General features: G+C 64.8%; 55 protein-coding genes (2 of these 55 running past the window's edge). 29 read left to right on the top strand and 26 right to left on the bottom strand.

What is annotated here, in order from left to right:
- Window positions 1-202, bottom strand: partial view of a hypothetical protein gene (locus JQ586_RS07320; RefSeq protein ID WP_212393831.1) — the 5' portion only. 11 nt of this gene lie to the left of the window's left edge; 202 of the gene's 213 nt are visible here — the first part of the coding sequence; its start codon is at window positions 200-202; its stop codon lies beyond the left edge, outside the window.
- Window positions 195-383: a hypothetical protein gene (locus JQ586_RS07315; protein ID WP_212393830.1), complete on the bottom strand. Its 189-nt coding sequence runs from the start codon at window positions 381-383 to the stop codon at window positions 195-197. The genes JQ586_RS07320 and JQ586_RS07315 overlap by 8 nt, the downstream gene beginning before the upstream one ends.
- An 85-nt stretch (window positions 384-468) precedes the next feature.
- Between JQ586_RS07315 and JQ586_RS07310 the strand changes: the two genes are divergently transcribed.
- A complete protein-coding gene (locus JQ586_RS07310; protein WP_312016942.1) occupies window positions 469-1,047 on the top strand; it encodes a GNAT family N-acetyltransferase in 579 nt (192 codons plus the stop codon).
- Between the two features lie 80 nt (window positions 1,048-1,127).
- Here JQ586_RS07310 and JQ586_RS07305 read toward each other — a convergent pair whose 3' ends face one another.
- Window positions 1,128-1,553 (bottom strand): GFA family protein, encoded by a 426-nt coding sequence (locus JQ586_RS07305; protein ID WP_212393829.1) that lies wholly within the window; start codon window positions 1,551-1,553, stop codon window positions 1,128-1,130.
- Window positions 1,554-1,839: 286 nt separating this feature from the next.
- Between JQ586_RS07305 and JQ586_RS07300 the strand changes: the two genes are divergently transcribed.
- Window positions 1,840-2,988: an ABC transporter substrate-binding protein gene (locus JQ586_RS07300; protein WP_212393828.1), complete on the top strand. Its 1,149-nt coding sequence runs from the start codon at window positions 1,840-1,842 to the stop codon at window positions 2,986-2,988.
- Window positions 2,989-3,003: 15 nt separating this feature from the next.
- Here the strand turns inward: JQ586_RS07300 and JQ586_RS07295 are convergent, their stop codons facing one another.
- From JQ586_RS07295 to JQ586_RS07285, 3 genes are read right to left on the bottom strand one after another with little or no spacing between them, the layout of a single operon-like run.
- Entirely contained in the window at window positions 3,004-3,249 is a 246-nt protein-coding gene (locus JQ586_RS07295; RefSeq protein WP_212393827.1) for a hypothetical protein, read from the bottom strand.
- Window positions 3,250-3,286: 37 nt separating this feature from the next.
- Window positions 3,287-4,402, bottom strand: a complete 1,116-nt coding sequence (locus JQ586_RS07290; protein ID WP_249147378.1) for a M48 family metallopeptidase — start codon at window positions 4,400-4,402, stop codon at window positions 3,287-3,289.
- 3 nt (window positions 4,403-4,405) lie between these two features.
- On the bottom strand, window positions 4,406-5,560 hold the full coding sequence (locus JQ586_RS07285) for a DUF898 family protein (RefSeq protein ID WP_212393860.1): 1,155 nt from the start codon (window positions 5,558-5,560) through the stop codon (window positions 4,406-4,408).
- A gap of 453 nt (window positions 5,561-6,013) precedes the next feature.
- On the opposite strand from JQ586_RS07285, the gene JQ586_RS07280 reads away from it, so the two are divergent.
- Both JQ586_RS07280 and JQ586_RS07275 read left to right on the top strand, forming a co-directional pair.
- Window positions 6,014-7,285 (top strand): cytochrome P450, encoded by a 1,272-nt coding sequence (locus JQ586_RS07280; protein WP_212393826.1) that lies wholly within the window; start codon window positions 6,014-6,016, stop codon window positions 7,283-7,285.
- Between the two features lie 30 nt (window positions 7,286-7,315).
- On the top strand, window positions 7,316-8,590 hold the full coding sequence (locus JQ586_RS07275; RefSeq protein ID WP_212393825.1) for a cytochrome P450: 1,275 nt from the start codon (window positions 7,316-7,318) through the stop codon (window positions 8,588-8,590).
- A gap of 68 nt (window positions 8,591-8,658) precedes the next feature.
- Here JQ586_RS07275 and JQ586_RS07270 read toward each other — a convergent pair whose 3' ends face one another.
- Complete coding sequence (locus JQ586_RS07270; protein ID WP_212393824.1) at window positions 8,659-9,678, bottom strand: AraC family transcriptional regulator; 1,020 nt, start codon at window positions 9,676-9,678, stop codon at window positions 8,659-8,661.
- 292 nt (window positions 9,679-9,970) lie between these two features.
- Here JQ586_RS07270 and JQ586_RS07265 point away from each other — a divergent pair, with 292 nt between their 5' ends.
- Genes JQ586_RS07265 through JQ586_RS07255 form a run of 3 tightly spaced genes read left to right on the top strand, consistent with a single transcriptional unit; the run spans window position 9,971 to window position 12,997 of the window.
- A complete protein-coding gene (locus JQ586_RS07265; RefSeq protein ID WP_212393823.1) occupies window positions 9,971-10,837 on the top strand; it encodes a TauD/TfdA family dioxygenase in 867 nt (288 codons plus the stop codon).
- A gap of 47 nt (window positions 10,838-10,884) precedes the next feature.
- Window positions 10,885-11,679: an SDR family NAD(P)-dependent oxidoreductase gene (locus JQ586_RS07260; protein ID WP_212393822.1), complete on the top strand. Its 795-nt coding sequence runs from the start codon at window positions 10,885-10,887 to the stop codon at window positions 11,677-11,679.
- Window positions 11,680-11,725: 46 nt separating this feature from the next.
- Entirely contained in the window at window positions 11,726-12,997 is a 1,272-nt protein-coding gene (locus tag JQ586_RS07255) for an MFS transporter (protein ID WP_212393821.1), read from the top strand.
- A 120-nt stretch (window positions 12,998-13,117) separates the two neighbouring features.
- Here the strand turns inward: JQ586_RS07255 and JQ586_RS07250 are convergent, their stop codons facing one another.
- Entirely contained in the window at window positions 13,118-13,696 is a 579-nt protein-coding gene (locus tag JQ586_RS07250; RefSeq protein ID WP_212393820.1) for a TetR/AcrR family transcriptional regulator, read from the bottom strand.
- A 202-nt stretch (window positions 13,697-13,898) separates the two neighbouring features.
- Between JQ586_RS07250 and JQ586_RS07245 the strand changes: the two genes are divergently transcribed.
- Window positions 13,899-15,101 (top strand): alpha/beta fold hydrolase, encoded by a 1,203-nt coding sequence (locus JQ586_RS07245; protein ID WP_249147376.1) that lies wholly within the window; start codon window positions 13,899-13,901, stop codon window positions 15,099-15,101.
- A 218-nt stretch (window positions 15,102-15,319) separates the two neighbouring features.
- On the opposite strand, the gene JQ586_RS07240 is transcribed toward JQ586_RS07245, so the two are convergent.
- Entirely contained in the window at window positions 15,320-16,156 is an 837-nt protein-coding gene (locus JQ586_RS07240) for a lytic transglycosylase domain-containing protein (protein ID WP_409410966.1), read from the bottom strand.
- A 319-nt stretch (window positions 16,157-16,475) separates the two neighbouring features.
- On the opposite strand from JQ586_RS07240, the gene JQ586_RS07235 reads away from it, so the two are divergent.
- Window positions 16,476-17,465, top strand: coding sequence for a L,D-transpeptidase (locus tag JQ586_RS07235; protein WP_212393817.1), 990 nt, complete (start codon window positions 16,476-16,478; stop codon window positions 17,463-17,465).
- A 210-nt stretch (window positions 17,466-17,675) separates the two neighbouring features.
- Complete coding sequence (locus tag JQ586_RS07230) at window positions 17,676-18,437, top strand: carbonic anhydrase (protein WP_212393816.1); 762 nt, start codon at window positions 17,676-17,678, stop codon at window positions 18,435-18,437.
- A gap of 211 nt (window positions 18,438-18,648) precedes the next feature.
- On the opposite strand, the gene cax is transcribed toward JQ586_RS07230, so the two are convergent.
- Window positions 18,649-19,752, bottom strand: coding sequence for a calcium/proton exchanger (cax, locus tag JQ586_RS07225; RefSeq protein ID WP_212393859.1), 1,104 nt, complete (start codon window positions 19,750-19,752; stop codon window positions 18,649-18,651).
- Window positions 19,753-19,979: 227 nt separating this feature from the next.
- On the opposite strand from cax, the gene JQ586_RS07220 reads away from it, so the two are divergent.
- Window positions 19,980-20,471 carry a hypothetical protein gene (locus JQ586_RS07220; protein WP_212393815.1) on the top strand — a complete coding sequence of 164 codons (492 nt, stop codon included), beginning with the start codon at window positions 19,980-19,982 and terminating at the stop codon, window positions 20,469-20,471.
- A gap of 83 nt (window positions 20,472-20,554) precedes the next feature.
- Here the strand turns inward: JQ586_RS07220 and thrS are convergent, their stop codons facing one another.
- Together thrS and JQ586_RS07210 are read right to left on the bottom strand one after the other, a co-directional pair.
- Window positions 20,555-21,760: a threonine--tRNA ligase gene (thrS, locus tag JQ586_RS07215; protein ID WP_212393814.1), complete on the bottom strand. Its 1,206-nt coding sequence runs from the start codon at window positions 21,758-21,760 to the stop codon at window positions 20,555-20,557.
- A gap of 240 nt (window positions 21,761-22,000) precedes the next feature.
- Window positions 22,001-22,384 carry a hypothetical protein gene (locus JQ586_RS07210; RefSeq protein ID WP_212393813.1) on the bottom strand — a complete coding sequence of 128 codons (384 nt, stop codon included), beginning with the start codon at window positions 22,382-22,384 and terminating at the stop codon, window positions 22,001-22,003.
- A 192-nt stretch (window positions 22,385-22,576) separates the two neighbouring features.
- Between JQ586_RS07210 and JQ586_RS07205 the strand changes: the two genes are divergently transcribed.
- Both JQ586_RS07205 and JQ586_RS07200 read left to right on the top strand, forming a co-directional pair.
- A complete protein-coding gene (locus JQ586_RS07205) occupies window positions 22,577-23,134 on the top strand; it encodes a thiamine pyrophosphate-binding protein (protein ID WP_212393812.1) in 558 nt (185 codons plus the stop codon).
- The gene (locus JQ586_RS07200; RefSeq protein WP_212393811.1) at window positions 23,134-23,727 is read left to right on the top strand and encodes a thiamine pyrophosphate-dependent enzyme; all 594 of its coding nucleotides are present in this window, start codon (window positions 23,134-23,136) and stop codon (window positions 23,725-23,727) included. The genes JQ586_RS07205 and JQ586_RS07200 overlap by 1 nt, the downstream gene beginning before the upstream one ends.
- A gap of 14 nt (window positions 23,728-23,741) precedes the next feature.
- On the opposite strand, the gene JQ586_RS07195 is transcribed toward JQ586_RS07200, so the two are convergent.
- Entirely contained in the window at window positions 23,742-24,665 is a 924-nt protein-coding gene (locus tag JQ586_RS07195; protein WP_212393810.1) for a LysR substrate-binding domain-containing protein, read from the bottom strand.
- A gap of 119 nt (window positions 24,666-24,784) precedes the next feature.
- Between JQ586_RS07195 and JQ586_RS07190 the strand changes: the two genes are divergently transcribed.
- Genes JQ586_RS07190 through JQ586_RS07180 form a run of 3 tightly spaced genes read left to right on the top strand, consistent with a single transcriptional unit; the run spans window position 24,785 to window position 27,943 of the window.
- Window positions 24,785-25,954: an acyl-CoA dehydrogenase family protein gene (locus JQ586_RS07190; protein WP_212393809.1), complete on the top strand. Its 1,170-nt coding sequence runs from the start codon at window positions 24,785-24,787 to the stop codon at window positions 25,952-25,954.
- A gap of 9 nt (window positions 25,955-25,963) precedes the next feature.
- Window positions 25,964-27,064 carry a CaiB/BaiF CoA-transferase family protein gene (locus tag JQ586_RS07185; protein ID WP_212393808.1) on the top strand — a complete coding sequence of 367 codons (1,101 nt, stop codon included), beginning with the start codon at window positions 25,964-25,966 and terminating at the stop codon, window positions 27,062-27,064.
- A gap of 27 nt (window positions 27,065-27,091) precedes the next feature.
- Window positions 27,092-27,943: a MaoC family dehydratase N-terminal domain-containing protein gene (locus JQ586_RS07180; RefSeq protein ID WP_212393807.1), complete on the top strand. Its 852-nt coding sequence runs from the start codon at window positions 27,092-27,094 to the stop codon at window positions 27,941-27,943.
- 45 nt (window positions 27,944-27,988) lie between these two features.
- On the opposite strand, the gene JQ586_RS40390 is transcribed toward JQ586_RS07180, so the two are convergent.
- The 4 genes from JQ586_RS40390 to JQ586_RS07160 all read right to left on the bottom strand — a co-directional run bounded on the left by JQ586_RS40390 (window position 27,989) and on the right by JQ586_RS07160 (window position 31,003).
- Complete coding sequence (locus JQ586_RS40390) at window positions 27,989-28,225, bottom strand: antibiotic biosynthesis monooxygenase family protein (protein ID WP_409410969.1); 237 nt, start codon at window positions 28,223-28,225, stop codon at window positions 27,989-27,991.
- Between the two features lie 95 nt (window positions 28,226-28,320).
- Complete coding sequence (locus JQ586_RS07170; protein WP_212393806.1) at window positions 28,321-29,691, bottom strand: epoxide hydrolase family protein; 1,371 nt, start codon at window positions 29,689-29,691, stop codon at window positions 28,321-28,323.
- Window positions 29,688-30,338 carry an isochorismatase family cysteine hydrolase gene (locus JQ586_RS07165; protein ID WP_212393805.1) on the bottom strand — a complete coding sequence of 217 codons (651 nt, stop codon included), beginning with the start codon at window positions 30,336-30,338 and terminating at the stop codon, window positions 29,688-29,690. Before JQ586_RS07165 ends, JQ586_RS07170 begins: the two co-directional genes overlap by 4 nt.
- 56 nt (window positions 30,339-30,394) lie before the next feature.
- On the bottom strand, window positions 30,395-31,003 hold the full coding sequence (locus JQ586_RS07160) for a VOC family protein (protein ID WP_212393804.1): 609 nt from the start codon (window positions 31,001-31,003) through the stop codon (window positions 30,395-30,397).
- A 113-nt stretch (window positions 31,004-31,116) separates the two neighbouring features.
- Between JQ586_RS07160 and JQ586_RS07155 the strand changes: the two genes are divergently transcribed.
- The 3 genes from JQ586_RS07155 to mdlC all read left to right on the top strand — a co-directional run bounded on the left by JQ586_RS07155 (window position 31,117) and on the right by mdlC (window position 33,890).
- Window positions 31,117-31,623: a helix-turn-helix domain-containing protein gene (locus JQ586_RS07155; protein WP_249147374.1), complete on the top strand. Its 507-nt coding sequence runs from the start codon at window positions 31,117-31,119 to the stop codon at window positions 31,621-31,623.
- Window positions 31,624-31,730: 107 nt separating this feature from the next.
- Entirely contained in the window at window positions 31,731-32,114 is a 384-nt protein-coding gene (locus JQ586_RS07150) for a tautomerase family protein (RefSeq protein ID WP_212393803.1), read from the top strand.
- A 147-nt stretch (window positions 32,115-32,261) separates the two neighbouring features.
- On the top strand, window positions 32,262-33,890 hold the full coding sequence (gene mdlC, locus JQ586_RS07145) for a benzoylformate decarboxylase (protein ID WP_212393802.1): 1,629 nt from the start codon (window positions 32,262-32,264) through the stop codon (window positions 33,888-33,890).
- A gap of 52 nt (window positions 33,891-33,942) precedes the next feature.
- Here mdlC and JQ586_RS07140 read toward each other — a convergent pair whose 3' ends face one another.
- Entirely contained in the window at window positions 33,943-34,737 is a 795-nt protein-coding gene (locus JQ586_RS07140) for an SDR family oxidoreductase (protein WP_212393801.1), read from the bottom strand.
- A 65-nt stretch (window positions 34,738-34,802) separates the two neighbouring features.
- Entirely contained in the window at window positions 34,803-35,498 is a 696-nt protein-coding gene (gene trhA / locus JQ586_RS07135; protein ID WP_212393800.1) for a PAQR family membrane homeostasis protein TrhA, read from the bottom strand.
- 180 nt (window positions 35,499-35,678) lie between these two features.
- Between trhA and JQ586_RS07130 the strand changes: the two genes are divergently transcribed.
- Together JQ586_RS07130 and JQ586_RS07125 are read left to right on the top strand one after the other, a co-directional pair.
- Window positions 35,679-37,142 (top strand): YcjX family protein, encoded by a 1,464-nt coding sequence (locus JQ586_RS07130; protein ID WP_212393857.1) that lies wholly within the window; start codon window positions 35,679-35,681, stop codon window positions 37,140-37,142.
- Window positions 37,139-38,170 carry a YcjF family protein gene (locus JQ586_RS07125; RefSeq protein ID WP_212393799.1) on the top strand — a complete coding sequence of 344 codons (1,032 nt, stop codon included), beginning with the start codon at window positions 37,139-37,141 and terminating at the stop codon, window positions 38,168-38,170. Before JQ586_RS07130 ends, JQ586_RS07125 begins: the two co-directional genes overlap by 4 nt.
- Window positions 38,171-38,175: 5 nt before the next feature.
- Here the strand turns inward: JQ586_RS07125 and JQ586_RS07120 are convergent, their stop codons facing one another.
- Window positions 38,176-39,687, bottom strand: coding sequence for a glycosyltransferase family 39 protein (locus JQ586_RS07120; protein ID WP_212393856.1), 1,512 nt, complete (start codon window positions 39,685-39,687; stop codon window positions 38,176-38,178).
- A 205-nt stretch (window positions 39,688-39,892) separates the two neighbouring features.
- On the opposite strand from JQ586_RS07120, the gene JQ586_RS07115 reads away from it, so the two are divergent.
- The 5 genes from JQ586_RS07115 (at window position 39,893) to JQ586_RS07095 (ending at window position 44,289) form a co-directional block, all read left to right on the top strand.
- A complete protein-coding gene (locus JQ586_RS07115; RefSeq protein ID WP_249147373.1) occupies window positions 39,893-41,650 on the top strand; it encodes an adenylate/guanylate cyclase domain-containing protein in 1,758 nt (585 codons plus the stop codon).
- A 183-nt stretch (window positions 41,651-41,833) separates the two neighbouring features.
- Window positions 41,834-42,076 (top strand): hypothetical protein, encoded by a 243-nt coding sequence (locus JQ586_RS07110; RefSeq protein WP_212393798.1) that lies wholly within the window; start codon window positions 41,834-41,836, stop codon window positions 42,074-42,076.
- Window positions 42,077-42,287: 211 nt separating this feature from the next.
- Window positions 42,288-43,502: a molybdopterin-dependent oxidoreductase gene (locus tag JQ586_RS07105; protein ID WP_212393797.1), complete on the top strand. Its 1,215-nt coding sequence runs from the start codon at window positions 42,288-42,290 to the stop codon at window positions 43,500-43,502.
- A gap of 11 nt (window positions 43,503-43,513) precedes the next feature.
- Window positions 43,514-43,825, top strand: a complete 312-nt coding sequence (locus tag JQ586_RS07100; protein ID WP_212393796.1) for a cytochrome c — start codon at window positions 43,514-43,516, stop codon at window positions 43,823-43,825.
- A gap of 263 nt (window positions 43,826-44,088) precedes the next feature.
- Window positions 44,089-44,289, top strand: a complete 201-nt coding sequence (locus tag JQ586_RS07095; RefSeq protein ID WP_016842427.1) for a cold-shock protein — start codon at window positions 44,089-44,091, stop codon at window positions 44,287-44,289.
- 158 nt (window positions 44,290-44,447) lie between these two features.
- Here JQ586_RS07095 and JQ586_RS07090 read toward each other — a convergent pair whose 3' ends face one another.
- The 3 genes from JQ586_RS07090 to JQ586_RS07080 all read right to left on the bottom strand — a co-directional run bounded on the left by JQ586_RS07090 (window position 44,448) and on the right by JQ586_RS07080 (window position 47,824).
- Entirely contained in the window at window positions 44,448-46,541 is a 2,094-nt protein-coding gene (locus tag JQ586_RS07090) for a tetratricopeptide repeat protein (RefSeq protein ID WP_249147371.1), read from the bottom strand.
- A gap of 82 nt (window positions 46,542-46,623) precedes the next feature.
- Complete coding sequence (locus JQ586_RS07085) at window positions 46,624-47,268, bottom strand: hypothetical protein (protein WP_212393795.1); 645 nt, start codon at window positions 47,266-47,268, stop codon at window positions 46,624-46,626.
- Window positions 47,269-47,359: 91 nt separating this feature from the next.
- The gene (locus JQ586_RS07080; protein WP_212393794.1) at window positions 47,360-47,824 is read right to left on the bottom strand and encodes an Lrp/AsnC ligand binding domain-containing protein; all 465 of its coding nucleotides are present in this window, start codon (window positions 47,822-47,824) and stop codon (window positions 47,360-47,362) included.
- 116 nt (window positions 47,825-47,940) lie between these two features.
- On the opposite strand from JQ586_RS07080, the gene putA reads away from it, so the two are divergent.
- Together putA and JQ586_RS07070 are read left to right on the top strand one after the other, a co-directional pair.
- On the top strand, window positions 47,941-50,946 hold the full coding sequence (gene putA / locus JQ586_RS07075; protein WP_212393793.1) for a bifunctional proline dehydrogenase/L-glutamate gamma-semialdehyde dehydrogenase PutA: 3,006 nt from the start codon (window positions 47,941-47,943) through the stop codon (window positions 50,944-50,946).
- Window positions 50,947-51,160: 214 nt separating this feature from the next.
- On the top strand, window positions 51,161-52,366 hold the full coding sequence (locus tag JQ586_RS07070; protein WP_212393792.1) for a CaiB/BaiF CoA-transferase family protein: 1,206 nt from the start codon (window positions 51,161-51,163) through the stop codon (window positions 52,364-52,366).
- A 52-nt stretch (window positions 52,367-52,418) separates the two neighbouring features.
- On the opposite strand, the gene JQ586_RS07065 is transcribed toward JQ586_RS07070, so the two are convergent.
- The 3 genes from JQ586_RS07065 to JQ586_RS07055 form a co-directional block, all read right to left on the bottom strand.
- Window positions 52,419-52,583: a hypothetical protein gene (locus tag JQ586_RS07065; RefSeq protein WP_212393791.1), complete on the bottom strand. Its 165-nt coding sequence runs from the start codon at window positions 52,581-52,583 to the stop codon at window positions 52,419-52,421.
- A 121-nt stretch (window positions 52,584-52,704) separates the two neighbouring features.
- Window positions 52,705-54,252 (bottom strand): hypothetical protein, encoded by a 1,548-nt coding sequence (locus JQ586_RS07060; protein WP_212393790.1) that lies wholly within the window; start codon window positions 54,250-54,252, stop codon window positions 52,705-52,707.
- Window positions 54,253-54,343: 91 nt separating this feature from the next.
- Entirely contained in the window at window positions 54,344-55,339 is a 996-nt protein-coding gene (locus JQ586_RS07055; protein WP_212393789.1) for a hypothetical protein, read from the bottom strand.
- Between the two features lie 219 nt (window positions 55,340-55,558).
- Between JQ586_RS07055 and JQ586_RS07050 the strand changes: the two genes are divergently transcribed.
- Window positions 55,559-55,731, top strand: partial view of a Crp/Fnr family transcriptional regulator gene (locus tag JQ586_RS07050; protein WP_212393788.1) — the 5' portion only. 202 nt of this gene lie beyond the right edge of the window; only the first 173 of its 375 coding nucleotides appear in the window; its start codon is at window positions 55,559-55,561; the stop codon falls past the right edge of the window.

Raw genomic sequence — 55,731 nt, 5'->3', positions numbered from 1 at the left:
CTACCAGCGGCCTCGTCATGTCCTCCATCTCGGGCACCAGCGATGGACCATCACGATCCAGCTGAGCGAGTTGGTCCATGAGTTGTCGCAGCCTTGGCGGCAGATCGTCGTACTCGCCCCGCAGTACATAGCGCAGCCTCTCGCCAATCTCCTCGCAGATGGCTCGCGCGTGCTCGGGTGCGATCGGATGATGCTCAGTCATGGGCGTACAGGACTTGGGCGGCAAACAGGACTTGGGCGAACAGGACTTGGGCGAACAGGACTTGGGCGAACAGGACTCGGGCGTGGACGATTTGTGACGACCGGGAGCCGTGCATTTCCGCAACGGCAGATCCTGCATACGCACAGGCGATCAAGGCCGGAATCCGAACGGTCTTGAACACGGCCGGTCTCCCTCTTCTTGTCCTTCAATAGCAGGAGGTCATTGCCGGGCGATTAGGAAAACTGGTTCTCACGGCCTTTAGAGGAATGGTAAACATCGGGTTCAGAGCACAAGGCGGCTTTGCCGGACGCCTGTTGCGTCGGGCGTTGCTGCAGTGCCAAAGTTGCCGAATGCAAATACGAGATGCCCTGCCGGAGGACGCCCCCGCTGCCTGCATCGTTTTGAAGCGGTCGATAGCGGAGCTTTGCGAAGCCGACCATCGAAACGACCCTTCCATCCTGGCACGATGGTTGGGCAACAAGACCCACGCAAATTTCCGCGCCTGGATCGAGCAACCTGACAATTCGGTGCTCGTGGCTGTCGAGAATCACGACATCCTGGCGGTCGGATCAGTGACCGACGCGGGGACGATCGGCCTCAACTACGTATCGCCCGATGCACGGTTTCGAGGGATCAGCCGCGCCCTGCTGCGGGCGCTGGAACTGCGAGCCGCCGAACGAGGCAATCACCGGTGCAACCTGACCAGCACCGAGACCGCTCGCCGGTTCTACCTGTCCAACGGCTACACTGAAACCGGCGCGCCGGCAGGCGGGTTCGGAACGAGTTCGGGTTATCCGATGACAAGAGCTCTGTCCGGGCGTTCGTCGGCCGACAGCGATGGCTGAAACGCTTCGAGCGAAGTGGACACCGGTTGGCGTGGAAGAAAGCGCGTCAGAACGAGAATCCTGAGCTTCGGAAAAATGCTCTAGTCGGCCGGGATGAAGCGCAGCGTGCCTGCTCGACGCGTCGGCCTGCCGGTGTCGTTGGTGTGATTGACACCATCCATCACAGGCACCTCGGGGAAATCGAACGGGCTTGCCCCGTCGAGGCAAGCAACGTTCACGGCATACAGAGTCTGGTCGGATCGCCGTTGGTGATGTGTGTATATGCCGCAGCGAGAGCAGAAGAAGTGCTGCGCTGATCCGGTATGAAAGCGGTAGCTTGTCAACGCATCTTCGCCCTGCAGGACCTTGATCCCGCCCATTTCCGCCATGACCACGACGGCGCCCCGCATTCGGCAGTAGGAGCACGTGCAGCGGCGGATCGAATTGAAGCCGTCGCTGAGCGTCACCTCGAAGCGCACCGTGCCGCAATGGCACTGGCCGGTCCGAACGTTCATGTCATCCACCATGTTGCCGGTATCTCCCGTTCAGCTCACTTCGACGCAGAGAGATGCCGTCAACATGTGTCGTAGCCTCGGTGGCTGGAGCGCAATCACGGCAGTCTATCACAAGACCGGACGCCGCAATCGGTATGGCCCGGGTTGCCCCGGGCCGGGCTGCACGAGCCGCTGTGCTGCGGCCACACACTGTCCCCAATCAGGGGGACAGACGCGCGCCTCGAAATCGATTATGCGAAGGGGGCCATACCGGCTATTTTCGGCTGCACAAGAAGATCAATTCGGGGGAGGATTTGCGATGAAGCTGGCGTTGGCCGGACTTTGGATCGTTGCGGGCGTGCTGCTGGTGGCTTCGCCTGCGGCGGCCGACATCAAGGTCGGGATCGTGGTATCGGCGTCCGGACCGGGCTCGGCGCTGGGGCAGCCCCAGATGCGGACGATCGCGGCGCTGCCGAAGGAAATCGCCGGCGAGAAGATCGTCTATATCCCGCTCGACGACGAGTCGGATCCGACCAAGGGGACGCAGAATGCCCGGCGCCTCGTGATCCAGGACGGCGTCGACATCCTGATCGGTTCCTCGCTGACGCCGGTGACCATGCCGATGCTCGACGTCGCCTTCGAATCGAAGACGCCGATCATCTCGCTCGCGGCGGCGACCGCGATCGTGCGGCCGATCGACGAGCGCCGCCGCTGGGCGTTCAAGGTGGTGCCCAACGACGATCTGATGGCGGCGGCGATCCTGAAGTACATCGCCAAATCCGGCGTCAAGACGCTCGGCTATATCGGGGTGTCGGACGGCTACGGCGAGGGCTACTACAAGGAGGTCTCGCGGCTGGCACCGACCCTGGGCCTGACGGTGACGACGCACGAGGTCTATGCGCGCGCCGACACCAGCGCCACCGGCCAGGCGCTCAAGGTGCTTGGCACCAACCCGGACGCGGTGTTCATCGCCTCCGCCGGCACGCCGGCCGTGCTGCCGCAGGAGGCGCTGCGCGAACGCGGCTATGCCGGCAAGATCTTCCAGACCCACGGTGTCGCGTCCGAGGAATTCATCAAGCTCGGCGGCGCCAACGTCGAGGGCGCCATTTTCACCGGCGAGGCCTTCACCATCGCCGATGACCTGCCGGCGAACGATCCGTTCCGGCAGGCGCGCGACGAGTTCGTCGCGGCCTATGAGAAGGTCAACGGCTCGAGGCCGAACATCTTCGGCGCGCATCTCTGGGATGCGATCGCGCTGTTCAAGCGGGCGGTGCCTGACGCGTTGAAGGTCGCGAAACCCGGCACCGGCGAATTCCGCGCCGCGCTGCGTGACGAGTTGGAGCGCGGCAAGGACGTCTACCTGAACAACGGTCTCTCGACGATGAGCGCGACCGACCACAATGGCTATGACGAGCGCTCGGCCTTCCTGATCAAGGTGGAGAAAGGCAAGTTCCGCCTGGTGAAGTAGCGCCTTGCAAGAAGGCTAATCACCGCCCCAGCGCCAGCGCGGCGGCTCGCCTTTCCACCAGCACACGCCGGTGAGGAGAATGCACACGCCTATCACATAGGCGATGAAGCCGAGCGGAGAGTGCCGCGGGATCACCGCGGCGCCGACGCCAACGAGCACCAGGAAGCCGGCGAACACCACCCAGCCTTGCCAGGTGAGCGGCAGCCCCCAGCCCCAGCCGTAGCGCTTGGCGGGAAACCAGTATCTGGTGTCTTGCTGCATGGCATTTCTCCGATGAGTGCCTCGGACAACGAGTGCCTCAGACCTTCCCTGCCCCGCAGATTTCCTTCAGCGCCTGCCATTCCACCGGCGACAGCAGCGGCGTGCCGGTAAGCGTGCTGCCGACGTCGGCCTTGCCCATGCGCGCAAGCCGGTCCTCGGTCAGCGGATGGCTGGCGACCAGCGTGAGCCCCTTGCCGCCCTCCTTGCCGGTGATGCGGAATATCAATTCGCCCATCGGCTTCGCCGGCCGGCCGAGCCGGTGCATGGTCTCGATCGCGAAGCTGTCGGCATTGGTCTCGGCATCGCGCGAATAGGATGAGGTCACCAGCGTGCGCGAGGCGAAGATCAGTGCGCCGGAACCGGTGATGTCGCCGAACAACAGCCCGATCAGGAACGATGTGCCGCCGTTGTGGATCAATTCGCGCATGCTGTCGCGATGCCTGACATGGCCGAGCTCATGCGCCAGGACGCCGGCGATCTCGTCGGGATTCTCGGCCTTCGCCAGCAGCCCGTCGAACAGATAGACCTTGCCACCCGGCAGCGCAAAGGCATTGGGAACCGCGGTGGCGAGCACTGCCGACTGCACCGACGCATCGAGACCGGCGGATTGCCTGAGCGCCCCCACCAGTTTCTCGAATGCGGCCTGGCCGGCCGCATTGTCGCAGCGCCTGGCGTCGAAGATCACCTTGACCTGCGCCTCGGCGACGTCGCCGACCCGCCGCTCGAAGGCATCGGGCACCAGCGGCGTCAGCCGCTCGGCGGCGAGCGGCACGCCGAACAGCACCACCAGCACGATCGACACCGCGGCCGCCAGCGACCAGCCGATGATGGTGGCGACGCCGCGGCGGTTCGGCAGGTTCTCGTCGAGCCGGCCGCAGCGCGCGACCAGATCGGACGCAAGCCGTGCGTCGCGGATCTCGAGCCGCGCCAGCGATGGTGCGGCGAGGCAGCTCACGCGCAGGACGCCGGTCGGACTGTCGGCGCGACGGATGTCGGCATAGGCCCAGCGCGCCAGCACTTGCCCGTCCTGGCTGATCTCGAGCGCGTCCGACAGACCCAGCGCGACGACGCGACGCTTGTTCGACGCGCCGTCGAAATAGACACCGTCAGCAGCCGGCGGCATCGGATCATGGCCGGTGAAACCGTTCTCCATGGCTCAGAAGCCCGCGACGTCGAGGCCGTCGGCAAAGCCTTCGCCGAGCGCATTGGCGAGCTCGCCACGCGCGGTGACGTTGGCGGCGGCCTGGATGTTGTGCACGATGGTCGACGACAGCACCCGGACCCAGAGGTCGCGCATCAGGTAGACCCGCATCACGACGTTCAGTGCCAGCGCGAACACCAGATAGCCGATGCCGGCCAGCACCAGGAGCGGAATGCTCCTGGCGAAGGCCTCGGTCTTGAACAAGGTTGCGAGCGAGCTGCCGTCCATGCTCGCGACCAGAAAAGTGCAGAGCAGGAGATAGGCTGCGAACGCGACGCCGAGAAGCATGATCCAGCCGATAACCTTCCAGTACAGCCCGATCAGCGCGCTGCGCCGCATGGTGGACTCCAGCCTGACCTCGCCGAAGCGGATACCCGACAGCCACCAGCGCCATTCGATCGCCTTGTAGGCGCCATAGACGAACGGCGCGAATATCATGAGATACAGCGCGAACGGCGCCAGCAGCCACAACCACCAGCCGCGCTTGAAGAATTCCCACCCGGTACCCTCGAAGCGGCCCTGCAGATCGCCATAATAGGAGTGCCGCATCTTGTAGCGTTCGAGCGCCGCCTCGCGCCAGGGCAACGCAAGGCCGAGCGTGAGCCCAACCGCGATCGCCCACAGCGAGGCCTGCAACGCGTAGAGCCAGCCCGAGCCGCTCATCCAGAACCGCACCCCGCGCCACACCGTGCGTGTCAGCCGATAGCGCCGCGCGCGATAGATCGCGAACTGCCCGAACACATAGAAGAAGGCGACCAGCGGCAGCGAGGCGAAGGCCTTGGCCTGCTCCGCCTCGAGACCGGCCAGGAAATAGGCCAGATAGACCGGCACCAGGATCGCGAGCGCGACCAGGAAGCCGATCAGGAGCTCCTTGCCGCGGCCGGTATATTCGGCGGCGTCGCCGTCGACCAGCGTGTTCGACCACAAATGGCGGCGCATGTCGGTGGCGAGCCAGAACCGGTAGAAGCCGGCGGTGATCAGCTCGAGCCCGGCGCCGCGCACGATCAGGCGGAAGAACTCCTTCCGGCTCCCGGAGAACGAGACCGGCATCGGCGGCGGAACGGGCGCGGGCGGCGGCGGTAGTGGCGGCCCCGGCGGGGTCCAGCTCATGTCATTCACGGATCAACTCCGAAGGCGGCAATCCCTGCGTATCAAGACCACGGATTGGTCGCCGCGAGTGTGATCCAGGTTTCACACGGGGTCGAGCGCGCCACACGATTCCGGCGTTGCGGCGAAAGCTTTGCATTAACGGGGCGTTGCCGGGATTGCGACACTGTCGAACCCGGGCCCCCCGCCGACTGACGGATGCGCGCATCGAAGCGAATTGGAACGCTGTTTCAAACAGACTCCGCCCTCGCCTCCGGCCCGTTGCTGCCGCAACCGGTCCGGAATTGGCCGTTTTGGACCGGTAGGATTCGGCCAAAAGCGCGCGAAGGGGTCTTGCGAAAATCGCGGAATGAGAATGTAATTCGGTAAAACATCCGCGCCGGCGATGCCCCCGGCCAGGGAACCATTCAAGCAACCATTCAAGAAACCATTCAAGGGACCAACGAGGAGCCGCTCATGCACGGGACCGCCGATCTCGTCAACGACACGAATCTGGACGCCGCGCGCGAGCGCGCCAACGCGCTTCCGCTCGCCGACTATGATCCCGGCGACCCCGAATTGTTCAAGACCGATTCGTTCTGGCCGTATTTCGACCGGCTGCGCCGCGACGACCCGGTGCACTACTGCAAGGACTCGATATTCGGGCCGTACTGGTCGGTGACCCGGTACAACGACATCATGGACATCGACACCAATCACTCGGTGTTCTCGTCCGCCGCCTCGCTCGGCGGCATCACGATCCGCGACGTGCCGCCGGACCTGCGTCGCGAGAGCTTCATCGCGATGGACCAGCCGCGCCATTCGGCGCAGCGCAAGACCGTGGCGCCGATGTTCACGCCGGCCAGTCTCGACGAGCTCGCCATCAACATCCGCAAGCGCTCGACCGAATGCCTCGACAATCTGCCGCGCGGCGAGGTGTTCGACTTTGTCGACAAGGTCTCGATCGAACTGACCACGCAGATGCTCGCGGTGCTGTTCGATTTCCCCTGGGAGGACCGCCGCAAGCTGACCCGCTGGTCCGACGTCGCGACCACCCTGCCCGGCGCCGGCGGGCTTGTCGCCACCGAGGATGAGCGGCAGGCCGAGTTGATGGAATGTGCCGGCTATTTCGCGCGCCTGTGGAAGGAGCGCAGCAACCAGCCGCCGAAGACCGACCTGCTCTCGATGATGGCGCACAGCGACGCCACGCGGAACATGGATCCGAAGAACTTCCTCGGCAATCTGATCCTGCTGATCGTCGGCGGCAACGACACCACGCGCAACACGATGTCGGGCAGCATCTACGCGCTCAACAAGCATCCCGACCAGTATCGCAAGCTGAAGGCCAACCCGGCGCTGATCGACAGTTTCGTGCCGGAGGTGATCCGTTGGCAGACCCCGCTCGCCCATATGCGGCGTACCGCATTGCAGGACTTCGAGTTCCGCGGCCGCCAGATCAAGAAGGGCGACAAGGTCGTGATGTGGTACGTCTCCGGCAACCGCGACGAGACCGCAATCGAGCGGCCCTACGAGTTCGACATCGAACGCGCGCGGCCGCGCACCCACATCTCGTTCGGCTTCGGCATCCATCGCTGCGTCGGCATGCGGCTCGCAGAGCTGCAGCTCAAGATCATCTGGGAGGAGATTCTCAAGCGCTTCGACACGATCGAGGTGGTCGAGGAGCCGCAGCTTGTGTATTCGAGCTTCATCAAGGGCTACGAGACGCTGCCGGTGCGCATCGCCGCCTGACGCATCGCGAGCCAAGCAGGATCAAGTGCCATGAACGTCCAGACCCAGATCCGCGCCGACAGGGCCGAGCTGCTGCGCCAGGCGCGCGAGGAAGCCTATTCAACGCCGCTGAAGGACTTCCATCCCGGCGCGCCCAGACTGTTCCAGAACGACACGCTGTGGCCGTTCTTCGAACGGCTGCGCAAGGAAGAGCCGGTGCATTACTGCACCAACGCGCCGATCGAGCCCTATTGGTCGGTCGTGAAGTACAACGACATCATGCATGTCGACACCAGCCACGGCATCTTCTCCTCGGATTCCACGCTCGGCGGCATCTCGATCCGCGACGTGCCGCCCGGCTACGACTACCCGAGCTTCATCGCGATGGACCAGCCGAAGCACGCCCATCAGCGCAAGACCGTCTCGCCGATGTTCACCCCGACCCATCTGGACGAGCTGGCAAAGCTGATCCGCCAGCGCTCGCAGAGCGTGCTCGACAATCTGCCACGCAACGAGACCTTCAATTTCGTCGAGCGGGTGTCGATCGAATTGACCACCCAGATGCTGGCGACGCTGTTCGACTTCCCCTGGGAGGAGCGGCGCAAGCTGACGCGCTGGTCCGACGTCTCGACCGCGCTGCCGAAGAGCGGCGTCGTGGAGACGCCGGAGCAGCGGCGGCAGGAAATGGACGAGTGCTACGCCTATTTCTCGAAGCTGTGGAACGAGCGCGTCAACGCGCCGCCGCAGAACGATCTGCTGTCGATGATGGCGCACAGCGACGCGACGCGGCACATGGACCCCGACAACCTGATGGGCAACATCATCCTGCTCATCGTCGGCGGCAACGACACCACGCGCAACACCATGAGCGGCTCGGTGCTGGCGCTGCACGAGCATCCCGACCAGTTCAGGAAGCTGAAGGAGAACCCCGGTCTGATCGACACCATGGTGCCGGAAGTGATCCGCTGGCAGACACCGCTCGCGCACATGCGGCGCACCGCGCTCGTCGATACCGAGCTCGGCGGCAAGAAGATCCGCAAGGGCGACCGTGTCGTGATGTGGTACGTCTCCGGCAACCGTGACGACGAGGTGATCGAGCGGCCCGACGAGTTCATCATCGACCGCGCCCGGCCGCGTATCCATCTGTCGTTCGGCTTCGGCATCCACCGCTGCGTCGGCATGCGGCTCGCCGAGCTGCAGCTCAAGATCGTCTGGCAGGAGATGCTGAAGCGGTTCGACCGGATCGAGGTGGTCGGCGAGCCGAAGCGGGTCTATTCCAGCTTCGTGCGCGGGATCGAGAACCTGCCGGTGCGGATTCCGGGATAAAAGGCTAGCATCGCCATCGATGGCAATTGCGCCAGTCTGCCAACGGCGAAAGGTCCGCGGCAGCGGGTTCAACGCGTTATTCGATCCATCGCCCGTCGCCGGGGATTGCTGCGCCATTCCGTAATGCTGCAGTCGAACCGGTCCCGGAACCAGCGTGCTAGCGCGCTCTGCGCGGAGAAGCCGAGTAGTTCGGCGACAGCGCTGAGCGAACGATCCTTTTCCTCGATGAGGCGAACCACCAGTTCGGCCCGCTGGTCATCGACAATCCCGGAAAAGCTCTTGCCGCTGTCGGCGAGCCTGCGTTGCACGGTGCGAGCGTCGCAGCCCAGATGCTGGGCGACGCGCTCCACCGAGCAGTGCCCCTTCGGCAGCAATGTCGCGATCAATTCCCGCACCTTGCCGTCGAATGTCGGCGAGCGCGCGGCAACCGTCTCGATATACCTCTGCGCATATCTCGCGATCGATGGGTCTGCTGCAGCCATCGGGCGATCCATGTCGATGTCGGCACAGATGATCCCGTCGAACTCCGCTCCGAACGACACGTTGCACTTGAAGAAGCGCCGGTATGTCTGGCGATTGCGCGGCACCGGATAGGTGAAGTGCACGTCCAGTGGCCGCCACTCCGGTCCCAGGAAGGCGCTCAGAATGCGATAGGTGACCCCTACCGCCAGCTCTACCGCCTGCCGTGCCGGCACGGGACGACCAAGCAGCAGCTCGGGTATGATCGCCACGCTGTCGCCGTGCCGCTCGATGCGCTGACGCAGCGACTCGTTGTGAATGTGCATGTACTGGCCGATCGCCTCCATCGCCGCTCCGACGGTCGGCTGGTCGCGCGCGATGAGTGCGACCGGCCCGAGATTGGAAAACCCGCCACGCTCGGCCAGCCGAAGCCCGAAATCGTCGATTTCTGCGGCCGTCGCGGATGCCTCGAGCAGGCGGCGCACGCCGCCGCCCGGGATCCGGATGTCGGGATCGGTCAGGCAAGGCGGCAGGCCCACGCTTTTCAACATCCTCGCCGGATCAAGCCCGACGCTGCGCGCGGTCTCCGCATAATGGGTCAGGCAGGCGGCGCGGATCAGGTCGACCATCGCAAAATCCTCCCTGTCGCGAAGTGTAAAGTCGGTGTCGCGAACCGTCAAACGCGATGTCGCAGCCTGACGTACTGAACAATCAAGGAAGCGGCCGGAAACCGGCGGCATCACAGGGCGGAAACGGCGGAAAAACCATGCGCGCAATCGGTGCGGCTCAGGAAAGGCACGGATTGACCGACCGCTTCGGCGAGCCGCCGTGGTTCCCATCCTGACGGGTTCGTTTCCGTCCCGCACGTCACCGCCATCGTTCCCAGAACCACCTCACCACCTAACCAGATTGGAGCCGGATATGGCTTACGAAACTATCGAAGTACGCAAGACCACTCCGACGATCGGCGCCGAGATCTTCGGCATCGATCTCTCGCAGCCAATGAGCAACCGGCAATTCGACGAAATCCATCGGGCGCTGATGGAAAATCTCGTCATCTTCTTTCGCGACCAGCACCTGACCGTCGAGCAGCAAAAGGCTTTCGGCGCCCGGTTCGGCAAGCTGCATGTCCACCCGAACGCGGCGAAGGAGCTGCCGGATCACCCTGAGATCCTCGTCATCAAGGCCGACGAGAACAGCAAGCGCGTCGCCGGCGAATCCTGGCATTCCGACGTCTCCTGCGGTGAGGAGCCGCCGATGGGCTCGATCCTCTATATCCAGGAGATCCCGCCGGACGGTGGCGGCGACACGATGTTCGCCAACATGTATGAGGCCTATGAGAGCCTGTCGGAGCCGCTGCGCACGATGCTCGACGGGCTGACTGCGATCCACGATTCCTGGAAGGCGCATTCGGACCGCAAGCCCGGCGAGGGCAGCGACATGCAGTTCCCGCGCTTCGAGCATCCCGTGGTGCGCGTCCACCCGGTGACAGGCCGCAAGCTGCTGTTCGTCGATCGCGGCTTCACCACGAAAATCGTACAGCTCCGCCGGGCCGAGAGTGACGCGCTGCTCTCGTTCCTGTTCCAGCACATCGAGACGCCCAAGCTGTCGTGCCGGTTCAAATGGCAGAAGAACTCGATCGCCTTCTGGGACAATCGCTCCGCCCAGCACCAGGCCATTTTCGATTACTGGCCGCATCGGCGCTACGGGCACCGGGTCACGATCTGCGGCGACAAGCCATTCGGTGTCGCCAGGCAGATCTCGAATGCGAGCCTAGCGGCAAGCTAGGCGCACCTCGCGATCGAACAACAACATCCTGATCAATGAAGGCATCAATGACTGACCGCATCGACACGAACTTCCTCACGCAATGCTTCGGCCTGACGGGTCGTACGGCCATCGTCACGGGCGCCGGATCGGGCCTCGGCCGGCAGGCGGCAAAGACCCTCGCCGCCGCTGGCGCCGAGGTGGCGCTGCTCGGGCGCCGCGAGCAGCAATTGAAAGAGACCGAAGCCGAGATCCTCGGCGCAGGTGGGCACGCACGCTGCTTTCCGGTTGATGTGACCGACCAGACGGCACTGGACGCGGTGCTGGATCGGATTCAGCAGGACATGGCTCCGCTGTGGGCCCTGATCAACAATGCCGGCACAGGGGGACGCAGTCCACTTGCCGAGGTCAGCGCAGCTGCTGTTGACCGTATCCTGGGCCTGAACACCAAGGCGGCACTGTTCGTGGCAACCGCCTTCGCACGGCGCCTCACCGCAGCGCGCAGCCCCGGGCGCATCGTCAACATCTGTTCGCTCGCCGCGCAGTCGCACCCCGCGGGTCTCGGAATCTACGGGGCCAGCAAGGCGGCTCTCGAGCACCTGACGCGCACCATGGCCCACGAATGGGCGGCTCTTGGCATCAACGTGAATGCCATCAATCCGGGGTTCATCGAGACGGACATCAACCGTGCCATGCTGCAGACTTCAGCCGGAAAAATGATGATCGAGCGCCTGCCACGCAAGCGCGTGGGCACCCCGGACGCGCTGGACGGTGCGGTCTTGCTGCTGGCGTCGCCAGCCAGCGCCTTCATCACCGGTTCGACGCTGATCGTCGACGACGCACAGCGTTTCGGAGTCGCCTGAGACCTTCCGCTCGAAGCGAAAACCAATCCCGCCACTGGAGGCATCAATGTTCTGGAAGAAAAGTCCCGCCGCGGTACTGGCCAGCCTGCTGGTCATTCACGTGCTGGCTCACATCGACCGCAACATGCTGTTGGGCTTCTCGCCGCAGATCGTTGCAGACCTCAAGATCAGCAACGCCCAATACGGCTTCCTCGTGGGAGTGGTCTGGGTCCTGAGCTTCGGCTTCATGGCGGTCTTTCTCGGGTCGCTCGCCGACCGGTTCAGCCGCACGCGCATCATCGCAGCCGGCGTGTTCATCTGGAGCCTCTGCACATGGGCTTCCGGTCATGCAGAGAGCTTCGAGCAAATGGCGCTGGCGCGCTTCTTCGTCGCCAGCGGTGAGGCTGCCCTGGTGCCCGCAGCCGTTTCAATTCTGACGGAACTGTTCTCGGAGCAGAAGCGCAGCACGGTCATGGGTATCTTCTTCACCGGCATTCCCATGGGGATCGGCTGCAGCTTCCTGCTGGCCGGCACATTCGGTGCGTCGCATGGCTGGCGCACGACGTTCTATGCGCTGGGAGCGGCGGGGATTGTCATCGCCGCGCTGCTGGCCTTCCTGAAGGAGGATCGCGGCAGGACGACGGCCCACGAGCGCGGAGCGCCGTTCGTTCAGCAAGTCCGTACGGTGCTGGGCTTGATGCGCAGCCGTCCGGCGCTGTTGTTCCTGATCATCGGCTTCGTCATGCTTCATATCCTGTTCGCCGGACTGTCGTTCACTCAGCTGTGGATGGTGAAGGAAAGGGGCATGGACGCATCTTCCATCGCGTCTCGCATCGGCACATTGCAGTTGCTGTTTGGCGCCGTGGGGTCTGTGATCGGTGGTGTCGTCGGCGATCGCCTGGCGCGTCGACTTCCCGGCGGACACGCGGCCGTCATCGTGCTGTTCATTGCCATGTGTGCCGGCCCCATGGTCGCCTATCGCTTCGCGGCCCCGGGCTCATGGGCTTTCTATGTCGGCATGTGCGCCGGATTCTTCCTGCCACTGGCCTGTTACGGGTCGGCAAATGCCGGGATCATGAGCATGGTGCCGTCGCAGACGCGCTCGACGGTCGCCGGGTTCACGATGCTGAGCATCAATGTCTTCGCTATCGCGCTTGGAAACCTGGCGGCTGGCCGCGCGGTCGACGTGCTCGCGGCACAGGGCGTTTCCGCACCGCTGACGCATGTCGTGCTGGCGACCGACGTCATAGGGATCAGCTCGGCAATATTCTTTGCACTGGCCGCCCTGTTCTCGGCGCGGCAGCGCGATCTGTTGATCCCGGTGCCCGCCCGCGCCTAGAACGTGTACTCATGACGTGGCGGGCCGATGTCCGGTCAACGTCCGACAGCGGACCAAGAGCGGACATCGCAGACGGGCCCAGGAGCCGACACGAGCTTATCGCGACGGCGAACCTCCCCGTCATTGTGGTGATAGGCACCTTTGGCAACTAACATCTGCCAGCGCCTTGAATATAGCCGGCGTGCGTTCCAGGCGGGCGATCGTTCGCGCGCCTTCGAGGGCGGCTACCAATGCGGCTGCGGTGGAGGATGCGCGGGCGGGCGCGAAACCGCACCCCCTAAAATGCTCCGCAACAATCTCGGTCGAATCAACAAATCCGCGCGCTACCCGTTTGGTCAGTTCGGCGTCGAGCGCGGGCAGCTCATTCGCCAGATTCTGCATTAAACATCCATACTGGAAATCGGAGGCGACCATCTCGGCCGCGAATGTGCCGAAAATCTGCTGAACAAAATTCAGGGCATCACCCGTCGTATTCGCCGAGATATTTCGCAATAAGGCAATTCTACTCGCGACGTAATGATCGATTGCTTCTTCTGCGAGCTGTGCCTTGCCGCGTGGAAAGTGAAAGTAGAACGATCCTTTAGGCGCACCGCTTTCTTCAAGGATCTGGATCAACCCAGTCGCAGTGTAGCCCTGGATGCGAAACAGTCGTTCGGCCGTGGCAATCGCGCGCGCGCGGGCGTCAGTCTTACGTGGCATGCCGTGACCTAGCACGTTTCGCTTGACGCCTCTATGGCGATCGCCATACTATGGCGATCGACATATATAAAGGCTGGCGGTGCCCCTATACCATGTCCTAAGCCAAGATGCGTCCCGACGAGCCGTCTTGGCGATGGGCGCGGCCACCCTGGTCGCGGCTTTAGGTCGACCGCTCCGCGCAAACCCGACAGGAGGAACTGATTTGGCCACGTCACCATACGGCGAGGGAACGCTTCCCAAGGGGGTCCGCTCGCGCATGATCCACGGGGTCAACGGCCTCGATGTCCATATTCTCGAGGCGGGTTACGAAAGCCTCGGCCGGCCACTCGCGCTGCTTCTGCACGGCTTTCCGGATTTGGCTTACGGCTGGCGACACCTGATCCCGATTCTGGCAGACGCAGGATATCATGTCGTTGCGCCCGACCAGCGGGGCTTTGGCCGCACCACCGGCTGGGTGAACGACTATGACGCCCGACTGGAGCCCTTCAGCCTCCTGAATATGACGCGCGACGCCCTCGGATTGGTTTCGGCATTGGGATATCGGAGGACGGCGATGCTCGTCGGTCACGATACCGGTTCGCCCGTGGCGGCCTATTGTGCGCTAGCCCGCCCTGACGTCTTTCCCTCGGTGGCGCTAATGAGCGCACCGTTCCCCGGTCCGCCGGCGCTTCCGTTCGATACCGCACAAAGCGAGACATCGTCGGCTCAACCGAACACTGGAAATCAGGATCTAGCGGCCGCGCTGGCGGCGCTCGATCCGCCCAGACAATATTATCAGCAATATTTCAGCACACGGGAGGCGAACGATGAGATGCGGCGCCCCCCTCAAGGCTTACACACGTTTCTGCGCACATACTTCCAAGTCAAGAGCGCTGACTGGCCGGGAAATAAGCCGCATCCATTGAAGGCGCGATCCGCCAAAGAACTTGAACAACTGCCCACCTATTACGTCATGGATCTCGGCAAGACGATGCCCCAGACCGTCGCTCCATTCCAACCTTCCGCTGCCGAGGTCCTGGCCAGCAAATGGCTCACCGAACCGGAACTTGAAGTGTATACGGCGGAGTATGGCCGCACCGGGTTTCAAGGCGGCCTGATGGCTTACCGCGTCTTTTCCGATCCGGACCTAACCGCTGAGTTGCGCCTGTTTTCGGGCAAGACGATCGATGTCCCTTCGCTCTTCATCAACGGGAAGAGCGATTGGGGCACCTATCAGACGCCAGGCGCGGTCGATCTCATGAAGACGAAGGTGGCGACGAGGATGCGTGACATCGAGCTGATTGACGGCGCCGGTCACTGGCCCCAACAGGAGCAGCCGGTTCGGCTCGGCACGCTGCTGCTCGCCTTCATCAAGGAGGCCGGTGGGGCGGATCATTCCAGCGATTTTGGACCTGGCGGCCGTTAGCCCGGATCCCTATCCTCGCGCTCCGGGCTTTGAGTGTGCAGCAACGTGCCTCGCGTGACCGGAAGTGCGCGCCGGTACAGAAGGCTTTGTCGCGTTGCGTGGATTCCACCGAAAAGCAATCGCAGCGAGCCGAAGCTCGGCGCCAGTGAGTCCACGTCCTTGGCTCGAGCCGAAAGCGCTCTCCGGGATTTTGTTCGTCGGACCGGCCGTGCGATAGATCAGCCGGACGACTCGCGCGAGGCCAGGCGGACGGCATGGCCTCGCACAAGCTTTGTCCTGACATGGGCGAAGGCCCGCGGGAGCTTGCCGGACCGGGCATCACCCGGCCTGAGCAGGATCGCGACCCGCTTGCGCAGGCGGCCGGCGAGAGCGCTTTCCGCCAGTCGTGTGGCCTCGGCCTTGCGAATGATCATGGCCATGATGGGCGTGGGCGACGCCGGCACGATGGCGACATCCTTCGACCTGGACAGGCCGCCGACGCCTTCGCAGGGTGCCTCGGGCGGCAGATCGATGCGGATCGCGAGCCTGTGGGCGTCCTCGATCCAGTCCTCCGCCCTGGTGCCGGTGATGATCCGGACATAGTCGCGGGTCTCGCGCGGCAATTCGCCCTGCCTCGCAAGCCACTTCAGAATGCGGCCGCTGCCGGCATTGTAGGCGGCAGCCGCGAGTCCGAGATTGCCGAAATCGTCACGCAACTTGCGCAGGAGCCTGGCCGAAGCCGGCAGCGCCTTGAACGGATCGAAGGGATCGTCGAGACCGACATCCGCGGCCGTCTCCGGCATGAACTGCGCAACGCCCTGCGCGCCCGCCCGACTGATTTCGTCCAGGCGAAAGCGGCTCTCCTGCCAGATCAGCCGCGCAAAGAACGCGACGGGGATTTCGCTGGCCTCGGCGGCTTCTTTCAAGGCCTGGCAGAACGCATCGATTCCGGGTGCCGGGGGCTCGGCGACGCTGTTGTCGGCCTGGCCTGCCGGTGCCGGCGTTCCGACATCGACCATCGCACTGGATCCCTCGCCGGCGACTGCGCTTCCGACGAAGCGGGCCGCGAAGGACACGGCGTCCTCTGAGTCCTTTGAAACAGGGGAGATTTGCGTTGTTGAGACGTTGCTCGGGACCGGACTTGACGAACAATCGAAATCGAGCATCAAAACGAGAAGCGCGGCAAACGCCGCGATGACAAATCGCATTTGCTTGGGGGGACCTGGACTGTGGTGTGAGCGACGTGCAGGCGCACGTCCGGTAACCATTCTTTAACAGGTCGATTGCGGCGAAGCTGCGATCTCCGCGGTTCCACCTGATCGCGACGCGGCTATCGCATTGGAACTTTCGATGCTCCCCGTAGCTTTACGGAATGACCCACGCAGCGGATGCACGATGTTTCGAGCCCTTGTCATTGTCCTCCTGGTCATCTCGGCCGGGCCAGCGGCTGCAGCACAACTCGATGCGGCCTCCATCAATGACGCGGCGGCGCCGTCCGCAAAACCATCGCGCCATGACCAGACCAGCGCATCCATCGCCAGGCTCGAGATCCTGCTCGATCGCGCGCACTTTTCACCCGGCGAGATCGACGGCAAGCTCGGCGAGAATGCGCAGAAGGCGCTTGTGGCCTTCGCCGATTCGAATGGATTGTCCTTCGACAAGGTCGTGACGACTGATCTCTGGAACAAGCTGTCCGCCAGCAGCGATGGCGCGGCAATCGTCAACTACGAGATCGCCGAGGCAGACGTGAAAGGACCGTTCCTGAAGAAGCTGCCGGCGAAAATGGAGGCCATGAAGAGCTTGCCGGCCCTGGGCTACACCAGTCCGCGCGAAGCACTGGCCGAGAAATTCCACATGAGCGAGGCGTTGCTTCAGGCCATCAATCCCGGGCAGAAATTCGACAAGGCAGGCGAAACGATCGCGGTTGCAAACGTGCTCGTGTCAGGAAATCCGGCACCGGCTGCGCGCGTCGAGGTCGACAAGACGCGACAGACGGTCATGACGTACGACACAGCGGACAAGCTGCTCGCGTTCTATCCCGCAACGGTCGGCAGCACGGAGAAGCCGACGCCAAGCGGAACACTGAAAGTGACCGCGATCCAAAAGGATCCGACCTACCACTACAATCCCAAATACAGGTTCAGGGGCGTCAAATCGAAGAAGCCCTTCACGATCAGGCCCGGTCCGAACAATCCGGTCGGCTCGATCTGGATCAATCTCTCGGCCGAAGGCTATGGCATTCACGGCACCGCCAATCCCGGCAAGGTCAGCAAGGCAGCTTCGCATGGCTGCGTGCGATTGACCAATTGGGACGCGAATACGCTCGCTGCGAGCGTCAAGCGCGGCACGCCGGTGAGCTTCGTGGGTTCGCAGAGAGGGACGTGATCCGGGTTCCTGGCTCGGTCCCGCCGGAGCAAAGCAGAGTTGTCGTCGGTCAGAACCTGGTCGGACGCGCCATGGCTCTCGATCGACTATTTCGCTGGCTTACAACCCGGAGCCCCAAAGGCCAAACGCCTCCCCATTGATCAAGATCAAGATAGCGCCTCTCGGGCGAGCGACGCTGGTCCAGGACAAACTGGCTCGCCGGAGGCAATCATGCATCGTCGCCAGATATTGAAGGCTTTTGCGGGGGCTGCGCTATGTCCGCTGTGCGTGTCCGCCGGTCTTGCCAGCGAAAACCACCATTGGAGTTACGAGGGAGCGACCGGTCCCGACAAGTGGGGCGACCTCGATGCATCAAACGCGGTATGCTCAACTGGCAACCAGCAATCTCCCATCGACATCACCGGCACCGTCACGACCCGCCAGCCCTCGCTCAGGCTGAATTGGAGCAAGCGGCCCGACACGATCGTCAACAACGGGCACACCATCCAGCTCAACTTCGCGCAAGGTGACACGTTGGAGGTGGGAGATCGCAGCTTCGGGCTGACCCAGTTCCACTTCCATCATCCAAGCGAACACGTCGTCGATGGCAAGCGCTACGCGATGGAAGTACACTTTGTCCACGCGGCAGGAGAGGCCGGGCTCGCGGTTGTCGGCGTGTTCATCGCGCCGGGGAAGACCAACGCGGTGTTCAACAAGATCGTCTCGACCATGCCGGAAGAGGAAGGAGCGCCCGTTCCGGCAGACCCGGGTATCGATCCCGGCCGACTGTTGCCGGCCCAACGCCGCTATTATCACTACGAGGGATCGCTAACGACGCCGCCGTGCAGCCAGACGGTCGATTGGCTCGTGCTCGCTCACCCGGTCGAGGCCGCAGAGGCTGACATCAAACGCTTCGCCAAACTCTACCCGATGAACGCCCGTCCAGTGCAAAACCGTGACCGGCGCTTCATCCTGACGTCCAACCCACGGTGAACGACTTGTTGCCGACCAGATCGGCGGTGAGCGGAGACGGCTTGTGTTCTCGCTCTGGGTCTTGTTGGTCAGTCTGTCCATCTTGCGGGACGGGAGTGCTGCTGCGGTCAGTAGCGTTGAGCAGGATCAATCGTCGGATAACCGCCGGCGGCACGATGATCGAATGTTCATCGAATGGTGGGAGCCGATGACGGACCTGGCGGCAGATCCATCAGGCTGACGCATGCGATCCCGGCGGCACCATGTACAGCACCATTGCGAAGATCACGTAGATGAACACGAGCAAGGCGCCGATGAACCACGCCGACCGTCCGCTGTTGGTGATGAAGCACGATGTCACCGTGGCGATCATGACCATCGTTACCGCGCCCGGCCAGAACTGCAGGTCCATTGGTTTGGGACCAACAAAGTAACTCAGAAGCACCAGCACCGGCGCAACGAACAAGGCGATCTGGGAGGCGCTTCCGAGCGCGATGCTCACGCTCATGTCGAGGCGGTTCTTGCGCGCAGCAGAAAACGCAACGGTCATTTCAGCCGCCGCGCCGACCAGCGCGACGATGATGAAGCCGACGAACGCCGGGCTCAACCCCATGGCCTCCCCGGCCTTCTGCACCGAGCTCACGAATATCTCGCTCACCACGGCAACCAGCACTGTGACCACGATGAGTGTCCCGACCGCCAAGTTGATCGGCCAACCGGCGCCGCCCGCTTCGCCATGGTCCTCGCTTGCAAACAACTCCTTGTGGGTCTTGAGCGAGAACAGCAATCCCAGACCGTAGGCACAGATGAGCAACACGGCGAGACCGGTGCTGAGCTTCTGCGCCATCACCTCGCCTCGCGCCAGATCGAGGTCGGCGACTGCTGCCGGTGCGAGAAGCGCAATCGTCGCCATCAAGAGCAGCGCCGCGTACAACCTTCCTCCGGCGCGATTGTACTCCTGGACGTGGTGCCGGAGCCCGCCGAGCAGGAACGATGCGCCGAGCATGAAGAGCGAGTTGGTCACGATGGCGCCGGCGATCGATGCCTTGACCAGCATGTATTCTCCGGCATGAAGTGCTGCGATCGCGATGATCAGCTCAGTGAGGTTTCCGAGCGTCGCGTTGAGCAGACCGCCGATCGCATCGCCGGTTTTCTCCGCGACGCTCTCTGTCGCGTGACTAAGCAGGGCGGCCAATGGCACGATGGCCAGCACAGCAAGTACAAACAGGGCTGTGTGGGCGGACGGGGCCGTCTGTTCGACCACCAGCACGATGGGCACGAAGACCAGCATCCACAGCAGCGGTTGGTGCCGGATTTCCTTGAGCAGAAGGGTCATGGTGTTGTTCGCCGTCGCAGGCAACCGAGGGCCGGTCCGCTGTTGCCGATCTTCCGGGTCAGGGTTCCAATGGCATTGATTTGGATCAAGCATTGCAGGATAGGCCCGCGGGAGCATGGGACCTTCAAGACAAAGTCAAACATCCCTGGAAGGGCCGGGCCCGCGGCGCACAGGCAACACTTCTGGAAGCCGCAGGATCGCAGGCACCTCACTATCAGGAGGGCTTCATGGTTCGCTTCGGTTTGATCGGTCTCGCGGCAGCCATTCTCGTCGCTGCCAGTCTGGCTCCAGATGATGCCCTCGCCCGCCGCGGCGGGGGTGGTGGCGGTTTTCGTGGCGGTGGCGGCGGGTTTCATGGCGGCGGCATGCGTGGCGGTGGTTTTCACGCGGGTGGCTATCGGGGCGGTGCGGTTCATGCCGGACGCATTCATGGCGGCCGCGGTTATGCCGGTCGTCCGCGCCCTGGTCATCCGATCGCGGGCCGTCCCGGACGTCCGGGCTACCCGGTCGCAGGCCGGCCGGGCCGTCCAGTTGCCGGCTACCCGGGTTATGGTGGCCGCTACTATCGCGGCTACGGCTATGGCGCCGCCGCTGTAGGGGCCGCCGCGGCGGCAGGCGCGTACGGCTACTACAACAATTACTACAACAACAGCTGTTACTACGACGCGTCCGGGAACTACGTGTGTCCGGGTCAGTATCAGAACGGATATCAGTACTGACAAAATCTATCGAGCGAGCGGCGTTGCCGGGAGCGGTCGCAACCGTCCCCAGCGTGGCCGCCGCTGGTCGTTGTTGCGCATGGTCATCGAAGCTCGATGCCATGTTCGGCAGAAATTCTGGACAGCCGCGCCACCGCTTCGTCGCGGTCGATGGCCCATTGCCCGTGCTTCGACCTGAGGGTGACGAAGCCATCCTGCGCTTCCCGTTTGCCGAGAACCGCGACGACCGGCACCAGCAGGTCGTGGCTGTCGACGATGCGCCGCGAGAGCGTTTCGGCCTGGTCGAAGAGTTCGGGCCGAAGCCCGGCCGCGACGAGGCGGCGCAGGAAATCCCGCGCGACATCGTGCTGCTGCTCGGCGACCGGCATGACGGCGACCTGCACGGGCGCGAGCCAGAACGGCAGTCGTCCGTGGTAATGCTCGAGCAGGATTCCGATCAGGCGCCCCATCGAACCGAACACGGCATGGTGCAGCATCACCGGCACCGCGCGGTTTCCGCCGGCGTCGATGTAGGAGGCGTCGAGCCGCGCGGGCAGAACGAAATCGAGCTGGATGGTGCCGCATTGCCATGAGCGCCCCTGCCGGTCGCGCAGGGAGAACTCCAGCTTCGGGCCATAGAATGCGCCTTCGCCGGGTTGCAGCACAGGCGCGAGACCAGCTGCCCGCGCTGCAGTCAGCAATTGCGCTTCCGATCGATCCCAATCCGCATCCGATCCGGCCCGCCGCTCCGGGCGCAGCGAGAGCGCGACGCCAAAATCGTCGAAGCCGAGCCGGGCATAGACCGACGACAGCATCGCGACGAAGCGGGCCACTTCGGCCTCGACCTGTTCCGGCATGCAGATGACATGCGCATCGTCCTGGACAAAGCCGCGCGTCCGCATCAGGCCATGCATCGAGCCCGACGGTTCATCGCGGTGACACGCGCCGAACTCGGACAGCCGCATCGGCAGATCGCGCCAGGAGCGCAAGCCCGCGTTGAAGATCTGCAGGTGGCAGGGGCAACTCATCGGCTTGAGCGCCATGTCGCGTCCGTTTTCGCGCGGTACGACGAACATGTTGTCGCCGAACTTCTGCCAATGCCCTGACCGCTCCCACAGGCTCCGCGGCAGGAGCTGCGGCGACTGCACCTCTTCATAGCCGGACTGCCGCATCAGGCTGCGGATGAATTCCTCGAGCTGACGGTAGAGTCGCCAGCCCGCGGGGTGCCAGTAGACCATGCCCGGCGCGTCCTCTTCGAGGTGGAAGAGGTCGAGGCGGCGGGCCAGGATCCGGTGATCGTCTTGTTCCATGGTGCTGTCCTTGCATGAAGCCGGACAGCATCAGGAATAAAAAAACCCCGCGCTGATCCGGCGGGGTTGTGGTCGAGAACGCGTTTTCTTCAGCGCATCAGACGACCGGCCACCGCAAAGCGATGGTGGTGGCGGTGCTGTTGATGGCGAGGTGCTGTCTCATGGCCGGCAATATGGGTGAGACCGCAGGTGGTGTCAATGTCGGCCCGGATGTGGTTCGCGAGCGTTGAGCTCGAAGACTCAAAACTCGAATGGCACAACCGATACCGACATCTTGCCATCGGACGATTGCTGGACCGTGAAATCGATCCTCTTGGTCGCCTTTATGTTGCCGAACAGCACGGAAATCCCGCCGCTACATTGCAGCGTTCGCTTGTCGCCACCTGCCGAGGTCGTGACGATCTTCTGGCCGAGCACATAGATCGGCTTGGCGTTCTCCGGATCGGCCTTTGCCGTTGACTGCTTGGCGGCATAGTTGACCAGCGCGTTGCGGTGGTCGTCCGCAACGGCCTGGAGCACGGCATTGCGCGTTTCGATCGAATCGCAATCGAGCTTGTCGCCGCAGCCGCCGAGAAGAAGCAGGAACGGAAAGCTCACGAAGGCAAGCGATCGATTGCAGGGCATTCAACGTGCTTTGCGCGGTTGCGGACGTTCGACAACAAAACCGGCAAAGCAATGTTCCTGTGAGGTTCCATTCCGGCCCCTATAAAATTCCGGCATAGCTGCGCGAGCCAGATGCGAAGGGAATAATATCGCGATCTGGCCTAAGCCCTCGGTACGGACGACGCGCCCTTGCGCACCCTAGCCGAGGCCCTCATGGACCAGATTGCCGTTCACCAGGACAACGCGACCAGCCGCGACTGGCCGGTTGCGATCTACCGCACGCTGAAGGATTTCGGCGTCGCGCAGCTGTGCTACGTCCCCGATGCGGGGCATTCGAAGCTGATCAGGCTTTCGCACGCGGATGCCGACATCAAGACCACGGTGCTGACCACCGAGGAGGAAGGCGTGGCGCTCGCCGCCGGCGCCTGGCTCGGCGGCGACCGCGCCGTGCTCTTGATGCAGTCGAGCGGCGTCGGCAATTGCGTCAACATGCTCTCGCTGATGGCGAGTTGCCGCTTTCCGCTGCTCACGCTGGTGACGATGCGCGGCGAATGGGCCGAGTTCAATCCCTGGCAGATCCCGATGGGCAAGGCGACGCCGCAGGCGTTCGAGATCATGGGCACGACGGTGTTGCGGCTCGACGATCCCGATGAGGCCGATGAGGTGATCTCGGCCGCCGCCTCGCTCGCCTATGACGGCGACCAGCAGGTCGCGGTGCTGATCTCGCAGCGCATGATCGGCCGCAAGAAGTGGACCAGGGAGACGCACTGATGTCGTCAGCAACAGGCACGCTCGATCGCCGCGCGGTCGTCAAGGCGCTGCTCGCCGAACGCGGCGAACTGCTCGTGATCTCCGGGCTCGGCTCCTCGTCCTATGATGTGTTCGACGCCGGCGAGCATCCCGGCAACTTCTATCTCTGGGGCGCGATGGGCGGTGCCGCGATGGTCGGCCTCGGGCTGGCGCTGGCGCAGCCGAAGCGACCGGTGCTCGTGATCACCGGCGACGGCGAGCAGCTGATGGGGATCGGCAGCCTGCTCACGATCGCGACCAGGCAGCCCGGCAATCTCTCGATCGCGGTGCTCGACAACGGCCATTTCGGCGAGACCGGGATGCAGCTCAGCCATTCCGGCCTGGGCGCCAAGCTCGAGGTGATCGCGAGCGGCGCAGGCATTCCCTCGGTCAGCGACATCGCCGACATGGCCGGCATCGAGCGCTTGCGCGCGAGCCTGCAGGATTTGCGCGGCGGCCCGCGGCTGGCGCGGATCCGCATTTCGGCCGGCGAGGTCGAGCGCGCGCTGCCGCCGCGCGACGGCACCTTTCTGAAGAACCGTTTCCGCAGCCATCTCGGCTTTGCGGTGAAGTGATGCGAAAGACGCGCTCAGGCGAGCTGGATGTCCCAGAGCCCCTCGGCGCGGCACGCGGCGACCTCGTCGCGCAGCAGTTTCGCAATCAGCGTGATCGCGTTCGAGCCGGGGTGCTCGACCGGCGACGCCAGGGTCAGCTCGCGCCGCGGCGCGGGCCGTGCGATAGGCGCGGTCTCCAGCCGGCCCTCCGCCACCTCGCCGCGCACCGAGGATGGCGGCAGCAGCGTATATCCGAGCCCCTCCTCCACCAGGCTGGTGAGCACGCGGAACGAATCCGCCTCCAGCTTGACGTCGAGGTCGATCTTCTTCCTTGCCGCGGCATGCTCGATCAGCGCGCGGAGGCCGTGCGAATGACTTGGAAGCACCAGCCGCTGGCGCATCAGCCAGCCGATCTCGACCTGCTTCTTCTGCTTCAGCCCGCTGCCGCGCGGCCCAACCGCGACGATCGAGTCACGGCCGAGGCTCTGCACCGCCAGATGCAGATCGACCGACGGGCCGTAGATCACGGCGAGATCCATCTCGCCGCGATGCAGCCACTCGATCAAATGGCCGCTGTAGCTCTCGACGATGCAGAGCGCGATGCCGGGATAACGCTCCACCGTGCGCCGCGCCAGCCGCGCCGATATCACGCAGCTCACGGTCGGCACGAGGCCAAGCACCACGCGCCCGGACGGCGCGCCGCCGGCGGACTGGATGTCGTCGCGGATCTGGTCGATCTGCCGCACGATACCGCCGGTGCGGGCGAGCAGGAGCCGGCCGGCATCCGTCAGCACCATGCCTCGGCCGTTGCGCGTGAACAATTCGGTGCGCAGCTCGTGCTCGAGAAGCTTGATCTGCCGGCTCAGCGCCGGCTGCGCGACCCGCAAGGTATCGGAGGCTTTGCTCAGACTCCCGAGTTCCGCTACGCACGCAAAGGTCCTAAGCTGGCGGAAATCCATACTTGCCAATCCTGGAAGGCAGGTTCATACGCTATAACAAAACAGCATAGGGAGTTTACCGGGGCCCCACAACAGCGGGCGCTTTGCCCCTCATCCGTGCAACTAAGCAAGACAGAACAATGACCGCACACGACACCCAGCAGGACGACCATTCCGACATCCGCGACGCCGTCGCAAAACTCTGCGCGCAGTTTCCCGGCGAATACTGGCGCAAGCTCGATCGCCAGATGGCCTATCCGAAGGAGTTCGTCGATGCGCTGACGGAAGCCGGCTATCTCTCGGTACTGATCCCCGAGGAATATGGCGGCGCCGGGCTGAAGCTCTCGGCGGCGGCGGCGATCCTGGAGGAGATCCAGCGGGCGGGCTGCAACGGCGGCGGATGCCACGCCCAGATGTACACGATGGGCACGGTGCTGCGGCACGGCAACGACGCCCAGAAGGCAAGGTACCTGCCGAAGGTCGCGACCGGCGAGTTGCGGCTGCAGGCGTTCGGCGTGACCGAGCCGACCAGCGGCACCGACACCTCGTCGCTGAAGACCACGGCGCGCCGCGACGGCGACCATTACGTCGTCAACGGCCAGAAGATCTGGACCAGCCGCGCCGAGCATTCCGACCTGATGATCCTGCTCGCGCGCACCACGCCGAAGGAGCACGCGAGGAAGCGCACCGACGGGCTGTCGGTGTTCATCGTCGACATGCGCGAGGTCAAGGGCAAGGGACTGGAGATTCGTCCGATCCGGACGATGATGAACCACGCGACGACCGAAGTGTTCTTCACCGACATGAAGGTGCCGGCCGGGAATCTGATCGGCGACGAAGGCAAGGGCTTTCGCTACATCCTCTCGGGCATGAACGCCGAGCGCATCCTGATCGCCGCCGAATGCATCGGCGATGCCAAGTGGTTCATTGCCAAGGCGACCAACTATGCCAAGGAGCGCAGCGTGTTCGGCCGGCCGATCGGCCAGAACCAGGGCATCCAGTTCCCGATCGCGAAAGCCTACGCCTCGATGCGCGCCGCCGAGCTGATGGTGAAGGAAGCCACCCGCAAGTATGAAGCCGGGCTCGATTGCGGCGCCGAGGCCAACATGGCCAAGATGCTGGCGGCGGACGCCTCGTGGGAAGCCGCCAATGCCTGCGTGCAGACCCATGGCGGCTTCGGCTTCGCGGAAGAGTATGACGTCGAGCGCAAGTTCCGCGAGACGCGGCTTTATCAGGTGGCGCCGATCTCGACCAATCTGATCCTGTCCTTCGTCGCCGAGCACGTGCTCGGCATGCCCCGTTCCTACTGAGTTCGCACCATGTTGCCGCTTGAGGGATTGACCGTCATCGCCGTCGAACAGGCGGTCGCCGCGCCGTTCTGCTCGTCACGCCTGGCCGATGCCGGCGCCCACGTCATCAAGGTGGAGCGGCCGGAAGGCGATTTCGCCCGCGGCTATGACGCCGCCGCGAAAGGCCAGAGCAGCTATTTCGTCTGGCTCAATCGCGGCAAGGATTCCGCGGTGATCGATCTCGCCACCAAGGAAGGCCGCGCCACGCTGGAGGAATTGATCGCAGGCGCCGACGTGCTGCTGCAGAACCTCAAGCCGGGCTCGATGGACAAGCTCGGCTTCTCGCGCGAGCGGCTGCGCAAGGATTATCCGAAGCTGATCATGTGCACGATCACAGGCTACGGCGACACCGGTCCCTATGCCGACCGCAAGGCCTATGACCTGCTGATCCAGGCCGAGAGCGGCCTCGCCTCGATCACCGGCGGGCCGGAAGGCGCCTCGCGTGTCGGCATGTCGATCGTCGACGTCGCCACCGGCGCCACCGCGCATGCCGCGATCCTCGAGGCGCTGATCGGTCGCGGCCGCACCGGCCAAGGCGCCGACATCCGCATCTCGATGTTCGACGTGATGGCGGACTGGCTCACCGTGCCGCTGCTCAATGCCGAGAACGGCAAGCCGCCGCAGCGCATCGGCCTCGCCCATCCCTCGATCGCGCCCTACGGCGTGTTCCGCTCCAGGGACGGCAAGGAGATCCTGATCTCGATCCAGAGCGAGCGCGAGTGGAAGAAGCTGTGCGCCGACGTGCTCGGCCAGCCAGCCCTGCCCGACGATCCGCGCTTTGCCAACATGGTCGAGCGCGTGCACAACCGCACGCAGACCGATCAGATCGTCGGTGACGCCTTTGGCCGGCTGACGCGCGAGGAGCTATTGGCGAAGCTCGCCGGAGCCGACATCGCGTTTGCCGAGGTCAACAGCATGGCCGACCTCGCCACGCATCCTCACTTGCGCCGCATCGAGGTCGACACGCCGAACGGCCGTGTCGCCTATCCGGCACCCGCGGCGATCGTCGTCGGCGAGGACAGGCACTACGGCGCAGTGCCCGCGATCGGCGAGCGCACCAGGCGCTCATAGGACATCGCCCGCTCGGAGCAGGAAACCATGACCGACAAGCTCGATCTCGATCATCTTCGCCAGTGGATCGGCCGCAGCACGGAGGCATCCGACGTCGTTACCGCGCATCTCGTGATGGGCCTGCGTGCGACGCTGTTCCAGGAGATCGGCGAGCCGAAGGTAGGCGATGCCGCGCCGTGGACCACGCATTGGTGCCTGGGCCAACCTGTGTTTCCGATGTCGCAGCTTGGCCCGGACGGCCACCCGACCCGTGGCGGCTTCCTGCCGCCGGTGCCGCTGCCGCGCCGGATGTGGGCCGGCGGCGAGCTGGAATTCCTCGATGCCCTGCGCGTCGGCGATACGCCGACGCGCACCTCGCGCATATCGGACGTCACCGTGAAATCAGGCTCGACCGGCACGCTGTGCTTCGTCTCGGTCAATCACGAGGTGACGACGTCGCGCGGGCTCGCGATCCGCGAGCGGCAGGATATCGTCTATCGCGAGATCACCACGGCATCGGCTGCGCCGGCCAAGGCCCCTCCTCCGCCGCCGGTCGCAAAGCACCGCGAGAGCCACGTCTCCGACCCGGTGCTGCTGTTCCGTTACTCGGCACTGACCTTCAACGGCCACCGCATCCACTACGATCGCGATTACGTGACCAAGGTCGAGGGCTATCCGGGCCTGATCTTCCACGGCCCGCTGCAGGCTGCCTTCATCGTCGAACTCGCCGCCAGGCTGCGCGGCGGGAAGCCGCCGAAGAAGCTGTCCTACCGCGGCGTGCAACCGCTGTTCGAGGGCAGCGAGTTCTCCATCAACGCCAACGACACCGACGGCGGAATGGAGCTGTGGACCGCGAATGCGGAGGGGCAGCCGACCATGAAGGGCACGGCGAGCTGGTAAGGCGCGCCGCGCGGCCCTCAACGAGACATGACGCGGCGGCCGCGCCTATTCGGCAGGCGTGCACCATGTCGCGGTAATCTTCACCGCGCCGAGCGCCGCTGACTCCGCACGAAACTGCGCGATCGATGGCGCATTGCGATGCGCCGCGAGTGCGGCGTCGTCCTGATAGACCTCATGGATCAGCAGCTTCGAGGCGTCCTCGCGAGGCACCAGGATGTCGAACTTCAACGTGCCGGGCTCGTCCTTGAGCGAACGGGCACCATGCGCCGCCAGGAGCGGCAGCAGCTGATCCCGCTTCTAGGCGGCGACCTCGACGGTGGCGAAGATTGCGAGCTTGGACATGACGAATTCTCCTTTGGGTTATGAGGCCTTCAGTCTCACGCATTACGCAGCGGCCGGAAGGCGTCGCGAACCTCCCGGCTGAAGATGGCGGGCTGCTCCCACGCCGCGAAGTGGCCGCCGGCCTCGGCCTGATGGAAGTAGATCAGGTGGTGATAGGCCTTCTCCGCCCAGCTGCGCGGCGCGACAAAGCTCTCGCCGGGAAACGCCGTCACCGCGGCCGGGATCGTGACACCGGCGGGCAGATAGAGGTTGTTCTTGTTTTCCCAGTAGAGACGCGCCGAGGAGATCGCGGAATTGGTGAGCCAATACAGCGTGATGTTGTCGAGCACGTCATCGCGCGTGAGCGCGCCCGCGGAATGTCCATTGACCGCACGTCCCTGTACCGCCGAGGTCATCGCCGAGGCCGGCTGCGCATAGCCATCGCCGTGATCGAGCAGCCATGCGGCAAGGCCGGCCGGCGAGTCGGCAAACGCGGCGAGCGACTGCGGGCGTGTGCCCATGATCTGCGCATAAGCGCGGCGTTTGGTGAACTGGAGCTTGATCTGGTCGAAGGCGTGCATCTCCTCGGCCGACAGACCTTCCGGTGCGGGACCGCTTGAGGCGATCGCCTTGAAGACATCGGGCGGCACGACGCCGGGCAGGTTGACGTGGATGCCGAGCAATTCCGGCGCGCCCAGCTTGGCCATTTCATTGGAGACCGGCGAGCCCCAGTCGCCGCCCTGTGCGACGAACTTGCGATAGCCGAGCCGCTTCATCAGCCCGACCCAGGCACCTGCGATGCGCCGGGGATCCCAGCCGGTCGTGGTCGGCTTACCGGAGAACCCGTAGCCGGGCATCGACGGAATCACGAGATGGAATGCATCGTCGGCGCTGCCGCCATGCTCCGTAGGATTGGTCAGGGGATCGATGATCTTCAGCTGCTCGATCACCGAACCCGGCCAACCATGGGTGACGATGAGGGGCAGCGCTTTGTCATGCTTCGAGCGAACGTGAATGAAATGAATATCCACCCCGTCGATCTCTGTGATGAATTGCGGCAGCGCGTTGAGCTTCGCCTCGAGCTTCCGCCAGTCATAGTCGGTCTGCCAGTAGCGCACGAGGTCGCGCAGCATGGCCTGCGGCACGCCCTGGGTATCGTCGTCGACGGTTTCCTTGTCGGACCAGCGGGTGGCCGCGAGACGCCGGCGAAGATCAACGAGATCTTCCTCGGCGATGTTGATGTGGAACGGGCGTATCGCATCGCTGGTTGCAGCCGACGCCCGGTGCGGCGGAAACAGGCTTGCGGCACCGGCGACGGCCAATCCCATCGCGGCGCCGGCGAGCAGCCTGCGCCTGTCGTGATCGATCGCTTCCTCGTTCGGTTCTGCCGCGGCGACCGCGACCGGCTTCTTCGAGCGGATGGTCATTTGACCGTCTCCTTTGATTGAGGTGCCTCCGGCAGGGCCGCGATCACCTCTGCGGTTGTCAGGATGGAATGAGCGTAGGTCGGGCCGTTCAGCTCGTGAGCGGCGTGCATCATTTCGTGGGTGAAGGCGGCGGTGCCGTCGCGCACCAGCGTGACGTGGTAACCGAGCTCCATGGCGAAGCGGGCCGTCGACTCGATGCAGGTGTTGGCGAGCAGGCCGACCACGATGACATGCGTGATCCCCTTCTGCTTCAGCAGGAAATCGAGATTTGTGTTGGCGAAACCGCTCTGGCCCCAATGCTCCTGGGCGACGAGGTCGCCGGGTTTCGGCGCGAAGTCGGGGTGCCATTCCCCGCCCCATTCGCCGCGCGCAAAGCTGTGGCGGTCCATGATCGCGCGCTGGGTTGGATTGGGATGATCCCAGTTCTCATAGTCGCCGGGCTCCCAGCGTCGATGCGGGACGATCACGACCTGGATATCGGCGGCGCGGACCGCGCCGTCGAGCCGGCGCAAATTGTCGAGCAGGCCGACCTGATCGGCGATCGGCTTGATCCGTGGAAAGACCTTGCCGCCCTCGGACAGGAAATCGTTGTAGGGATCGACGAGAAGCAGGGCAGTTCTCTCGCGGGGATAGCTGGTCTCGGACATCGATTGTCTCCCTCTATCGGCTCGCGGCCGGTTGGATTGGCTGCGATGACGTTGCTTCACTCGGGCAGTGGCTTGCCGGTCTGCTCGCGGACGATGTAGTCGGCGTACCAGTCGGGCCAGCTGTCGTCGTGCTTGCCGGTGCGCTTCTCGTGCTCGCCATGCGCGGTGGCTGCGCGCCGCAGCGCCGCGGCGAGATCGGTCGACGAGGTGAATGCCGTGCTGTCTGCGCTGACGCGTCCGGGTAGCCGCTGCGTGACTTGCTGCAGGAGCCAGACGTTGCCGTCCGGATCATTGAACGTGGCGAGTGCGCCGTAGCTCGGCCGTTCCGGATCCGGCCCCGCGACGCGGCCCTGCGGCCCGCGGTGAAACACCTCGCTGACGTCGGCGCCTCGCGCTATCAGCTCGGCACGCGCCGCCTCGATGTCGTTGACGATCAGGAAGCGCGGCAATGCGGGTCCGCTGCCGAGATGGATCGATGTCGGTGAGCCCGGAGGCGTCAACTGAAGGGCCCGCGACCCGTCGGGCCTGACGAAGTCGGCATCGAGCCGCCAGCCCAGGTTTTGATAGAATTTCTTGGCGCGGTCGACGTCGGAGACGGGAATGACGACAACCTCGAGCTTCAGATCGACTTGGCCCGGCCTGGGGGCCTTGCTTTCGGTGGTCACGGCTCGCTCCCTCCATGGTGATCAACCGGCCGAAGGTGGCCTGTTGCGTTTGCGATGATGATGGGCCATATTACTATGAAATTCATAGTGACAAGCCCGGTTAAGAAATCGTGATGACGAAAATGAAGGACAACACGACTGACCAAACACTCTGTCCGGTCGCCCGCGCGGAGACAGAGGTGGGCGACCGCTGGACGGTACTCGTTCTTCGTGAACTGTTCGCGCGCAGCCATCGCTTCGAGGAGATCCAGGCACAGACCGGCGCCACGCCGCAAATGGTCACGGCGCGTCTGAAGAAGCTGGAAGAAGACGGACTTGTGGAGCGGCGCGTCTACAACAAGCACCCGCTGCGCCACGAATATCATCTGACGGAAAAGGGCGAGGCCTTCTTTCCGGTGCTGCTGGCGCTGCGCGCCTGGGGCGAAGCCTGGTGCAAGTCGCGGAAGGAAGGCCGCGCCGTCAACTACACCCATCTAACCTGCGGCAAAGCGGCCGGGCTCGGCCCCGTCTGTGAGTCCTGCGGCGAACCGATACATCGCAACGAATTGGCGGCCGAGCGCGCTCCCAAATACCAGCGGGAGCGCGACGCGCGATGGGAGGCCTTCAAGGCAAGCCGTTGAATTTGACGCGCCGGTGCGCACGGACGACACCCCGAGGGACGTCGCGTCGTCGCAGCATCTCGATCACGCGGACCGATCCGGCTCGGTCCGCGCAAAAAGAGGCCATCATGCCATTCGTTCGTATCGATCTGAGGCGCGGCAAGTCCGCCGAGTACCGCAAGACATTGGGCGAGATCGTCTACAAGGCGATGCGCGACCTGATCAACGTGCCGGAGGATGACAAATTCCAGGTCATCACCGAGCATGATCCCGGCGATCTGAACCATGCCGAGAGCTATCTCGGCAATCGCTACAGCAGCGATGTGGTCTTCATTCAGATCACGCTGAATGCCGGCCGCTCGACCGAGATGAAGAAGGCGTTCTACAAGCGGATCGCCGATGATTATCAGAGCCGGTTGCAGGGACGTCCTGACGACATCGTCATCAACCTGGTCGAGGTTGCCAAGGAAAACTGGTCATTCGGCAACGGCATTGCCCAATACGCAAGCTGAGCGCCATCGGCGGTGACGTCGAAGTAACCACCTCCGATCGCGTCCGCTCCCAACTTGACTTCGTGCTGCAATCCATCGACAGGTGGATTGCTTGCCGTTCTTGCTCCCCGCAATGACGGAACAAAAATACGAACTGGGAGCCGCCCGATGTCATCCCGCAAGCCCGCCGCTGCGAAAAGCAAAGCCGTCACCGTCAAGGAGGCCACGTTCGGCCTGCTGCGCGCGTTCGGCATCAAGAAGGTGTTCGGCAATCCCGGATCGACCGAGCTGCCATTCCTCAGCGACTGGCCCGACGACATCGACTATGTGCTCGGCTTGCAGGAGGCCTCGGTCGTCGGCATGGCCGACGGCTATGCGCAGGCCACCCGCAATGCCGGTTTCGTCAATCTGCATTCGGGGGCGGGTGTCGGCAACGCACTCGGAAATATCTACACCGCGCATCGCAACCAGACGCCGCTGGTCATCACGGCCGGACAGCAGGCGCGCTCGATCCTGCCGCTGCAGGCGTTCCTTTATGCCGAGCGCGCGTCGGAGTTTCCGCGGCCCTATGTGAAATACAGCGTCGAGCCGGCGCGCGCCGAAGACGTGCCCGCCGCGATCGCGCGCGCCTATCACGTCGCGATGCAGCCACCCTGCGGACCGACCTTCGTCTCGGTGCCGATCGACGACTGGACCCATGCGGCGCAGCCGGTCGAAGCGCGCCAGGTCAGCCGCGAGCTCGGGCCCGATCCGTCAGCGATGCAGGCGCTGGTCGCAGCGCTCGCCGCCGCCAAACATCCCGCGCTCGTCGTCGGCCCGGGCGTCGATCGCGCCTGTGCGGTCGATCTCATGGTCAAGGTTGCGGAGAAGGCCAAGGCGGCCGTCTGGGTCAGTCCATTCTCGGCGCGATGCTCATTTCCCGAGCGCCATCCGCAATTCGCCGGCTTCCTGCATGCCTCGCCGGGCCAGCTTTCGGATGCGCTGCGCGAGCATGATGTCGTCGTCGTGATCGGCGCGCCGGTGTTCACTTTCCATGTCGAGGGCCATGCGCCGATCTTCGACGGTGCGACAGCGCTCTACCAGATCACCGATGATCCGACCGCGGCCGCCGTGACGCCTTCGGGCCACAGCATCGTCGCGACCATGAAGCCGGCATTGTCTGTTCTGCTCGAGATGCTGCCGGAGACGAAGCGCACGGCCCCCACCGGCCGCACGCTGCCGCCGGCGCCGGCCGCGGCCGATCCGCTTCCGGTGGAATACGTCCTGCACGCGCTTTCGACCGCAATGGGGCCGCAGGATGTGCTGGTGGAGGAAGCCCCGTCACACCGGCCCGCAATGCAGAAATTCATGCCGATGCGTGGGCAGGACAGCTTCTACACCATGGCGAGCGGTGGCCTCGGCTATAGCCTGCCGGCCGCGGTCGGCATGGCGCTCGGGCGCCGCGAAGGCCGCACCGTTTGCCTGATCGGCGACGGATCTGCAATGTATTCGATCCAGGCGCTGTGGACCGCCGCACGGCGCAAGCTGCCGCTCACCGTCGTGGTGCTGAACAATTCCGGCTATGGCGCGATGCGCTCGTTCAGCCAGGTGATGCAGGTACGCAACGTGCCCGGCCTCGACCTGCCCGGCATCGATTTCGTCAGGCTCGCGCAAGGCATGGGCTGCGACGCGGTGCGGGTGACCACGTCGGCCGAACTTGTCGGCGCCTACAAGCGCGGGCTCACGCACGACGGTGCGAGCCTGATCGAGGTGGTGGTGGATTCGGCGGTGCCGCTGCTCTACGCGCAGAAGGCGTGAGGCGGAGAGCATGTAGCCCGGATGGAGCGAAGCGCAATCCGGGCTACGGGTGTCACTTCCCGTACGTCTCGCGCATCTTGGCCTGGATCTTGGCCATGCCGCCGATCCAGCGGTCGTAATTCTCGGTCTTCTTGCGCATGTAGCCGAGCACCTGCGGATGCGGCAGGATCAGGAAGGTCTCCTGGTCGAGGCCCTTCAGCACGTCCTGCGCGACCTGCCCGGCCGAAAGGTCGCCATCGCCGGACTGCGGACCCTTCGGGATCGAGCGCAACATGTTGGTGTCGACGCCCTGCGGGCAGAGGATCGAGACCTTGATGTTGTCGGCGCGGTGCGAGATCGCGAGATTCTCCGCAAAGCCGACCGCAGCGTGCTTGGTGGTCGAATAGGCCGGGCTGCCGACCTGCGACAGCAGGCCAGCCGCCGAGATCGTGTTCAGGAAATAGCCGCCGCCGCGCGCCTTCATCCGCGGCACCAGATGCCGCGCCGCATAGACATGGGCCATGACGTGGATCGCCCAGCTGCGCGACCACGGCTCGTCCGAAGTGCCGCCGGCATTCTTCGACAGCGGGTCGAAGCCACCGCCGATGCCGGCATTGGAGCAGAACAGCGCGATCGGCCCGAACATGCGCTCGGTTTCCTCGATCACATGCAGGATGTTCTTCTCCTGTCCGACGTCGCATTTGAACGCGGCGCCGCCCACGGACCCTGCGACCTTCTCGGCCGCCGCATGATCGAGGTCGACGACGACGACCCTGGACGCGCCGGCAGCATGGAACGCCTCGCACAGCGCCTTGCCAATACCATTGCCACCGCCGGTGACCACGACAACCTTACCTGCCACCTGCATGGCCACCCTCCCGGATTCCTGATGTCATCGGGAATATGAACCCATTCGCTGCTGATAGCGAGAGCTCAGCTCGCCAGCACCACGTTGAACACGGCGGTATAGTGGCAGGCGGCCCCGAGCAGCACGAAGCCATGCCAGATCGCGTTCTGGAAGCGGAGCCGCCGCCAGGCGTGAAAGATCACGCCGAGGCTGTACAGGATGCCGCCGGCCAGCACGAAGCCGAGCGCCACGGCCGGCAGCGCCTTGACCACGGCGTTATAGAGCATCATGCCGCTCCAGCCCATCGCGAGATAGAGCCCGACCGAGAGCCGGTCGAACCGGCCGGGATAGCGCAGCTTGAGCCAGATGCCGACGATTGCGACACACCACACCCCGACGAGCAGCGCAATCGCGAAATAGCTGTCCTTCAATTCCACGATGAAGGGCGTATAGGTCGCGGCGATCAACAGATAGATCGCCGAATGGTCGAAACGGCGCAGCACCCATTTGGCGCGCGACACCGGCCAGAGATTATAGGTCGCCGACAGCACCAGCATCGCGAGCAGGCCCGCGACATAGACCGACACCACGGCAACGTCGAGCCCGCTGGCATAGACCGCGGTCAGCACGATCAACGCGGTGGCCGCAACCAGCCCGAAGCAGATGCCGGTGATGTGCACGATGCCGTCGGCGATCAGCTCGGCACGGTCGTAGTTCCAGAGCACGGCACCGGCCGCGTGGATCGAGGTCGAGGCGAGTTGCTTCAGGCGGAAGATCGTCATGCCGACAGGCTCTCCTCTGGGTCCATTGAATATGGGTATCGCAGGGCTGACTGTGCGTTCAATTCCCTCGCCTGCAAAGGCGCCGGAAATGTGAAGCTTGATTTTGGCCCGGCAATCGCCACCTTGCGGGTGATCGATCGCCCGTTTTTGGCCCATTCCGCCGGATTTTCCCTCGACTTCATGTCCCCCAGCTTTTCCGATATCGTCGAGGAAGCGCGGCTCTCGGCGCGGGCGCTGCTCGACTATGGCGAGGGCTTCTTCAACCCGACGGTGCGGCTCGGTGTTACCGGGCTGTCGCGCGCCGGCAAGACCGTGTTCATCACGGCGCTGGTACATGGGCTGACGCGGGGCGGCCGCTTTCCGGTGTTCGAGGCCTATGCCTCGGGACGGATCGCGCGCGCCTATCTGGCGCCGCAGCCCGACGATGCGGTGCCTCGCTTCGCCTATGAGAACCATGTCCGCACCCTGATCGAGGAACGGCGCTGGCCGAGCTCGACCACCGACATCTCCGAGCTTCGGCTGGTGATCGACTATCAGCGGCAAAATGGCGCTGACCGCATGCTGACGCTCGATATCGTCGACTATCCCGGCGAATGGCTGCTCGACCTGCCGCTGCTCAACAAGAACTACGAGCAGTGGTCGGGCGAGAGCCTTGCATTGTCGCGCGAAGCGCTGCGCGCAAAGCTTGCCGCGCCCTGGCATGCGCATCTGGCGACGCTGACGCCGGAGGGTCGCGAGGACGAGCAGGCCGCGCTTGCGGAAGCGAGACTGTTCACCGACTATCTGCGCGCCTGCCGCGACGACCGCTTTGCGATGAGCCTGCTGCCGCCCGGCCGCTTCCTGATGCCAGGCAATCTCGCCAACACGCCGGCGCTGACCTTCGCGCCGCTCGACGTGCCCATCGACGGCGGCGCGCCGGATGGCTCGCTGTGGGCGATGATGCGGCGGCGCTACGAGGCCTACAAGGACGTCGTGGTCCGCCCGTTCTTCCGCGATCATTTCGCGCGGCTCGACCGCCAGATCGTGCTCGCCGATGCGCTCGCCGCTTTCAACGCCGGCCCTGAGGCACTGCACGACCTGGAGGCCGCGCTCGCCGGCATCCTCGACTGCTTCCGGATCGGCCGCAGCACGATCCTGAGCGCGCTGTTCCGGCCGCGCATCGACCGCATCCTGTTCGCGGCGACCAAAGCCGATCATCTGCACCATCAGAGCCACGACCGGCTGGAAGCGGTGCTGCGGCGGATCGTGGCCAAGGCAGCCGAGCGCGCCGAATATGCCGGTGCCGCGATTGACGTCGTGGCGCTCGCCGCGGTGCGCGCCACCCGCGAGGCGCAGGTTCAGCGCGGCCGCGACCGGCTGCCTTCGATCCTCGGCACGCCGGCCGCGGGCGAGATCGCCAATGGCGATACGTTCGACGGCGAGACGGAAGTCGCGACCTTTCCGGGCGACCTGCCCGACAATCCCGAGGCGCTGTTCAGGGGCGAGTTCCGTGGCCTCTCCAGCGCCGGCGCGGATACCGCCGACTACCGCTTCCTGCGCTTCCGCCCGCCGAAGCTGGAGCGGAACGGCGACGCCGAGCCGACGCTGCCTCACATCCGCCTTGACCGCGCTCTCCAGTTCCTGATCGGAGACAGACTGCAATGAACGAGACAACGCCGCAGCGGCGGCCGGCGACGTTCAAGCTCGACGATCCCGGCGTGGTCGTGATGGATGCCGACGACATCGGCCACCTCGCGCGCGGCACGGTGCAGATCATGCCCGAGGTCGAGCCGGCGCAGCTCCCGGTGCCCGTCGATCCGCCGCTGGTACCGGCGCGCCGCGGCTTCCGCTGGGGCACGCTGTTCTGGACCGCGGTCGCGGGCCTCGTCGTGCTCGGCACCGGACTTGGCGTCATCAACCTGGTCGAAGACCTGTTCGCGCGCAACGAGGGTCTCGGCATCCTCGGGCTCGGCCTCGCCGTCATCGCAGCGTTTGCGCTTCTGGTCGTGACTGCGCGCGAGTTCGCTGGACTGGCGCGGCTTGCCACCATCGAAAAACTGCATCTGCGCGCGGCCGAGGTGCTGATCAGCGACGACCGCGCCGCGAGCCGAACCGTCGTCGCCGATCTCATCAAGCTCGCGCACCAGACCCCGCAGCTCGCCCGCGCCCGCAGCGCACTGCAAAGTCACACCGAGGACATCATCGACGGTGCCGACATGATCCGCCTCGCCGAGCGCGAATTGATGGCACCGCTGGATGAGGAAGCACGGCGGCTGGTGTCATCGGCGGCGCAGCGCGTCTCCGTCGTCACCGCGGTCAGCCCGCGCGCGATGATCGACGTGCTGTTCGTATTCGTGGCGTCCTTGCGGATGATCCGGCAACTGGCGCGGCTCTATGGCGGCCGGCCCGGCGCGCTCGGCATGATCCGCCTGATGCGGCACGTGATCGCGCATCTCGCGATCACCGGCGGCATCGCGGCGAGCGACAGCCTGATTCAGCAGATGCTCGGCCACGGCATCGCGGCCAAGCTTTCGCAGAGGCTCGGCGAAGGCGTGCTCAACGGACTGCTGACCGCGCGGCTCGGCCTCGCCGCAATCGACGTCACCCGCCCGCTCCCCTTCACCGCTTTGCCGCGCCCCGCGCTGGCTGACTTGGCGAAAGACCTCCTGCGCAAACGCGAGGATGAGGAATAGCCCATCTACGAATGCGCGACCGGATTGCCCATCAGCGTCGCCAGCACCCGCCAGCGGAAGAACGTCGTGTCCGGCGGCGGCGACAGATCCGGCGTCCAGCCGGTGATCTTTTCCAGCGAATAGGTGTCCATCACCATGCCGCGCCAGCGCCGCTCGACGCGCTCGAGCGGCTGCCTTGTCGCGCTCGTCTCGCGCCACAGCGGCAGATTATTCTCGGGCTCGCGGCCGACATAGAGACCGGCATGATCCCGGATCAGGTTCATGCCGGGATCGGCGAAGCCCTGGAAGCGGCCGCGCTCGTTGATCTCGACGACGGGCACGCGGCCGCGCAGGAACCAGCGCAGCATCGCATAGGTGCGATAATCCGTGGTCGCGACCCAGGTCGCGCCGGTCGCGCGCAATTGCGCCTCGGCGCGCGCGGCGAGCTGATCATAGCCGGCCTCGGTGCCGATCGGATCGTTGCGGCCGATCAGATTCCATGGCGCCACCGTGTAATAGAGGAAGACGCAGACGACGAAGACGATGCCGGACGAGACCGCGGTCCGCGCCCAGAACAAGGTCGACTTGATCAAGCGGGGCGACCAGCCCTCCAGCGGCATCCGCGTGACGTTGATCGCAACCGCGGCAAGGCCGGCCGGCCAGAGGAACATCGGCCAGGTGTCGCCGACCCGCAACGTCAGCGACTTCCAGAGGAAGTAGCCGAACGGCACGATCACTGCCGTCGACAGCAGGATCGCGACCGGCTCGCGGCCGCGATAGCCGCGCCAGGCCGTCAGCGCGGTGCCGAACAGCGTCACCGGCAACAGCACGAAGCCGACCAGGCCGAACTGCATGCCGATGAACTCGCCGAGGGTGCGCAGCGTGAGCGCGCCCTCCGTCGTCGCCCGCACCGCCTGGAAGCGGAACGAGGCCCAGTCATGCTGCCAATTCCAGATCAGCGCCGGCGAGAACACGGCGACCACGAGCAGCGCTGCAAGATAAGGGTACGGGCTGCGCAACCAGCGCCAACGCCAGTCCGGCACCAGCGCAAACGCCACGACCGCCGGCGCCAGCATCACCGTGGTGAATTTCGACAGCAGCGCCAGCCCGGCGAACAGGCCGGCGGCGAGCCACCAGCGGCCGTCATCGCTCTCGGCGAGCCGCACCAGCGACCACAGCATCGCGACCATGAACGGGATCATCGCGGTGTCGGGCGCCACCTTGGCCATCAACAGCCCGTAATACAACGCGGCCTCCGGCAGCAGCAGCCCCAGCATCACCGCGCGGACATTGTTGCGGGTCGTGCGGCGAACGATATCGGCCAGCAAAAGCTGCGTGACCAGCATCGCCACGATGCCGCTGAAGCGGACGCCGAGAGTGGTGTCGCCGAAGATCGCGGTACCGAAGCGGATGAACCAGGCGATCATGGGCGGATGGTCGAGGAACGACAGCACGTTCTCCTTCGACCAGGTCCAGTAATAGGCCTCGTCGGTGCGCAGATCGAGCACGTATGCATAGACCAGCCGCATGACGGTCATGGCCGCGATCACGGCGATGACACCGCCCCGGCGCGGGACGCGCGCGCGGTCCGTCTTGACGTTGATGTTATCGGCGGGGGCTATCGTCACGGCGCGCTTTTTGTTCGACTCTGAAGGGGGTGTCAACGTATTGCGGTGCCCGTTCCCCTCCGCGCCGGCCGGCAGCGGTGTTCACCGCTGGAATAAACCACTAGACTTGCCCATCATGAATCACATGACCTTTCCCTTGACCTCCCCGTCGCGCGAGCATTTGCAGGAGATGGTCCGCGGCGTCGGCCTGCGGCAGGTCCGGCTGGTCAGCGGCTCGATCCTGTTCGCCTACCTGCTCAGCCATTTCGTCAACCATGCGCTCGGCAACATCTCGATGGAGGCGCTGGCGACCGGCGTCTACTACCACACCGCGTTCTGGCGGTTCCTGCCGGTCGCGATCGTGTTCTACGGCGCCTGCCTGGTGCACACGGTGCTCGGCATCTGGGCGCTGTACCAGCGCCGGCAGTTCAGCTGGAAGGCGATCGAGCCGCTGCAGCTCGTGCTGGGCCTCAGCATCCCCCTGCTGATCGTCACCCACGTCGTCGGCATTCGCCTCGGCCAGGCGCTGTACGGGCATGAGAAGCTCTATCCGCAGGAACTCTACCTGTTCTTCATCGCCTCGCCGCACCGCATATGGACGATGCTCGCGGTGCTGGTGATCGCCTGGGTGCACGGTTGCATCGGCCTCTATTTCTGGCTGCGGATGCGCAGCTTCTTCAAGCGCGCAGCGCCGTTCCTGCTCGCCGTTGCGGTCCTGATCCCGACGCTGGCGATGCTCGGCGTCTACCAGGGCGGCCGCACCACGATGTCGGACTATGAGGACGCCGACTGGCGGCACGAAGCGCTGTCCGCCGAGAAGCTCGGGACGGTAGCGCAGCAGACCACGCTCGAACGTGTCGCCTCCGGCATCACCATCGGCTATCTCGGCCTGCTCGGGCTCGTCGTCGTCGCGCGCGTCGCCCGCACGTTGCTCGAGCGTCGTGGCGGCATGATCGCGCTGAGCTACGGCAACGGCCGCACCGTCCGGGTACCGAAGGGATTGAGCGTGCTGGAAGCGAGCCTGCGCAACAACGTGCCCCACGCCAGCGTCTGCGGCGGCCGCGCCCGCTGCTCGACCTGCCGCATCCGCATCATTGGCGACACCGCCTCGCTGCCCGAGCCCTCGCCGCGCGAGGCCTTCGTGCTGCACCGGGTCGGCAGCGCGGATCCGTCGATCCGCCTCGCCTGCCAGCTGCGGCCCAACGCCGACCTGTCCTTCTTCCAGTTGTTCCTGCCGCACACGATGTCGGCGACCGGACACGCCGGCAGCCCGGCGCGGATCGGCCAGGAGCGCTATCTGGTTAGCATGTTCGTCGACATGCGCGGCTCGACCCGGCTCGCCGAGAGGCGGTTGCCGTTCGACACCGTGTTCATCGTCAATCGTTTCCTCGGCGCGGTATCGCAGGCGGTGCTGGAGTGCGGCGGCCGGCCGAACCAGTTCGTCGGCGACGGCATGCTGGCGCTGTTCGGGCTTGCGACCAACCGGCACGAGGCCTGCCGCCAGGCGCTGCGCGCCGCGGCGATGATCGCGGCCAATGTCGACGAGCTGAACCAGTTCCTCAGCCACGATCTGCACGAGCCGATCCGCTTCGGCATCGGCATCCATGGCGGCGAGGTGATCGTGGGCGACATCGGCTATCGCGACCACATGGTGTTCACTGCGCTCGGCGACGCCGTGAACGTCGCGGCGCGGCTGCAGGACATGACCAAGAGCCTGGCCTGCGAAGCCGTGATCTCCGACGAGGTGCGCGCCACTGCCGGCCTCGCCGACGATGCGCTGCCCGCACAGGAGGTCGCGATCCGCGGCCGCAACGAGCCGATGATCGTGCGCACGGTCGAAGCGACGCGCGTACTGTCGGCGCTGGTCAACGACGAGCATGCGGTTGCGGCCTGAAAGGTTCAACGCGTCTCCGCCTGCGTGACCTGGCTCACGTCTGAACGGACGTTCAGCAGATTCCTGGTCCTTCTGTGAGCTGGAGCTCGAACCGGCCTCGCGCAGTGTGCGACTGACGGGCGATGGGGAACATTGCAACCCGCGCCGCGACAGAGTTCAACGCGCATTTCGAAGGAGACCACCATGCTTCGCAAAGTCACTCTCGCTCTCGCCACCATTGCCACCGTCGGCGCCGCCGCGCTGGCCCCGACCGCCGCATCCGCCAAGCCGTTCGGCTGGGGCGGCGGTTGGGGCGGTGGCTGGCATCATCACTGGGGCCACGGCTATGGCATCGGCGTCGGCTACGTCGACTCCGGCTGCTACGTCACTCGCCTGGTGCTGACGCCCTACGGCTATCGCTATCGCACCGTGAACGTCTGCGACTGATCGCTTCGTCCTCGCGATCGAAACGCCCCGGTTGCTTCGGCGACCGGGGCTTTTCGTTGTTGCGACGCAAACGTCGACGAACGCTGCGAAAGCATCAATTGACTTGGGGTTCCCGGGTGCGACATTTGTCGCCTGCGGGCATTTGAATGCGCGCAAGCCAATTGAGTCCGGTGATGACCGGCTCAGACAGAACAGCTTCGGAGGAAGCGGAATGCTCGATCGACGAGACTTGATGAAGCGCGCCGGTATGGCCGCTTTGATTGCGGGGCTGGGAACGAAGGGCGCACGTGCTCTCGACACCGCACCGCCCGACACCGTGACATTGCCTTTCGGCAACGGCGAACGGCCGCTGGTGCGCTACCCGCAGAAGCGCCCGATGATCGGCCAGACCAGCCGCCCGCCGCAGCTGGAGACACCATTTGCGGTCTTCAACGACGGCCCGCTCACGCCGAACAACGCGTTCTTCGTCCGCTACCACCTCGCCGGCATCCCCTACGATCTCGACCCCGACAAGTTCACGCTCGAGATCAAGGGCAAGGTCGACAAGCCGCTGAAATTGTCGCTGAAGGACATCAGGAAGATGAAGGCGACCGAGATCGTCGCCGTCAACCAGTGCTCCGGCAACAGCCGCGGCTTCTTCGATCCGCGGGTCGCCGGCGGGCAGCTCGGCAACGGCGCCATGGGCTGCGCGCGCTGGCACGGCGTGCCGCTGAAGACCCTGCTCGACATGGCCGGCGTCCAGGCCGGCGCCAGGCAGGTCACCTTCAACGGCATGGATGCCCCGGTGATGGACACGACGCCGGATTTCGTGAAGGCGCTCGACATCGACCACGCGCGCGACGGCGAGGTGATGCTGGCCTATGGGATGAACGGCGAGGACCTGCCGTTCCTCAACGGCTTCCCGCTGCGCCTCGTGGTGCCCGGCTATTACGGCACCTACTGGGTCAAGCACCTCAACGAGATCACGGTGATCGACAGCGTGTTCGACGGCTTCTGGATGAAATCCGCCTATCGCATCCCTGATACGCCCAACAACGCGATCGAGCCTGGCACCGCGCCGAAGGCGACCATCCCGATCAACCGCTTCACGGTGCGCTCGTTCATCACCAGTGTCGCCGATGGCGCGAAGCTCAAGGCCGGCCACATCATGCTGCGCGGCATCGCCTTCGACAGCGGCAAGGGCATCAAGGAGGTTGTGGTCTCGAGCGACGGCGGCCAGACCTGGACGCCGGCGAAGCTCGGCAAGGATCTCGGCAAATATGCCTTCCGCGAATGGAAGCTGAGGGTCGCACTGGCCGCCGGCCCCCACGATCTGAAGGTGCGCGCCACCAACAATGCCGGCGACACCCAGCCGATGGACCCCCTGTGGAATCCGGCCGGCTATCTGCGCAACGTCGTCGAAACCGTGCGCGTCACCGCAGCGTGAGGAGAGCCATCATGAACCGCACGCTGCTGTCGGCGCTTGCCGCGATCGCAACCCTGTCGATCACCGTGGCCATCGCCGCGCCCGTCAACTACACGCTCCCCGAGGAGACCGCGGCGTTCAAGCCCGGTCCCAACCTGGAAGTGGTGCAGAACAATTGCAGCGGCTGCCACTCGGCCGACTACATCAGGACCCAGCCGCAGAACGAGAAGTCCAAGAAGGACTTCTGGCAGGCCGAGGTGACCAAGATGATCAAGGTCTATGGCGCGCCGATCGACAATGCCGACGTCGGCAAGATCGTCGACTATCTCGCCGCGACGTATTGAACCGGGCTTCGCCGGCCCCTGCGCGCGGGAGTGACTCCCGCGTGCATGAAACTGGAATCATGTGATTTTGCACTGCATCAATTGACCACGAAACAGGCAGATCGATACCAAAGCGCCGCAAAACCGGTTGTTTGCTGCCGAAAACACCCTCTCCTTTGATCTATCCAGCCTTTTGCAAACTGCTATCCTGCGCAGCGCGGACAAGCCGGTTTGTGCGGGGACCGGAGGGTCTGTTTTTGATTGATTCCGCGGAGACGACTGGAATGCCCAAAGGTACAGTGAAGTGGTTCAACCCGACCAAGGGTTATGGATTCATCCAGCCCGCGACGGGCGGAAAAGACATTTTCGTGCATATTTCAGCAGTTCAGAAGGCTGGTCTTCAGACGCTCAATGAAGGTCAGTCGGTCGAGTACGAAGAGATCGCAAATCGCGGCAAGACTTCGGCCGAGAACCTCAAGGTCTAGCGTAACAGCGCCAGACGACACGGCGCACTCTCGGACGTCATCCGGGAGTGGGGCCCGACACATCAGCCAGACAAGGCAACGCTCGGCACGGCGGACACGACGCCCGCGCGCGGCGATATTGGATTGTTGCGTGCTGCCGCACGCCACGGCTCGCTGCGCTACAGGCAGGTACCAACTTGGCCGGAGCCGCACGGCACCTTCTTCGTCAATTCCTGGATCTTGCGCTTCGACTCTGCCTGCGCCAGCACATCGAATACGCTCGATGGCGCGAGTTGCGTCGCTTTCCGGAAATCATCGGTCGCCTTGTCCGGATGGTTGAGTGCCTCGTGCGCCTTGGCGCGGGCAAACAGGCTCTCCACCGTCTCCTTCTGCGCGATGGCACGATCGAGATCCTCGACCGCCTTGGCGTAGTCGCGCTGCGCCGAGAAGGCGATGCCGCGCAAGGTCAAGGCATCGTGATAGTCCGGCCGGCTCGCCAGCACGAAATTGAGATCCTTCATCGCATCGTCGGTTTTCTTCAGGCCGAGATAGGCCCGCGCCCGCAGCACGTGCGGGAAGGGATCGTTCGGCACCTTGTCGATGATCTGGCCGAACGCTGCGACGGCACGATCGAACTGCGCCGAGGTCAGCATCGCGAGCCCGCGACCGAGCTGCGCTGTCGGATCGGCGGGATTGCGCTCCAGCACTCCATTGATGTCGACCAGCCCCTCGTCGGTGCGGCCCTTCAGCATCAGCGCCAGCCCGCGCCAGGATTTCGCGAGCAGGTTGGTCGGCGATAGGGCCAGCGCCTGGTCGAAATCCAGCAATGCCTTGTCGATCTGGTGGAGGCTGACATGGGCGAGCCCACGCTCGGTAAAGGCGAGCGTGTCCCTGGCATTGAGCGTGATCGAACGATCATAATCGGCGAGCGCATCCTGCGCCTTGCCGGTGCCGGCCTTGGCGATGCCTCGACCGAGATAGGCCATCGCATTGTTCGGATCGATCGCGATCGCGCGCTCCGCGTCGGCCATTGCATCATTGAACTGCCGAAGTCCCGCCGAGTTGATCGCACGGAACGCGATCAGCGGCGCATCGTTCGGCTTCAGCTTGAGCAGGTCGTTGACGTCGTTGCGCGATTCCGCAAACCGCGCGAGTCCCGAAAAGGCGATCATCCGCAGTCTCAGCGCCGGCTCGTTGCGGGGATCGCCGGCCAGCACCTGGTTAAGCGGAAGGAGGGCAGCGGCGTAATTGCGCTGCGCAACGAACTGCCTTGCCTGGTCGATCTGCTGGTTGGTCGACGCGGTGACCGGCGCGGGCGGGGCGCCTGGTGCCGCCGGGGCGCGCGCTGCAGGCGGCGGCATGGTGACCGCGCCTGTCCCGGCCTTGGCCAGCTCGGCCTGCATGGCCACCGCCTGCTGGCGCTGCTGCTGGACCTCCTTGTTGTCGGGCATGAACGACAGCAGCTTGTCGAAATCCGCAACGGCTCGCGTGTAGTCGCCCTTGGCGCTGTAAAGCTGGCCGCGGGCGAAATAGGCGCCGCGCTCGGTCTGCGGCGCCTGGGCGATCGCGCGCGAAAAATCCTCGATCGCATGATCCATGTCGCCCTTGCGGCGATAGGCCTGGCCGCGCCAGTAGAACGCACCCTGCGCATTCGGATTGATCGCGAGCGCGGTGTTGAGGTCGCTCAGCGCACCATCGAACTGCGCGGTTTCGACCCGCGCGCGGGCCCGCCCGACATAGGCCGCCACCAGATCGGAGCGCAATGCGATCGCCTGGTCGTAGTCGGCGAGCGCATCGGTCCAGTTGCGCAGATCGTTGCGCAGATTGCCGCGCGCGAGGTAGGTAAATGCATTCTTCGGCTCGAGCTCGATCGCGTGATCGAGATCGGCCTTCGCCTGATCGGTCTTGCCCTGCCGCTGCCGCGCATAGCCGCGCGAGATCAGGGCAGCGACCGACTGCGGGTTCAATTGCAGCGCCGCTTCGGTGTCAGTCACGGCCTGATCAAACTTGCCGTGATTGTTGTAGAACCGCGCGCGGCCCGCATAGGCCTTGACGCGATCGTCGGCCGATCGCGCGGCATCGTTGATGACGGCCGCACAGGCAGCCTCGGTCTTGTCCGGGGCCTGTCCGTTGCAATCCTCGAGATCGCCCGCCCATGCCGGACCGGCGGCCATGGACAGCAGCAGCAGCGCCGCAGCCAGTCCAAGATGGAAACGAATGCCGCGCGGAGCGGCAGTTGCAGTCGAGCGCAAACGCATGTCGTGGCCCGGCATTGAGCGATTCCGTTTCGGTATCCCTACAATCAATGCGGGTGAAACGCCACGACGGCGGCTGCACGGCCGCCGCGTTCGGCCGTCAATCTTCCGTCACCCATTTGGCGACGGTCATGACGTCAGGCGGCTGAAGGTAACCGCGCGGCCAGAGGTCGACGGCCCATTCGACCTTGGTCGCGCGTTCGACCAGCACGGCGGTGTTGTGCGGCGTCTGCGCAAACTGGAAGCCGCGGTAATGGGGATCGCCGACGTCGTGAAATTTGAACAGGTTCCAGTCCTGCATCACCAGCATCAGGCTCGTGGTGTTTCGGGTTGTGTCCCAGCAATCGAAATTGTGGCTGTCGTCGTTGGCGCGGAAATCCGCTTTCGCCACCCGCCTGTTGGTGCCAAGGATCGGTCCCATATGGCGGTCGAGCCAGATCACCGCCTTCTGGACGGCCGCACGCTCTGCGGCGGCGTTGGCGCGGCCCGCGGCCATGATCTTCGTCAGCGCAGCCCGATCGGCCGCGGTGAAATCGAGCATTTCACGGCGCCGGCAGACGAAGCCGTAACACACCGTCATCTGCGTCGCCGTCGGCGGATAGATCGACACTGAGGTATAGAGCTGCGACTGACCCGAGCTGAGCTCGGCGGCCGGAGCGGCCGATGGCAACGCCAGGACAATGGCGGCCAATGCGCCGGCTAATCCGGACCGCCTCGCTGCTGCCGGCTGATCGGCGTCTCTCATATTCCTGCCCCCCACTGGAGGCAGGATTATCGCGACCTGGAGACGAAGCCAAGACGCCGGGCGCATGGCTGTGGATCACATCAAGCCGATCTCAGCCGACCGGCAGCGGCGCATCGCGCTTGACCTCTTCCATCACGGCGTAGGTTCTCGTCTCGCGCACGCCAGGCAACGCCAGCAGGGTTTCGCCGAGGAACCGGCGATAGGCAGTCATGTTGGCAACGCGTGCCTTGACCAGATAATCGAAGCCTCCGGCCACCATGTGACACTCCAGCACCTCGGGCGCGGTCTGGACCGCCTTGGCAAACCGCTCGAAAACGTCGGGCGTGGTCTTGTCGAGAAGCACCTCGACGAACACCAGCAAACCCAGCCCGAGCCGGTGCGGATTGAGCCTTGCGCCATAGCCTTCGACAAAGCCGTCGCGTTGCAACCGTTTCAGCCGTTCGCCGACCGAGGTGGGAGACAGCCCGATCCGCTCGGCCAGCTCGACATTGGCGATTCGGCCGTCCCCCTGCAAAATCGAGAGGATTTTGCGGTCAATTTTGTCGATATCTGCCATATATCCGGTCAATTGAAAGATTCTCCTTAGTTTCTACGGCAAATCTGCTAATTTGTCTATCGAACTACGGTTCGTGAGCGCGTAGGTGTTCCCGTGATCCCCGGAAGGAACCGCCGATGCCAGAAGTCGCCCCTGCCCCGTTCAGCGCACCCTATGCACCCGATGACGCAATCATCGCCGCCCGCCTGTTGCAGGACGCGAGATTCGGCGCCGATCGGGAGGGACGAATCGATCGCACCGCGACACGTTTGATCGAGGCGGTCAGGGCCAATGACGATCCGCTCGGCGGGGTCGAGGACATGCTGCGGGAGTTCGCGCTCTCGACCAAGGAAGGGCTGGCGCTGATGGTGCTGGCGGAAGCGCTGCTGCGGGTGCCGGATGCGCGCACCGCCGACCAGTTCATCGAGGACAAGCTCGGCCAGGGCGACTTCGTCCATCACGAGACCAAGTCGAGCGCGTTCCTGGTCAACGCCTCGGCCTGGGCGCTCGGAATGTCGGCGCGGGTGATCCAGCCCGGCGAGACGCCGCAGGGCACGATCGGGCGGTTGACGAAGCGACTCGGCGCGCCTGCCGTGCGCGCAGCGACGCGGCAGGCGATGCGGCTGATGGGCAGCCATTTCGTGCTCGGCGAGACCATCGAAGCGGCGCTGGCACGCGCGCAATCGCGTTCCGACCGTGCCCCGCGCTATTCCTTCGACATGCTCGGCGAGGGCGCGCGCACCGCCGACGATGCGCATCGTTATTTCGAATCCTACGCCCGCGCGATCGACGCGATCGGCAAGGCCGCCGGCAGCCGTCCCCTGCCCGACCGGCCCGGCATCTCCGTGAAACTGTCCGCGCTGCATCCGCGCTTCGAGGCGGTGAGCCACGCGCGCGTGATGACCGAACTGGTGCCGCCTCTGATCGATCTCGCGCGCCGCGCCAAGGCGTTCGATCTCAACTTCACCGTCGACGCCGAGGAGGCCGACCGGCTGGAGCTGTCGCTCGACGTGATCGCCGCCGCCTTTGCCGAACCGACGCTGGCAGGCTGGAACGGCTTCGGGCTTGCGATCCAGGCCTATCAGAAGCGGGCCGGCGACGTGATCGACTATGTCGATGCGCTGGCGCGCCGGCTGGAGCGCAAGATGATGGTGCGCCTCGTCAAGGGCGCCTATTGGGACACCGAGATCAAGCGCGCGCAGGAGCGCGGGCTCGACGGCTATCCCGTGTTCACCCGCAAGGCGATGACCGACCTCAACTATGTGGCCTGCGCGCGCAAGCTGCTCGCGTTGCGGCCGCGGCTGTTCCCGCAATTCGCGACCCACAACGCGCTGACGGTCGCGACCATCCTCGAATTATCAGATGATCCGACCAGCTTCGAATTCCAGCGCCTCCACGGCATGGGCGAGGCGCTCTATGCGCAGCTCGGCGATGACAGGCCGGAAATCGCGCATCGCACCTACGCGCCGGTCGGCAGCCATCGCGACCTGCTCGCCTATCTGGTGCGGCGCCTGCTCGAGAACGGCGCCAACTCCTCCTTTGTCGCGCTGGCGGCGGACAATCGCGTGCCTATTGCAGACCTGTTGCGCCGCCCGGCCGGGATCATCGGGTCGGCCAACAGTGCCGGCCATCCCGACATTCCGCTGCCGGCCGATCTCTATCGGCCACAGCGCGAGAATTCGCATGGCATCGAATTCGGCGAACGCGCAGCGCTCGACAGGCTCACCGCCGCGATCACAGCCCAGCGCCAGGCGGAGCCGGACGCGGTCGCCTCGTCCACGACAGACGAGGCCAACGCAGCCGTCGCTGCCGCGCGGCGCGGCTTCAAGGCCTGGAACGCGACGCCGGCGGGGCGGCGCGCCGAGATCCTGGACAAGGCCGCCGATATGCTGGAGCAGCGCCGCGCGCACTTGATCGCGCTGTTGCAGGGCGAGGGAGGCAAGACCCTCGACGACGCGCTTTCCGAGGTGCGCGAGGCGACCGACTTCTGCCGCTACTACGCAGCGCTCGGGCGCAAGCTGTTCGGCGGCAGCGAGACGATGCCGGGGCCGACCGGCGAAAGCAACGTGCTCGCATTGCGCGGCCGCGGCACCTTCGTCGCGATCTCGCCGTGGAATTTTCCGCTGGCGATCTTCCTCGGCCAGGTGACGGCGGCGCTGATGGCGGGCAATGCGGTGGTGGCGAAGCCTGCCGAGCAGACGCCGCGCATCGCAACCGAAGCGATCCGGCTGCTGCATGAGGCCGGCGTGCCGGCATCCGCGCTGCATCTCGTCCCGGGTGACGGCGCGGTCGGTGCCGCGCTGGTCGCGCATCCTGACATCGCCGGCGTCGTCTTCACCGGCTCGACCGATGTCGCGCGGTCGATCAACCGGACGCTCGCCGCCAAGGACGGCCCGATCGTGCCGCTGATCGCGGAGACCGGCGGCATCAACGCCATGATCGTCGACGCCACCGCACTGCCCGAGCAGGTCGCCGACGACGTCGTGACCTCGGCGTTCCGCTCCGCGGGCCAGCGCTGCTCCGCATTGCGGCTCCTGTTCGTGCAGGATGACGTCGCCGACCGCATGATCGAAATGATCGCGGGTGCGGCGCGCGAATTGAAGATCGGCGATCCGTCCGATTTGTCCACGCATGTCGGGCCGGTGATCGATGCGGAGGCGAAACAACGCCTCGACGCACATATCGCGCTGATGAAACGGAATGCGCGGGTTCATTTCGAAGGTCGAGCGCCCGCCGGCAATTTCGTCGCGCCGCATATTTTCGAACTGTCGCATGCCGGCCAGCTCACCGAGGAGGTGTTCGGTCCGATCCTGCATGTGGTGCGCTACCGCGCCGAACGGCTCGCCGACGTGCTGGCGGCGATCGAGGCAACCGGCTTCGGGTTGACGCTCGGCATCCATTCGCGCATCGAAGACACCGTCGATGACGTGATCGATCGCCTCGCGGTCGGCAACATCTATGTCAACCGCAACATGATCGGTGCCGTGGTCGGCGTGCAGCCATTCGGCGGCAGCGGCCTTTCCGGCACCGGCCCCAAGGCCGGCGGCCCGCACTACCTCGCACGCTTCGCCACCGAGCAGACGGTGACGATCAACACCGCCGCCGCGGGCGGCAATGCGGCCCTGATGGCAGGCGTGGAGTAGCGCCGCCGTCATTGCGATGAGCGAAGCGATCCATACCTCGGCCCCGGGTTGGATGGATTGCTTCGTCGCTTCGCTACGCGCAATGACGTCCGCAAAAAGCGCCGTTGCAACACGCCCCCGACATGGGTCAAATGGCGCCCTCATTCGGGATCATCGCACGCGATATTCCAGCCACCGGAAAAAGACCAACAAGCGCCACGGGAGCGACGGCACGATGGAAAAAGGCATTTTTGACGGGCTCAAGGTCCTGGATTGCGCAAGCTTCATCGCGGCGCCTGCAGCCGCCACCGTGCTGGCCGACTTCGGCGCCGACGTCATCAAGATCGAGCCGCCGGGCGCCGGCGATCCCTACCGGAACCTGCCGAACCTGCCCGGCTATCCCCATAGCGAGCACAATTTCGCGTGGATGCTGGAAGCCCGCAACAAGAAGAGCCTGGCGCTCGACCTCACCAAGCCCGAGGCGCGCGAGGTGCTCTACAAGCTCGTCACCGAGGCCGACGTCTTCATCACCAACATGCCGCCGCAGGTGCGCCAGAAGCTCGGCATCACCCATGACCACCTCGCCCATCTCAACGACCGGCTGATCTACGCCTCCTTCACCGGCTATGGCGAGAAGGGCGACGAAGCCAACAAGCCGGGCTTCGACTCCAACGCCTATTGGGCGCGATCCGGCCTGATGGATCTGGTGCGTGCCGACGAGGACACCACGCCGGCCCGCTCGGTCGCCGGCATGGGCGATCACCCTTGCGCGATGGCGTTCTACGGCGCGATCGTCACCGCGCTGTTCCAGCGCGAGAAGACCGGCAAGGGCTCGCATGTCTCGACCAATCTGATGGCCAACGGCATCTGGGCCAATGGCGTACTGGCGCAGGCCAAGCTCGTCGGCGCCAAGTTCAAGAAGCGCAAGCCGCGCGAGGAGGCGCTGAACGCCGTCACCAACCACTACAAGTGCAGGGACGGCCGCTGGATCATCCTGTCGCTGCTCAACGAGGAGCGGCAATGGCCGACGCTGGCGCGCTGCCTCGGCCGCGAGGATCTCGTCGACGATCCGCGCTTTGCCACCAAGGCGGACCGCCATTCGCGTTCGGTGGAGCTGATCAGGATCTTCGACGAGACGTTTGCGACACGCGACCTCGCCGAATGGCGCAAGGTGCTCGACGGCAATGGCCTCGTGTTCGGAGTCGTCGGCATCCTCGACGACATTCCGAACGACAGGCAGATGATCGAGAACGAGGTCCTGGTGCGGTTCGAGAACGACACCATGCTCACCGTCAACAGCCCGATCTTCATCGACGGCGCCAAGAAGGTGCAGCCGCGCAAGCCGCCCGGGGTCGGCGAGCACTCCGACGAGATCCTGCGGCAGGCCGGCTATGACGAAGCCGCGATCCGGAAGCTGCGTGCCTCCGGCGCAGTGGCTTGAGGGCCGGCTGCTGGTTCGCCCTCGCGCCGCTCTCGCGGGGAGAGGAAATGGTTCAGCGCTTCAGCCAGGCCCAGACGATCGCGACCACGACGACGCCGATAACGACCGCGAGCCCGATCGCCCAGCTGCTGACACGGACGGCGCTGGCCGCCTGACGCTCCGCCTCGTTCGCCGCGATCTCGCGGTCGCGCTGCTTGTCCTGGTCGGGCGCACTCATCGGCCGGTCTCCGCTCGAGGGCTGTTCAGGTCCTGGTCGCTGCGTTCAGTGTAGCATCAGATAATGACGCCTGGCGGGTCGGATCCGTTCCGCCGGGACGGACGAGGCGGCATGCAATCCGCTACCGTCCCTTCACGAAGCACATGCCCATGCGCGTGGTCTGGCCGGCGACCTGGCACGCGAGCCCTTCGGCGCAGGTCCAGCCGCGGAAACTGCGATCGGCCTCGGCTGGTTTCGCGCCGGGAAGATAACAATGCGCACCCCAGCCGTCGCTGTATTCGGTCCCGGCGAGCTCGGTGCTGCCGCGCATCTGCGGTCGGCTGGAGAAGCCGCGCGAATAGTCCGGCGCCTTGCCGTCGCTCATGCTCGCGAGGATATCGCGGCGGCGAACCTGGTCACCGAAGAAATGCGGCGACGCCGGCACCACGGTCGAATTCGACGGTTTCGCGGCCATCCAGTCGACGCCCGGAAAGTGAAAGCCGCCGATGCCGCGGGTCTGGTGGCAACCGGCGCAGGTGACGTCGTTGAGACGCCGCTCGAAGCCCGCGACCGAGCGGATGTTCTGCAAGTGCGTGCCATCGGTCGCGGCCTTCTGCAACGCGCCGACCACGTCGTCCTCCGAGAACACCGCCTTGCCATTGACGCCCTCGCCCTGCACCAGCCCGAATTCGGGCTCGAGATCACTGGCGTCGAACCCGACCGGGGTCGGCGCGACGGCACCGGTCGCGAGGAACTTGTCGGGGATCACGAGCGTGCCGCGATCGAACTCGGCGAAATGCCTGGGGTCGAGCAGCCACGCCTTGAACTCGCGCCGCAAGCCTTCATCGGCCAGGATGCGATCGCGATCGATCTGGTTTTCCAACGGCGATTCGACGAAGCGCCTGGTCTGGCGGTCATAGTCGAACACCTTCAGGAGATAGTCGGTGCGGAAGTCGCGCACCGTCGATTTCGGCGCGTGGGCGATCTGCAGATTGGTCTCGATCCGTTCGATATTCCCGGCATCGACCAGGTCGAGCGGTCCGTCCTTGCCGAACAGCCTGTCCATCGTCGGCGAAGTCGCAGCCGTGGCGAGCCAGCGCCGCGCGATCTCGCGACAGCTGATCGACGCGTCGTTGGCGTCGCCCTTCGCCTTCAGCACCAGGTTCAGCGTCATCGGCAGCCGCTGCGATACTGCGTTTTCGCCGATCAGCGGCGCATCGGTGCGGGTCAGGCGGTAGATCAGCCTGATCTCGCCGCAGCTCGCCGGCGCCACATAGGCGCGGTCCATGCGGTTGACGATGCCTGACAGCACGAAGCGGACGTCGGGCGATGCGAACAGGCTGCGGTCGAACAGCTGGAACGCAAAGCCGTCGCCGACGCCGATACTCTCGTTCGGCAAACTGGCCTTGTGGTTCTCGACATAGCGGTCGAATTCGCGCTCGAGCGACTCGCGCACCCCAAGCATCGACGGCAATCCGAACAGCGCGCTGTTGGCGAGCGGCGCAGCTGCGGAACGCTCCGGCAACAGCATGCGGCCGAGGCCGAACCGTCCCTGATCGAGCGTGCGCAGGATGGCGGGGTCGATGATCGCAACTCCGCGTTCGAGCGGGCGCTCGTCGCCCGCATGCGCGACCGAAGCGCCGCAGAGCAGGACGGACATGGTCAGGAGACATCTCAGCGCGCGGTTCATGCCGTCAGTAACACCGCGCGGCGAAACCTATTCAAGAAAAAAGGCGCTTCACATCGCAGTGAAGCGCCTCGCTTTCGTCGCCTTTCGGCAATCAGCGCGCGACGATCAGGCCCTTGCTGGTGACCACGACCCAGCGGCCATCCTGCTTGCGGATGGCGTCGATGCGGCCGAGACCGGGGACGGGATCGCCGGCATAGACCTCATACATGCCCTGGCGGCCCTCGATCAGCGCGGCACCATGGCCGACGTCCCGGAGGGCCCAGCCTTCGACCACCGGCAGGCGGCCGACTTCGACCTTGGGTGCGGCGGCCGCCGTCGCCGGCGACGTGACGGTGCCCGTGGTCTCCCGCGCAGCGACTTGCGTCGGAGCCGCAGCGGCAGTCACCGGCGGTGCGGCGCGCAGCTTGTCGACGGCTTCGCTGAGCTTGGTGAGCTTCGCCATCGGCTCGGCCTGCGCCTTCTCGAACTTGTCGAGACGGTCATTGGTCTTGTTGAGCTGGGTTGCACCAGTCCTCGCGGTCTGGTCGATGCTGGACTTCAGGGCCTGGATTTCGCCGTCGATCCGGGCAATCGATGTTTGGACCGCGTCCCTGGTCGTGTCCTTCGTATCCTTGGCGGACGCGACGGCTGACGTGGTGAAATGGCCAAGACCCGCGGTCGCCAGCGCGCCGCCGACGGCGCCTGCGACCGTGGCCAGCGCCACGATGGCCGCCATCGCAGCGAACCGGGGACCGCCGGACGATTTGGCGGGTTGCTCGGCCGTCGGCTTGGCGGCGGTCTCCTCATGGTCCCAGGCGCGCTCAGCGGGCGCCATGATCATGAGCTTACCCGGGAAACGCGGCTCGTCGCGCTTGCCGGTTCCGAGCTCGGGAACGCCCATGTCAGGCTGGTCGACCTTGACCGGCTCGATCTTCGACGTCTCCATCCGGGGCGCATCTGGCTTCACATCCGCCTCGGGCGACGTCGCTTCCTGATCGGGCGACAGTCTGGGAGCCTCGATCTGGGCCACGGCCGCGACCTGCTCGGGCTTCGCCGCCGTTTCGGCACCGGTTTCAGCGCTGACCGGCTCGCTCTGCTGCTCACTCACTTCAAAGTCTCCAGACTGGGTTGAGAATTTGGTAACTTTTATTGCTTGCGAAATCCTTACCGGAACCACGATTGAACGCCGGCTTACGGAAATTTTAGGGAATTTTCGGGTCGGATTTGGGCCGATGCTGCCCTGCGGCAATCCGTGCGTGCTCCGTTTGCGCCCGCTGCTTTCCCGACTAACATGGCGCGTCAATCCAGCCAGAAGGCGGGGACGGTCATGACGATCGAGAAATGCGTCAAGGAATTTGATGTCGGTGACGTCATTTTCGAGGAGGGCTCGAGCGGGCGCGAACTTTTCGTCGTGCTCGACGGCCAGGTCGAGATCGCAAAGATCAACGGCGATCACAAGACCGTCATCGTGACCCTCGGCAAGGGCGAGTTCTTCGGCGA

The sequence above is a fragment of the Bradyrhizobium jicamae genome (assembly GCF_018130215.1).
GTDB lineage: Bacteria > Pseudomonadota > Alphaproteobacteria > Rhizobiales > Xanthobacteraceae > Bradyrhizobium > Bradyrhizobium jicamae_A.
The sequence above is the reverse complement of the archived record's forward strand: the minus strand, read 5'-3'. Positions and strand labels throughout refer to the sequence as shown.

Bases quoted from the DNA above. Each gene is read 5' to 3' on its own strand.
- JQ586_RS07310 (WP_312016942.1), top strand. From the start codon at position 469: ATGGTAAACATCGGGTTCAGAGCACAAGGCGGCTTTGCCGGACGCCTG.
- JQ586_RS07305 (WP_212393829.1), bottom strand. From the start codon at position 1,553: ATGGTGGATGACATGAACGTTCGGACCGGCCAGTGCCATTGCGGCACG.
- JQ586_RS07300 (WP_212393828.1), top strand. From the start codon at position 1,840: ATGAAGCTGGCGTTGGCCGGACTTTGGATCGTTGCGGGCGTGCTGCTG.
- JQ586_RS07295 (WP_212393827.1), bottom strand. From the start codon at position 3,249: ATGCAGCAAGACACCAGATACTGGTTTCCCGCCAAGCGCTACGGCTGG.
- JQ586_RS07290 (WP_249147378.1), bottom strand. From the start codon at position 4,402: ATGGAGAACGGTTTCACCGGCCATGATCCGATGCCGCCGGCTGCTGAC.
- JQ586_RS07285 (WP_212393860.1), bottom strand. From the start codon at position 5,560: ATGAGCTGGACCCCGCCGGGGCCGCCACTACCGCCGCCGCCCGCGCCC.
- JQ586_RS07280 (WP_212393826.1), top strand. From the start codon at position 6,014: ATGCACGGGACCGCCGATCTCGTCAACGACACGAATCTGGACGCCGCG.
- JQ586_RS07275 (WP_212393825.1), top strand. From the start codon at position 7,316: ATGAACGTCCAGACCCAGATCCGCGCCGACAGGGCCGAGCTGCTGCGC.
- JQ586_RS07270 (WP_212393824.1), bottom strand. From the start codon at position 9,678: ATGGTCGACCTGATCCGCGCCGCCTGCCTGACCCATTATGCGGAGACC.
- JQ586_RS07265 (WP_212393823.1), top strand. From the start codon at position 9,971: ATGGCTTACGAAACTATCGAAGTACGCAAGACCACTCCGACGATCGGC.
- JQ586_RS07260 (WP_212393822.1), top strand. From the start codon at position 10,885: ATGACTGACCGCATCGACACGAACTTCCTCACGCAATGCTTCGGCCTG.
- JQ586_RS07255 (WP_212393821.1), top strand. From the start codon at position 11,726: ATGTTCTGGAAGAAAAGTCCCGCCGCGGTACTGGCCAGCCTGCTGGTC.
- JQ586_RS07250 (WP_212393820.1), bottom strand. From the start codon at position 13,696: ATGCCACGTAAGACTGACGCCCGCGCGCGCGCGATTGCCACGGCCGAA.
- JQ586_RS07235 (WP_212393817.1), top strand. From the start codon at position 16,476: ATGTTTCGAGCCCTTGTCATTGTCCTCCTGGTCATCTCGGCCGGGCCA.
- JQ586_RS07230 (WP_212393816.1), top strand. From the start codon at position 17,676: ATGCATCGTCGCCAGATATTGAAGGCTTTTGCGGGGGCTGCGCTATGT.
- cax (WP_212393859.1), bottom strand. From the start codon at position 19,752: ATGACCCTTCTGCTCAAGGAAATCCGGCACCAACCGCTGCTGTGGATG.
- JQ586_RS07220 (WP_212393815.1), top strand. From the start codon at position 19,980: ATGGTTCGCTTCGGTTTGATCGGTCTCGCGGCAGCCATTCTCGTCGCT.
- thrS (WP_212393814.1), bottom strand. From the start codon at position 21,760: ATGGAACAAGACGATCACCGGATCCTGGCCCGCCGCCTCGACCTCTTC.
- JQ586_RS07210 (WP_212393813.1), bottom strand. From the start codon at position 22,384: ATGCCCTGCAATCGATCGCTTGCCTTCGTGAGCTTTCCGTTCCTGCTT.
- JQ586_RS07205 (WP_212393812.1), top strand. From the start codon at position 22,577: ATGGACCAGATTGCCGTTCACCAGGACAACGCGACCAGCCGCGACTGG.
- JQ586_RS07200 (WP_212393811.1), top strand. From the start codon at position 23,134: ATGTCGTCAGCAACAGGCACGCTCGATCGCCGCGCGGTCGTCAAGGCG.
- JQ586_RS07195 (WP_212393810.1), bottom strand. From the start codon at position 24,665: ATGGATTTCCGCCAGCTTAGGACCTTTGCGTGCGTAGCGGAACTCGGG.
- JQ586_RS07190 (WP_212393809.1), top strand. From the start codon at position 24,785: ATGACCGCACACGACACCCAGCAGGACGACCATTCCGACATCCGCGAC.
- JQ586_RS07185 (WP_212393808.1), top strand. From the start codon at position 25,964: ATGTTGCCGCTTGAGGGATTGACCGTCATCGCCGTCGAACAGGCGGTC.
- JQ586_RS07180 (WP_212393807.1), top strand. From the start codon at position 27,092: ATGACCGACAAGCTCGATCTCGATCATCTTCGCCAGTGGATCGGCCGC.
- JQ586_RS07170 (WP_212393806.1), bottom strand. From the start codon at position 29,691: ATGACCATCCGCTCGAAGAAGCCGGTCGCGGTCGCCGCGGCAGAACCG.
- JQ586_RS07165 (WP_212393805.1), bottom strand. From the start codon at position 30,338: ATGTCCGAGACCAGCTATCCCCGCGAGAGAACTGCCCTGCTTCTCGTC.
- JQ586_RS07155 (WP_249147374.1), top strand. From the start codon at position 31,117: ATGACGAAAATGAAGGACAACACGACTGACCAAACACTCTGTCCGGTC.
- JQ586_RS07150 (WP_212393803.1), top strand. From the start codon at position 31,731: ATGCCATTCGTTCGTATCGATCTGAGGCGCGGCAAGTCCGCCGAGTAC.
- mdlC (WP_212393802.1), top strand. From the start codon at position 32,262: ATGTCATCCCGCAAGCCCGCCGCTGCGAAAAGCAAAGCCGTCACCGTC.
- JQ586_RS07140 (WP_212393801.1), bottom strand. From the start codon at position 34,737: ATGCAGGTGGCAGGTAAGGTTGTCGTGGTCACCGGCGGTGGCAATGGT.
- trhA (WP_212393800.1), bottom strand. From the start codon at position 35,498: ATGACGATCTTCCGCCTGAAGCAACTCGCCTCGACCTCGATCCACGCG.
- JQ586_RS07130 (WP_212393857.1), top strand. From the start codon at position 35,679: ATGTCCCCCAGCTTTTCCGATATCGTCGAGGAAGCGCGGCTCTCGGCG.
- JQ586_RS07125 (WP_212393799.1), top strand. From the start codon at position 37,139: ATGAACGAGACAACGCCGCAGCGGCGGCCGGCGACGTTCAAGCTCGAC.
- JQ586_RS07120 (WP_212393856.1), bottom strand. From the start codon at position 39,687: ATGACCGTCATGCGGCTGGTCTATGCATACGTGCTCGATCTGCGCACC.
- JQ586_RS07115 (WP_249147373.1), top strand. From the start codon at position 39,893: ATGAATCACATGACCTTTCCCTTGACCTCCCCGTCGCGCGAGCATTTG.
- JQ586_RS07110 (WP_212393798.1), top strand. From the start codon at position 41,834: ATGCTTCGCAAAGTCACTCTCGCTCTCGCCACCATTGCCACCGTCGGC.
- JQ586_RS07105 (WP_212393797.1), top strand. From the start codon at position 42,288: ATGCTCGATCGACGAGACTTGATGAAGCGCGCCGGTATGGCCGCTTTG.
- JQ586_RS07100 (WP_212393796.1), top strand. From the start codon at position 43,514: ATGAACCGCACGCTGCTGTCGGCGCTTGCCGCGATCGCAACCCTGTCG.
- JQ586_RS07095 (WP_016842427.1), top strand. From the start codon at position 44,089: ATGCCCAAAGGTACAGTGAAGTGGTTCAACCCGACCAAGGGTTATGGA.
- JQ586_RS07090 (WP_249147371.1), bottom strand. From the start codon at position 46,541: ATGCCGGGCCACGACATGCGTTTGCGCTCGACTGCAACTGCCGCTCCG.
- JQ586_RS07085 (WP_212393795.1), bottom strand. From the start codon at position 47,268: ATGAGAGACGCCGATCAGCCGGCAGCAGCGAGGCGGTCCGGATTAGCC.
- JQ586_RS07080 (WP_212393794.1), bottom strand. From the start codon at position 47,824: ATGGCAGATATCGACAAAATTGACCGCAAAATCCTCTCGATTTTGCAG.
- putA (WP_212393793.1), top strand. From the start codon at position 47,941: ATGCCAGAAGTCGCCCCTGCCCCGTTCAGCGCACCCTATGCACCCGAT.
- JQ586_RS07070 (WP_212393792.1), top strand. From the start codon at position 51,161: ATGGAAAAAGGCATTTTTGACGGGCTCAAGGTCCTGGATTGCGCAAGC.
- JQ586_RS07065 (WP_212393791.1), bottom strand. From the start codon at position 52,583: ATGAGTGCGCCCGACCAGGACAAGCAGCGCGACCGCGAGATCGCGGCG.
- JQ586_RS07060 (WP_212393790.1), bottom strand. From the start codon at position 54,252: ATGAACCGCGCGCTGAGATGTCTCCTGACCATGTCCGTCCTGCTCTGC.